This is a genomic window from Paraferrimonas sp. SM1919, from assembly GCF_010993985.1.
Classification (GTDB): domain Bacteria; phylum Pseudomonadota; class Gammaproteobacteria; order Enterobacterales; family Shewanellaceae; genus SM1919.
Genome location: NZ_WINH01000008.1, coordinates 1 through 57671, shown reverse-complemented (window position 1 = coordinate 57671; position 57671 = coordinate 1). Strand labels below are relative to the sequence as shown.

Here is a 57671-nt window from a genome sequence, read left to right as displayed (position 1 = left end):
AAAGCTTTCTTTGCCCTGCTCAAGCTGAGACTTTAAGGCTTTTAACTCTTGGGTATAGGCGAGTTCTCGATGACTATTTAAGGAAAGGTTTTTAGCTATCGTTGGAACAAAAACCTCTGCAGCAAAATTATTTAAATTTTTAGAATAATGACTTCGTCCAGCTGTTTGAAAGTCTAACCCACCTTTATACATAATCTTAGGATAAGTGAACAAAAGAAAGCTACGCTGCTCTTCTAAGGCTTTAGCTTCAACAGCGAAGGGGGTGTCCGCCAGTAATTGCGCCGCCTTGGTGATGCCATTACCTATCCATTCAAAACCATAGGCAACATGTGCCATATCTTGTCTAAGACCAATATGGTGAGAGATACTGCCATCAGGTAACAACCCTGATTGACCATAACGATGAGATAATTGAGTGTTACTATCGAGCCAAGTTTTCATATCAAAAAAACTGCCGTTAGGACGCCATTTGGGTAATACTTGGGTATTATTCTCACCCCAAGTTTGGTAGCCCTCATACCAATATGGCAAATAGGTTAATGGCCTGTTGTAGTCACGGCTTAATAAGGTTTGCGCCATCCAAGACCTTTGTCTATGGTGACGATTGGCATCTGACCAGGCACCGTTACTGTAACTCAGCATCTTCGACTGTGGCATATAATAGCGTTTGTATTGTGGATCCAGATAACCCAGTGGTAGTGTAAAGTTTACCTCTTGCATGAACTCTAATAAGGATTGATGCAGCTTCAAGGCTAACACTTCACCTTGGTCAATATCCGCAAAAAAGTCTTCATGAATGACGCTCATTGCCCCTAACAATGGATCACTAAAGCGCCATTGATGACTAATATCACCATGACCTATTAGCTTAGTCTTGTTGAAATTTCGGCTGGGGAAATGGTCTAGGTAAGTGACCGCGGCGCTGTAAATGATTTCCCGCAGTTGCTTAGCTTTTAATGGGTTTTGATAATCTGGGTTATGGCTATAGGCATAAGCTAATCCAGCAATAGTTTCACTGGCTTTAGCTAATTGATTACCCATACTCTTTTTACCGCTGGCCAACTGCTGTTGATGCGTTTGGTTATAAAATGGAAAATCAAGCTTCCCCTGATTATTCACTATTTGCTTAATAACTTGAGCTAATTTTTTTTCATTTTTAGGCTTATAACGAGCATTCAATCTTGCGTGGTAATCAATATAATCATCAAACTTTCTGGAGAATAAAGTCCATGCCGTTTGCGCAACGACATTAATCTCAATATTGGTGCTATAAAGCTTTTTCCCTTGTTTATAAAGCTCAACTTCAACATTTATTTTATCTTGGTTAGCGAATTTATTTTCATCAACGACTCTTAACTCTCCAAACAGGCGCCCCTTATCATCAATGACATTAATCAGCTCTAAGCCAGCATTTTTTGTGGCTAATGATAATTGATACAAGTTGCCATTATTTTGACTTAGGTAATGACGATTATCATCAAGGTTAATTCGGCCATAGACAACTTGACCTTTCTGAGCGCCGACTTCTATATCGAAATAGCCGGCTAATAAGGGCGTCGCTTTAAATTGTGTTTGCTGACTCTGCATTTGACCAAGGAAAGAATAACTAGGAGTAAAGTCAACATTGGCTCTCACGCCATCAGAGTAAACACCAATGGACATTGCACAGGCAAGAAGTTGGTAACCAAGTGGGTACTTCATAAAAAAAGCCTCAAGGGAAATATACTTAATTATATGCTTGTCAAATTTCCGCCGGTCTAGCTTCTTTACTCAACTTTACACTTATTTACCAAACCTGTATCTCATATATAAAGCTTTACTTTTTAGCAGTTTACTCTGTTAATAAAATTATGTTAGAAAAGATAAACACTATGATTATTAAACTCTGATAATCAAATAAGATATCGGGTAATTACTTAAGCTTAATAATTAGCAAATGGTTTATTAACCAATAAACACCATTCATAGGGCTAATTGCTGAACCAAACTGTACTTTATGTTTCATAGTCCCATTAGCAACAATCAAGCAGGAAATAGTCATGCTTAAAATAACAAAAATATTAGCCGCAGGGGTTGTTCTCGCAAATTTGAATAATTACGCAATCAGTGCTGAGCAAAAACCCAATATCCTTTTTATTATGACTGACGACCATGCACAAAGAGCTATTAGCAGTTATGGCTCTGAACTTATTCACACTCCTAATATTGATCGACTGGCAAATGAAGGTATGCGTTTTGATAACGCCTTTGTCAGTAACTCTATCTGTGGTCCTTCACGCGCCGCCATGATGACAGGTAAGCACAGCCATATTAATGGTTTTATTGATAACAAGCATGGTCGAAAGTTTGATAGCAGCCAACAGACTTTCCCTGAGATTCTGCAAAAAGCTGGCTATGAAACCAGCATTTTTGGTAAATGGCATTTAGGCAGTGAACCTAAAGGGTTCGATAACTGGCAAATTCTATTAGGCCAAGGTGAATACTACAGCCCACAGTTTAAATCGGCGAAGGGCATTAAAACCCACCATGGTGAATACGTCACCAACTTAACCACTGATTTTGTGCTTGATGCCCTTAAAAACCGAGATAAAAATAAACCTTTTGCGATGCTTTATCATCAAAAAGCCCCACACCGTAATTGGATGCCGGACACCGACTTATTAGCCGCAGGAGGCATGCCAAAAGAGTACCCATTACCTGAAACCTTCTTTGACGATTACATGGGCCGCAAAGCAGCTGCCAACCAAGATATGCAAATTGCAGGCATGTACTTAGGTTGGGACATGAAACTCGACCCGAGTGACTATGAAGCCGAAACCACCACAGGGGGTTACCGACTTGATCCAACCTTGATTGATTATGACAAGGTTAAAAAACGTTACTTGGCCATGTATAACCGCATGACTGATGAGCAAAAGGCCGTTTGGAACGAATACTATAAAGATCTGCCTAAACAGTACCATGCCATCAAGCATGATGAAAAAGCTCTAGCGATTTGGAAATTTAACCGCTATCTGCATGACTACTTAGCCACGGTAAAGAGTGTTGATGATAACATCGGTCGCGTACTTAAATACCTTGATGACAATGGTTTAGCGGATAATACCATTGTGGTTTACACCTCTGATCAAGGTTTTTACCTAGGCGAACATGGTTGGTTTGATAAGCGATTCATGTATGAAGAATCAATGAGTACTCCGCTTATCATCCGCTACCCAGCCCTTGTTAAAGGCGGCCAAGTGAATAAGCGACTAGTACAAAATATTGATTTTGCTCCTACCTTTATTGACTTGGCGGGCTATCAAGTACCGGAAGCGATTCAAGGTGTGTCTATCAAGCCTCTACTAAGCGGCGCAATTAAACCGCAACTGCCCCAGGGTGAAAAAGATGATTGGCGTACCGGGCTATATTACCAATACTTTGAATACCCAGTGCCCCATGCTGTGATGCCACACTACGGTATTCGTACCGAGCGCTACAAACTGATTCATTTCCAAGCCGATGGCGGTTTTTGGGAAATGTATGATCTGCAAAACGATCCAAGTGAGCTTAATAACCTATATGGTCACGAAAACTACCAACAATTACAACAGCAATTAAAGCAAAGACTGCAGCAATTGCGTGTTGACTACCAAGTACCCGCACAGGACAAAATTGTTGGCCGTTAATTAACAGCAAAAGCAGCCTGTTTTGGCTGCTTTTTTTGAAATAAAACGAAATAATAACAACTTATAAGAGTGTATTTATGGGAAAGTTTACATTTACCTTAGCCCTGCTTCTAAGCACATTTACTTCTGCAACTTTTGCCGCTAAAAAACCCAACGTGCTATTAATTATGGCGGATGATCTTAATACCGATATTGGCAGTTATGGCCATCCGTTAGTTAAAACGCCGAATATCGATGCTTTGGCCGCTGAGGGACTTCAATTTAATAATGCTTTCGTGCAAGCGACCGCCTGTGCACCAAGTCGCACCAGTATGATGACTGGGCTTTACCCCTATCAGACCGGTATTACCGATAACGCCTCTGATTTTAGAGAGTTTATTCCATCGGTCGTTACCCTACCGCAACACTTTAAAAACCACGGTTACTGGACCGCCCGTACCGGTAAAATTTTCCACTATAAAGTGCCTGAAGGGATTGGTACAAACGGTTCCGACGACCCTTTTGCTTGGTCACAGGTGAGCAACCCTATCGGTTATGATAAAGCGGTAGAGAAAGATCTGAATATCATCAGTGAAAATAAAATTGGTGCAACCCTAAGTTGGTTATCAGTCGAATCCGATGAGTTACATACTGATCAAAAGGTTACCCTAGCAGCACTAGACATGCTAGAGCAGCAATTAGATAACAACAGTGAGCAACCTTTCTTCCTAAGTGTGGGCTACTTCCGCCCGCACACGCCTTATGTCGCCCCTAAACAATACTTCGATATGTATCCTATAGAATACATCACGCCATTTGTGATGGATGAAGAGGATCGTAAGGACATTCCATTAGCAGCCTTAGCTGACCGTAGTAACCAATTAACATTAACCCTAGCCCAGCGCAAAGAAATCGTGCAAGCCTACTACGCTAGCATCAGCTTTATGGATAATGAAATTGGGGTATTAATGGATGGTCTTGAGCGTCTAGGCGTAAAGGATGACACTATTATTGTGTTTATGTCAGATCACGGTTACCTATTGGGTCAGCATGGCCTATGGCAAAAAGGCGACTTATTTGATGGCTCAGTTCGTACCCCAATGATTATTGTTGACCCTCGCCAAAACGTTAAGGGCCAAAAAACCGATGCCATTGTTGAAACGTTAGATTTATACCCAACTTTGACGGATCTTGCGCAGCTACCTAAACCGTCAGTTCTGCAAGGCACCAGTTTAACCCCTTTACTTGACGGCAGTGTTGACAAGGTCCGTGAGCTTGCCTACACCACAATGCCAAGCCGTGCTTTCCAGTATTACGATGAAATGAAATATAAGGAAGTGTCTGGTCATTCTATCCGTACTGAACGTTTCCGCTACACCGAATGGGGTGATGGCGTGTATGGGGTTGAATTATATGATTACCAAAACGATCCCCAAGAGCAGCTAAACCTTTACCACAACCCAAAATATAAAAGTATTCGTATGAAGCTGCGTCAGTTACTACAACAGGCACAAGCGAAAGCCCAATACCCAATTATTCCATGGAACTTAGAACTTGCAGTTGGAGCACACTAATATGAATTTTCGTCGTACTATGACCGCCACAGCGGTTATTCTTGGACTGAGCATTGCGCCACTTGCGCAAGCGAAAAAAGTACTTTCAGAAGATATTCTAAGCCAAAGGATCAGCTTTGAAGACGCGCAATCTTTGCACGCAATAGAGACTAACCAACACCAGCTTGAATTATCAACTAAGCACTTTAAGGACCTTTCCCACTCTTTAGCTTGGAAAATTACATCCACTAACCCCCTTCACTTTGGTGAACAAGCCATCCCGGGTTTAGTGGAAGCCTCTAGCATGTATCCAGGGGGCCAGCCCGAAGTCTATGAGCCTTCTTATGTCAACCACTCCCATCAAGGTGGCATCAAACTATGGGTATATCGTGATAAGCCGAGTAATGGTAGCCTCACCTTCGAATTTAAGGACAGCAACAACCAGGCTCACTACCGCGCCCAAATGCAACAAAACTACAGTGGCTGGCGTGCGTTTTGGGTGCATTTAGCCGAAGACGCCAAAATTGACGCCAACAGTGCTAATCAAATCGTCAATAATATGAGCATCACGCCGTCAAAAGAATTGCTTGGCGACACCGTCCATCTTGATATGCTGCAATTTGTCACGTTTGTTTCACGTAAACGCCATTCCGATTGGCAATACGTTAATAACAAAGCCAAAGTCCGAGTAGACAGTTATAAAATATTGCAGCCATGGCAACAATTGCAAAAGTTTGATGACCAGTCTGTTAAGCTTGAGCAAGCACATATTGATGCTTTTGCCAGCATTGGCAACAAACTCGATACGCTTATTTTAGGTAGCCAAACCAACCACAGCCACATCAAGCAAGCGGATCAGTACCTGCAATTAGTACAAGAGCAGCTTGATAAAGCCGAAAGCAGTTACCAAGCCTTAAATATTCAACGCCAAGGTGAAGGCCTCACTGGTCAGCCTTTATTCTCAGTCCGTGACGAGCACGTCGCCATTGAAGGGGACATTTTCCAAGTTGCTGGTCAAAATACTTTTTTCTCGTTAGCCCTGGACTATAAGCGCCAGCCAACCGCGGCCAAAAAGCAACGTTTATTAAACCTGTTTGAACACTTCCATGACCAAGGCTGGGCAGCCGGTTCTTCGATTGGTACCACTGATCACATCATCCGCTTAGGGTTTTATGCCATTGGCAGTTGGTTGTTTAGGGATGAATTGGCCGAAGCTGGCATGTTGACAGAAGTTCAACAAGCGCTACTTTGGCATACCCGCTTCGGTAAATTAAGTAACATTGATTACAGCACTGGCGAAAATACCGATCACGTTCGTGGTGGTGCTTTTGCTAAATTAATCAGTGTCCTATTAATGCAAGACAGCCCGCAAAAAGTGGCGCTTATGCAAGGTTATCTCGATTACCTAGAATGGGCCAGTGATTACGCACCAAGTTATTCCGATACCATAAAGTGGGATGGTTCGATTTACCATCATCGCAGCGCTTACCAAAACTCCTATGGTATTCAAAGCTTAACGACTCTGGCCTTGATTGATTCCGTGCTGCATGGAGGCGCGTTCCAGTTAAGTGAACAATTTGATCAGCGTCTCAAAACAGCCTTAATGCAACAATTTGAATTTAGCGCGGATTTTCAGCAACACTTAGGGATCACTGGTCGCTTCCCGGCCAACAACTCAGGCATTGATCGCTTTATGCTGCCGGCTTATGCCGCCATGGCCTATAAAGATCCACAACAGGTGGACGCTGACTTGGCTATGGTTTTCGCCCAAAGTTACCAAAAAGCAGATTTAAGCGCTATCCATAAGATCCTGACCCCAGGACTGACCTATTTTGGCAGCTTTGGCACCATTGAAACTATGGAAAATGTTTATCAATGGGTGAAAGATAATAAACCAGAAGCCCTAAAAGCCAAGCGTTTAGGGGAAAGTGGTTTTTACAATAAGCCCTATGCCGGTTTTGTTAACATGAAAACCGACAATTGGGTTGCCCAAGCCCGTGGCATGAGTAAATATGTTTGGGATTTTGAGTCTGGTTCAAAAGTTGAAAACCCTTTTGGTCGCTACCAATCCTTCGGCGCCTTAACCCTGTTCAGTGGCGAAGATGAACAAGGCTTATTGACCCTAAAGGCATCAGGTATGGCACCATTTGATGGCTTCCACTGGGCTTATTTACCCGGGGCAACCACCAAAGCATTGCCAATGGAAAAAACCACCTATCGCGTCGCGGCTCACCCTATTTATAAAGAAGGTAAGCATCGCAACTATACCGAAAACACCTTTTTGGGTGGGGTGGATAACGGTAATAATGGTATTTTTGCCATGGAATTAACCGACACTGTGCCTAACGATGGCGATGAGCCAATGTTTGAACCTGGCTTTAGCTTTAATAAGTCGTTCTTCTTCTTTGAGGATCAAATTATCGCTTTAGGTTCAAGAATTAATTCCGACGACAAACAGTACTCCACCATTACCACGCTTTTCCAAAATTTGCTTAATGTAAAACACCCTACCACGGCACAACGTAACAACCAGCCGTTAGTCGGTGGCATTCATACCTTTGAAGGTGGAGAGTTTGTTGATCCTCAGGGCAATTTATATCGTGTACCGAGCGAATATAAAGTCGTTGCGGAACAGGGTATCCAGCCAAGTTTGACCACCAGCAGCCCGAAAAAAGGCAGTAAACGTCGTCAAATTGTCGCCATTGAGCAAAAAGCGGTTAAAGCCTACATCGATCACGGTAAGGCTCCGAACAACGCAAATTACCATTATCAGATTGTCCCTAAGCATGCTCAACTTGAGCGCCTACCTAGTTATCAGTTAATCGCCAACGACAGTGCGCTGCAACAGGTTTATGAACCTCAAAGTAAGACCATGGGTTATGCTATTTTTGATGCCAGTGCCAAACCTACGGAACCAATTGTGGCGACTGATACCCCTATTATTGCAATGACCCAAAATCAGGGGAACCGTTTAACCGTTGCTATTAGTGATCCTGATCTGCGAATGAAAAAATGGAATCATAATATGAGTTTTATGCCATTAGATATTGTCAATGGCAAAGAGGCCAGCAAAACAGTGACCATCACCATTGATGGCCATTGGAATGTTGCTGAGCATCAAGATCTACAAAAAATACAACACCTTAATAAACAAACCCAAATCCAAATCACCCTAGATAAAGGTAAAACCAGAAAACTTGCTCTTCAGCAACTTTAACGGCAATTAAAAAAGGAGAGCATGAGCTCTCCTTTTTACTGAATCAGTTTATTGTTGCCAAGCAACCTTCAACGACCGTGATTGAACAAAAGAAACTAATTTAAACCCTAACAGCATAGCACCAACAAAAATGAGAATTTGCGGCTGTAAACTTGCAACGCCAATCACTGCTGGACCAGGGCAAATGCCCGATAAGCCCCAACCTGCGCCAAATAACAGCGAACCGACAATTAACTTGTTGGTGATAGGCTTAGCAGTGACTACTGGCTGCTTGGGCTTGACCCAGAAATGATAACCAGGAATAAATACTGTCAATGCTCCTCCCATCACAAACATCAAGCTAGCATCCCAAGATTCATTCAACCTAAAAAAGCCGATTACTTTTTGAGGATCAGTCATTCCTGACAATAATAACCCCAATCCAAAAATAAAACCTAAAACAAATACCAACACTTTATAACCCCATGCCGTTAACCACTATTGCTGCAACCATCATAAAAGTGACAGTCGCCACTAAAGATCGCAACGATAATCGACCTAAACCACAAATACCATGACCAGATGTACAACCATTAGCCAATGCCGTCCCTACTCCAACCAATAACCCTGCAGCAACAGCTTTATGCCAATCAAGGTGGCCATAATTAAAATCATAATCATAAACCAGCAGTGCAACGCCACCGGCACTGATCATTCCTAAAATAAACCACAAACGCCAACGCTCATGAGTAAAGTCATTGATGATGCTATTCAAAATTCCCGATATGCCAGCAACTTTACCTTTAAGAGCAAGCAACAACAGTCCACTTAGGCCTAAGGCTATGCCACCCATTAAAGAAATAAAATATTGTTCCATGTAAACTTCTTCTTCAACAATACAAATAGGGCCATTATAGGCCCAAGGTATATACTTAAAAAGTATTAAAACGCTCTAATTAATTCCTCGGCGTTCTAACAAAGCATCCGTGCTTGGTGCTTTACCGCGAAAATTAATATAAGTCTGCATCGGGTCAATGGCGTTTCCGACACTGAGGATATGTTTACGGAATTTATCCCCCATCTCACGGTTTAAGCCACCATTTTGTTGAACATACTTATAAGCATCCGCTGCCATGATTTCTGACCACATGTAGGCGTAGTAACTCGCAGAGTAACCGCCTGTAAAGGTATGGGAGAAGTATTGTGATTTGTAGCGTGGTGGAATAGCCGCAATGTCTACACCATGCTTTTTAAGTGCTGCTTGCTCGAACGCTTCAACATCGTCAATTTTGCTCCCTGCAGCAATAGCGTGCCACTCTTGGTCAAGCATTGCTGCAGACATATACTCTAGGGTATCAAAGCCTTGGTTAAAGCTGGCCGCTTTCAGTGCTTTATCTAGCAGCTCTTGTGGAATGGCTTCACCCGTTTTGTAGTGCTTTGCGTAGTTGGCTAGCACTTCTGGTTTGATTGCCCAATCTTCTTGGAAAGTCGACGGAAATTCAACCACGTCACGGGATACATTAGTGCCTGCAAGTGATGGGTAGTTAACATCTGAGAACGCGCCGTGTAAGCCGTGACCAAGTTCGTGGAACATAGTGCTGGCGTTATCAAAGCTAACGAGCTGCGCTTGACCTATTACTGCTTTTGGAATGTTCATTACGTTCACGATAACTGGTTTTTGCTCTTTTAGGCGAGTTTGGCTAACAAACGCGCTCATCCATGCCCCACCACGTTTGCCCGGACGGGCAAAGTAGTCGGTGTAGAACAAGGCTATTGATGTGCCATCAGCATCGAAGATTTCGTAAGTTTTGACGTCTTCGTGATAAACAGGTAGGTCGTTACGCTCTTTAAAGGTAATGCCAAAGAGTTTCTCCATGGTGTAAAACACACCATTGTTTAGCACGCTGTTAAATTCAAAGTATTCCATCAGCTGGGCTTGATCGATGGCGAATTTTTCTTTACGCACTTTTTCAGCATAATAGGCCCAATCCCATGGCTGTAGCTCGAAGTCGCCGCCGGTTTTGTTGATCATCGCTTGGATGTCAGCTTGTTCTTGTTGGGCGTTAGCCACTACTTTTGGCACCATAGCTGAGAACATATCGAGTACAGCTTGTGGCGTTTTCGCCATGGTGCCGTTTAGGCGGTACTCAGCCCAGTTTTTATAACCAAGAACAGCGGCTTTTTGTGCGCGAAGTTCTGCTAACTGTTTAACAATCTCTAGGGTTGCATACTGACCTTCAGTAGCACGATTAGAAGATGCTTCCCAAATGCGCTGACGTAGTTCGCGGTTATTGAGCTTTTGCAGTACAGGCTGACGTGTGGTGTTAGCAAGTTTAAGGGCGTAACCTACTTTACCTGATGCCTTGGCAAGCTCGGCTGCGGCAGCAATTTCCCCCTCCGTTAGGCCATCAAGCTCGGCCACATTTGCTACCAATACGTGCTCGTTGCTTAAAATACCAAGCTGGTTCTCGCCAAACTTGTTTTGGAGGCCAGCCAATTCTGCGTTTAGCTTACGCACTTTATCTTTAGCTGCATCGGTAAGTTTTGCGCCCGCATTAATAAATTCATCGTATTTAATTTGTAACAGACGCGCCGACTCGGCATCTAAAGCTAGCTGTTGTTTGTTGTTGTAAAGGGTTTGTACACGATTAAATAATGCTTTGTTTAGGTAAATGTCGTCAGAGTGCTTGGAAAGTAGCGGGGCAAACTCAGCTTGCAGCGCACGAATGTTTTCGTTGCTCATAGTGCCCGTTAAGTTGTAAAACACTGACGTTGCGCGGCTTAGCAGTTCGCCAGAAAGCTCCATCGCTACAATAGTATTGTCAAAGGTTGGTACATCTGGATTGTCGGCGATTTTTTCGATTTCTGCGAGCTGAGATTTAATTCCAGCTAATATTGCAGGCTTGAAGTGTGACTCTTTAATAATATCAAAACGTGGAGCTTGGTACTGAAGTGTACTGGCCGAGAATAATGGATTTTGCACTTGTGCTTGCTCTTTTAAATTAGGTGTCACCGCTTCTGTAACGGGCTGACACCCGCTTAAGGCGATAACCACCGCCAAGGCTAGAGAGTTTTTTAACATAATTTCAGCTCTTGATTTGTTTGTTTTATCACTTTCTACCTGATCCAAAAACCGCTTCACAGGAACAAACTTACCACCAACTAAAATTTATCTGATTTCACTGCCAACAGAGCAATAAACACCCAGACATGTTAATGACGAGTTAATTAAATACTGTTTAAATTAATCCTTGTTCACTGATTTGAGCAAGCTTTTATAATGATTAACACCATAAAGTTGCCGATTTTTATCTAAAAATTTTAACAACTCAAGATGGGCCTCTTTAGATACCTCAAGGTAATCTCCTCCCACACCATGGAAGGTAAAACTGATAATTTTTCCCGTGCCTTTATGCTTGGTCACCATGTCTATAAGCTGTTGCCCGGTTTGTCCAACAGGGGTATAAAACACTTCTTTATTAGGGTCTAGCGGACGCTTTTTTACCCCAACAAATAAAGATTTAATGTGTGGGTAGTAATCACCATCTTTAGCTTGGGTTTCAAAACACGGCGGCGTAAAAGTACGTTCAGTTTGACCATCTACAGCTCGCAGCATGGCGTTGGCAATTTTTATTTCTTGCACCATATGTTCAATGGTGCGCCTATCTAAATCTTGCTCAGGCTTCACCCATTTACGGTTAGGCAGTGAACCACGACAGCTATGATACAAAGTATGGTTACCCAGCTCATGACCATTAGTGGCGATCGCACGCCAATCATCCAACCGATTTAAGAATAGATCTTTATTAATGGTTGGATAAAAAGTGCCTTTAAAATTAAAACGGTCTAACTGCGGCACGACAATAGTCAAGTGAGTCAGCAACGAGTCATCATAATTTAAGCTAACATAAGTTAATTTATCTGATGCTTTAACCTCGGCGCTAAAATTGACCGCCAACGCTAATGACAATGTTTTTACAAATGTTTTCATTATTACATTTAAGCTTTTTTATATTTGAGTTTGTTGTTGCGGCCTATCTTATACAACAGTGGCCGAATTAAGCGTCTGAATTTAGGGAATAAATACCCTAACGTTGCGAGTTTACCACTGGCTGCTGGCATGGCGATTTCTTGGTTTTTATCAAAACAAAGTTTGACAATATTGGCAGCAACTTGCTCCGCACTGCTCATCGGCTGGGAATAGACAATGTCTTCCACCTGATCAATCTCATCCATAATAAAGCCGGTATCTATTGGCCCTGGTGACACGACTGCCACCTTTATTCCCTTAGTGCGCAGTTCATCCCCGAGGGCAAAACTGAAGGCGCGAAGTCCTGCCTTAGTGGCACTATAAGTCGCCGCCCCTTGCAATGGCGCTTTACCCGCTAAAGAGCCCACCATAATAATGGCAGAGCCAGAGCTCATATGGGGCAGTGCTAAGGCAGATAAATAGATAGGGCTACGTAAATTTAAATCGACCATTTGCGCCGCTTGCAATGGGGCTAACTTAGCTAAATCGCCCCTATGGTGGAGGCCGGCATTGTTCACCAAAATATCAATTGCGCCGAACTCTGAGATGGTTTGTGTAACTAGGTTTTGGCAGCCCTCTAACGAACTCACATCTATCGCTAAGGTCAGCAAATTCACCTGTAAATTATCACTAAGCTCAGCGGCTAATTGAGCTAATTCTTGTTTGTTACGTGCCACCGCCACTAGGTTAAGGGATTGATAATGTTCAATAAAGGCATCTACACAGGCGCGACCAACGCCCTTAGTAGCACCGCTAATCACGACTGTAGTCACTGGCTAACTCCTGCTTTTAATAATTTTTTTACTTTGTTCATTCCAAACACCCCTTGCATCCGCATGGTGGTCATCACTCCCCCCATCAAGGCGCCCCCTACCCCCGCGGTTAACACGTCAGAGCCTGTCATATAGAAATTTTTGATAGGGGTTTGCGGGTGCAAAAAGCTCTGCTTAAACCTATCGACACTATGGTTAACGCCGTAAATCTCGCCGCCATCATTACGTTGATAAAACTGGGTAGAAAGTGGCGTAGACAACTCATAAAACTCAAGTGCCTGCTCCAGTTGTGGTTCTCGCTTAAATAAAGATTTAAGTAGTATTTGGGAAAGTTTTTCTTTCAACTGGAGGTAACTATCGCCCCTGTCATTCCAAGTGGTGCCAAACCAATCTTGGTAATCGTCCATGCTGGCGAGGCTGACAATTTCCACCGTGGCCTTGCCAGGATAACGGTTATCCCAATCAGGATCTTTTACCGATGGAAAAGAGATATAAGTCAGCGGCAGCTCGCTGGTTTCACCTGTTCTATAAGCATCCACATTGGCTTCTATGTGTTCGTTAGGGTAAAGCCATAAATTGGTCTTTTTAAGGTTTAGGCTTTGGGCATCTTGGTTAAAACCGGCATACAAACAAATAGAGGCACTAGAGCGAGTGACTTTGTTGGTCCAATTATCCATGCCATACTGAGTTTTAACCGAGGGCGGCATAATATGATTGACGGTATTCATAAAGCCAATATTACTAATGATTTTATCGGCATACAGTTTATGCCCACCTGCTAACTGCACCCCATAGGCCTTGTTATTGTGAATCAAAACTTGCTCGACTTTTGCCATGGTAAACACATGGCCACCTGCGTTTTCAATGGTAGGGATGATCGCTCGGGCAATACTACTGGCACCTCCAACGGGATATGCCGCCCCTGCCAAATAATGCTTAGCAATTAATGCATGAATTAAAAATGAAGCATCCCTTGGCACCATGCCATAATCGCCCCACTGACCACATAGTACGCTAATCAATTTTTGGTTGCTGGTGATCTCTTCTAATACTTCCCGAGCGGTTTTAAAAAAGGCTTTATGGACTAATTTAGGACGGATTTTATTATACAGCTTAGCCAGCATTGGCGGCAGCGCTTGGCCAGCAAAAAAGGTGGAAGATTGCTTTGATATCAGACGAATAAGCTCGACATAATGTTCAATTGCTTGGCGCTCTTTGGGGAAATTAGCCACTAACGATTCAATAAAGTTGTCTTTGCCAGCAACAAAATCAAACTCTTCATCACCAATGCAAATTTTGTCATAAACCTTATCCATTTCAGCCCACTGTAAGCGTCCTTGGCTTATCACATCAAAAATGCGCCTTAGGGTGGAATACTCTTTATGGACCTCGCCAATATAGTGAACCCCCACATCCCATTCAAAGCCCTTACGCCAATAGGCATGGGTATAGCCACCAGCAGTATAATGCTGTTCCAGCACACATACTTTTTTACCCATTAGTGCCAATAAAGCAGCATTAGTTAAGCCACCTATGCCTTAGCCTATAACGATGGCATCGTAATGGTCGTGGGCGTCTTCTTCTCGAAAACGTTTACCCGTTCTTACCCTTACTTTCTTTTGAGGTTGTTGTGGCTCTTCCTTGAGTCCTGTAGCCATATTCTTTCCGAATGTATTATTTATTGTTTAAAATAACAGCTATTTATAAAAAGAAAAAGGCCACACTTCCTTGTGCAGCCTTTTATTTTGTTTAAGTAAATGCAGTGATTAAGATGCAGGTACCTCTTCAATAATCTCTTCAAAGTTAACGGTCGCTGTGGTGCTGTATTGCACAGTCACATCGTGCACTTGGCCCTCTGGATTTGGAATGGTTAAACCGTCGTAGATTTCTGGGTTATCAGAGGCAGCATCACAGCTAAAAGCCAGTTGGTAATCACCACCAACGATGTTGGCAATTTTGTAACCCCACTCGTTGCTTTCAGCATTTTGCACTACCGCGGCAGAGGCAATCGGTGCCACAACATCAGCAACATCATCCATCGCAGGATCAAATGCATCCGCTAAAGGCTGCGCGCCATCATTTTGTGGGTATAGGTAAACAAAACTAGAATTGCCATCACAGTCATTGGCCGTTAATAAGGCTTCATCCACCACACCTTCAATATGCGCTTTAGTACGGTTTTCAAGTACGCTAACTCCGTGTGGTTTAAGGTTGTATTGCTCCCCTTTGCCACGCTCAACCAAAGCCTTGCGTAAATTGAACTCAATGGTAAATTCTTGTTGACCTTCAGCCGCAATATCAATGCCACCAAGTTTAAGCTTATTACTCGGGGTGCTTAAAGGGTGTTGACCTTGGTCATTCACTACATAACAAAATTCGGCACTGGCACCAGCGTGGGTTTGACAGCCTTCGGTATTAACGATTAAAGACTTATAAGAACCTGCAGGGATATCTAGATTGCTTAGTAGCAAGTAGCTGTCACCATTTTGGTAATCTAGTAAGTTAATTTGAGCAGTCGTTTCATTACCTTCGGCATCGGTTACTGGGTAAAAAACATCCCCTTCATCACCAGACAAAGTAATTCCACTGTAGTTGACCACTACCGCCTGGGCGTTATCAACTGGTGCATCGGAAATATAGAAAGACACAGAGTTTGTTTGCGCTTCTTCATTAGAACATGCGCCTAAAGCAAAGGCACAAGCCAGAGCGATGGATTTTTTGATCATTATTTTACCTTTATTATCTCTGCCTAAAAGTAATGCGACCTTCCATGAACATCAATTAAGCAATCTTTTCATTAATTTTATGTGTTTTAGCTTAAAGCAGGCTTAACAGTTCTAAAATACCCTTAACCCTAGATGGTGATAATTTTTTCTTATCTTTGAATTTTTCAACTAAACTCAATGTTGTAGTTACATTTGCTTACATTTAGCCGTTAACAAAGTGTCAGAGTGAGCAATTGGATGTTTTTTAATTTAAGGAAAAAATATGAATATCAAGAATTGTAAGGGCTCAATGCTCGCTTTGTTGGCGACATTTGGTCTAAGTTCAATTGCCTTGGCGGCAACTACACAGCGCTACATCGTCGAATACGCCCCTGGGGTTGCCAAGCAACTGAGTGGGGAAATTGGTCAAGGTAAAATTAAAGCCATGCTCAACAACCGTAATCTTATGTCTGTTGAGTTAACCAACCAAGAAGTCCAATCCTTAACTCTTAACCCCAAAATTAAAAGCATAGAAATAGATGCAAAACGCTATCCATTAGCGCAAACCACTCCTTACGGTATTCCTATGGTACAAGCCACTCAGCTTAGTGATGCGGCTGCAGCGAATACCATGGTGTGTATTATCGACTCTGGTTATGACTTAAGTCATGAAGACCTAGCCAGTTCCAGCAACATTAGCGGTACCAATGACTCAGGGACAGGCAATTGGTTTAGTGATGAACACGGTCACGGTACCCATGTTGCAGGCACGATTGCTGCGCTAGATAACACGCTTGGTGTAATTGGTGTACTACCAAATAACAACTTGAACCTGCATATTATTAAGGTGTTTGACGCAGATGGTTGGGCTTACTCGTCCACCTTGGTTACAGCGCTTGATAACTGTGTTGCAGCGCAAACCGCTGCAGGCCTAGATAAACTTGTTATTAATATGAGTTTAGGTGGCAGCCGTTCAGTACGTTCTGAAGATCGTGCCTTTGGGGATGCCTATGCCGCAGGCGTTCTAAGCATTGCTGCTGCCGGTAACGATGGTAACACTCGCCATTCTTATCCAGCATCCTACGACTCTGTGGTATCGGTTGCAGCCATTGACGCCAATAAAGTCGTTGCGGCCTTCTCGCAACAGACCGACCAGGTTGAGTTGGCAGCTCCTGGTGTGGCAGTTGAATCGTCATTACCTATGGGAACCGCTACCTCTTCTGATGTAACAGTGGCGGGCAATGGCTATGAATCTGCAGGAATGGTAGGTTCACCATTCGCCAGTGCAACTGGCTCTTTGGTTGATTGTGGTTTAGGTACCAGTGCCTGTACTGGTGCAACTGGCAATATTTGTTTGATCAGCCGTGGCGACATTGCCTTTTCAGATAAAGTATTAGCCTGTGAAGCCGGCGGCGGTGCTGGCGCCATTATTTACAATAATGAACCAGACATGCTTTACGGCACACTAGGTGAAGTGGCGACAAGCATTCCTTCTGTCGGCGTGAGCCAAGCCGACGGCGCGACTTTAGTTGGTCTTGTTGGCAGTAGCGCCACGGTTGATGTATATGCGGGTAACTATTCCGCGTGGGATGGTACCTCAATGGCGACGCCTCATGTTGCGGGTGTGGCAGCACTGGTTTGGAGTAATAACCCAAGCTGTAGTGCCAGCGAAATCCGCGCAGCATTAGTGGCAACGGCCGAAGACTTAGGTGCAGCTGGACGTGATAATGCCTATGGTCACGGTTTGGTTCAAGCTAAAGCTGCTCACGATCATATTGCTGCAAATGCCTGTACTGGCGACAACGGTGGTGGTGACACCGGCGGTGGCGGCGGCGGTAACGGCGGTGGTAACGGCAAACCTAAAAAGAACTGATCGTTGACACGACTAAAAGCTCCTAAGGGAGCTTTTTTATTGTCTGCAATAACAGGCCAAGGTTAAAACATCTAAAAAAGGGGGGAGTACTCATCATCACTCTGTGTTGTATGCGCACTCTTTGATAATTAACCAAGCGTCAGTCTGCATGGATAAATAGGAGTACATGCTACTCCAGTAAATATCTTAGGTAACCTAATTAACGAATTAATAAAAATACTTAACTATAGCGTTATTGACTTTACTATTACCAAATAGCAATATATTTAAACTGTTTAATAAACAACCACTCCATATTTAATGACCTTTAGGTATTTAGATGATTGATTTACCATTAATTATGCTAATCGTTTTTGGATTTTTATATACTTCATTGGCCGTTTTAGTTTTCTATCCCGTATTGCCCTGGTTTATTCGCTCTAGTCCACAACTATTATCCCCCCCTGTAAAACCTTCCGAAAATGAAGTCGCCAAATTAACCCAGGCGATGTCATCCCAGTGCTATTTAGATCCCGACTTAAACCTGCATGATTTTGCTAAACTCACCAAACTCGGTGAGCGAAGAGTCTCTGAAATCATTCGGTTGCACTTTAAAACAAATTATTGTGATTACGTGGCAGCATATCGGGTTAACCATGCAAAGTCCTTAATGAGCAACCGCAAAAACCTTAGTTTAAGCTTATTAAATATCGCGCTTCTCTCTGGTTTTAATTCAAAATCATCATTTAATCTGCAATTCAAAAAGCAAGTCGGATTAACTCCTTCGCAATACAGACATGGGCAGCATTGATAAATATCAACTCAAATGCACATCAATGTCCTAAAAAACCGTTTTTAGGACGAATGCAGCCATAAACCTAAATACATTGTTCGAACCTTTTACGGAAAATAAGGAAAAAACAATGAAAGTGTTAAGCAAAACCTTAATCATCATATTTACTACAGTATCCTTCCACTTTAGTGCCCTAGCCGAAACCCGAATGGCCACTGCTGATGGGCTGGAATACATGAAATCCACTGAAGCGGTCGCAGTAGTTGAATCATTTCAATTTATACGCTTTAGCAATAAATTAGCGCCATTGACTAAAGGCTTACTGATCCAACCTGGGGGAGAAGTTGATCCACGCGCTTATGCGGGTATTGCACAAATGGTGGCAACCACGGGCTACCCTGTGGTTATCGATAAAACCCCAAGTGAATTAGTAATAGCCGGTGTCATGCCTAACATGATCCCTGCCCTACAAGCGGCTAACCCTGATATTACCGATTGGGTGATAGCCGGCCACTCATTAGGTGGAGTTATCGCCAGCCAATACATAGCTGAAAACCCACAGGATATTTCAATTTCAGGTTTAGCGTTATGGGCGTCTTTCCCAAATCCTGAACTGCCTATTCCCTACCGTACTGACTTAAAAGTGGTGTCTATTTATGGTGAAAATGATTGTTTAGTACCACCAGCGGATGTCCTAAGTCTTGCTTGGACCTTGCCAGTTAATACCGTCTTCGTACAAGTTGATGGTGGCAACCATGCTCAATTTGGTGATTATGGCTCTCAAGATGGTGATTGTGCAGCCACGATTTCTGGTACGGTGCAAAAACTGCAAGTTACTGCCCATACCATTGAACATACATTGTTATAAATTACTAGGCATACCACTATAGAGTCGATAGACTGCGCTCAATGATATTTACGAGCACATACTATGGCTATCGACTCCCGCCCCCTTAAAATCAGCCTCAATATCTCAGATATGGACAGGCACTATTACCAATCCCATAATTTTACCCTGGCCATGCATCCGTCTGAAACTGAGCTTCGGGTAATGGCCAAATTAATCGTGTTTGCCTTAAATGCCGATGAAAACCTAAAGCCAAGTAAAGGTTTGTGTGACGCCGACAGTCCAGATTTAATTAGTGAAGATTACTCAGGGGTGATCAACCATTGGTTATCCCTAGGGCAACTCGACCCTAAATGGCTAAAAAAAGCCTCCAGCAAAAGTGAAGCAGTGTCTCTTTATGCCTATGGCGGCAATAGCGTGAAACCTTGGTGGGACAAGTACCAAAAAGACTTTGCCAGTTTATCTAAAGTCAGCGTTTGGCAACTTGATGAAACCGAGTTAACCGCCACCCTACCCATGTTCGCCAAAGCGATTGATTTACAACTGAGCATTATGGATGGCGAAGTACATATCAACAGTGAAGAACATCACGCTGTGGTTAAGCCTATTAGGCTTAAGTAGCACGGCTAAAGCCTACTGCACGCTGTGCTACTGGACGTCACTACGTGACTACAGGACAGCCTTCGGCTTACTGCGACCGAATGTAACTTCAAGCAGTAGCAACGTAGTTGCGTGCTGTAGGGTGCAGCCCGTCCAGTTAGCTGTGGGCTAATTAACTTTAAAAGGAAAATTAGCGTTGCCTACTTTGCCTTTACCGTCGCTGGCGTAGCTAAATAAGCGGTATTCTCCTGCAGTTGCTGGGGCGGTAAATTGCATATTAATTTGTTGAACTTGCCCCCACAGTGGGTGGTTAATGCTTGCTACCTTGATTGAAGTTGGGGCTAACGGCATATTATTGGGGCGCTGTTCAAAGGCACCACCATCACTTTTCTCAACCACTTCATCAAGTAATTCCCAAAGTAAATCTAAGCCATCGTTATCGGGCTCTTTAACTAACACCTCAACCGTTAAAGCCTGTTCAGGCTGAACTTTTAATGAAGCCTGGGCCGCTTGATTGTTGATTTTAATACTCAGGGTTTGCGGTGCCCTATTTTGTGGGTATTGCCCAGTCCAATAGTGAGTCATGGTATCCACCCTGGCATTGGCCTGACCATCGGCATTAAACATGCCATACCAAGTAGGGGTGCGTTCCTGCTTTTGCCCCCATAAAAAAGCAAAATGACCAATGTTATTGCCGCTGCTATCGTCTGTAATACCCGTTTGTATTCGCTTAGCTAATGTTTGCGCTTTTATGCCGCTTGGCTCTTCAATTTCACGCCCCCAGCTGGTTGCAGGCATCTCCCAATGACCTAAAGGTCCAAACTCTGTCACCATAAAGGGTTTGCCTAATTCCATCGCCGCCATGGTTGGGCCAATATTGGCCAAATCGCCATAAACTTGTACCGAAACAAAATCCACCTGCGGGGTATATTTAAGTGCCGTTTTAATATGGCTCTCTATCGCTCCGGCAAAGCTATAGGTCACTAACTTATTAGGATCGTGCTCATGAATAAAGTCGATAATATCTGATATCGCCATATACACTTTCGGGTTTACCTCGGCCAAACCGCCCTGCTCATCAAACAATAAATTAGGCTCGTTGGCGACAATCCAGCCAAGTATTTGCGGGTGGTTTTGGTAAGCCAGCACTTGCTGCTTTACCCTGGCAAACTGCGCCGCTACCGCTTGTTCATCATTGTAATCAAAGCCATGCAGTTGCTTTTGTACATCAATCCCCATCAACACCATTAAATTATGCTGCTTGGCTTGCTCTAATAAGGCATCGGCATTATGGGTAGACCAAGTACGAATAGTATTGCCGCCTGCTTGTGCAAGGGCAGCAAAGTTAGAACCTTGGTCATAGCTTAGCCCTGCCCCCTTTAAATCGTAAGCTTCGCCATCTTTTTGCAGTTGGTAGCCTGAATCTAATCGAACAATAGAGTATTGGTGATTCACCTCAATTTGAGAACAAGCCAGTACCCACAGGCTTAACAGTGTTACTAAAATCCATTTAATTTTCATTCGACTTCTCCCTCATTCTCATACAGTAAAATATTTTGCCAATGCTTAACTTCAGACTTTAGTTTGAATCACTCACACCCAAGTATTAAAAACCCTTGTCAAAGTATGAATTAAAACCTGCAGCCAACAATTTTTTCACTGTTTATGCCAAAGTAATTGAGTAATCACTCAGTTCACAGGCAAGAAATGGAATTCCTTAACCGTTTTAAATCTCAAATTATCAGCATATTGTTTTTTTCGGTAGCAATAAATCTGTTTTATTTTGTGATCCCCCTTTATACCCTGCAAGCGTTTGACAGAGTACTCATGTCAGAAAGTATCGATACTCTGATTTGGCTCACTATCATTGCCGCTGGGTTATTATTAATACAAGCCATTCTTGAGTGGGTAAGAAACCAGCTGTTGCATACACAATCAATTGCCATAGAAAATCAATATAAAGCGATTGCATTCAAAAACAGTTTTCATCATAACGCAATAAATCAAACGCAACTTAAAGATGTTGACATTGTTAAGCAATCTATAGCGGCAAGCGGGGCAATAACATTTTTTGATGCGCCCTACGCGCCAATTTTTTTATTAGGGCTGTTCCTTCTCCACCCAACCCTAGGTTTTTTTACCCTGTTTGGTTTGCTTTTGCTGAGCGCTATTATGCTGGTGAGCAATTACTTTCAACAACGTTCAGCTGCTAAAGTACAAAAGACCAATGATGCACTTGCCATTATTGACAATGACTGGTTAGCAAAAACAGAGCTGGTCAGTGCTTTAGGAATGGGCGCTAACCTTACCAAGCAATCAGAACGTAACAGCAAATTAAATCAGCAAGCCACCGCCCTCAACGGCGCCAGTAAACGCAGTAGCCAAGCAGTTACCAAGGCTTGCAGATTATTTTTACAACTAGGTCTGCTGTTTATTGCGGTACAGCTTATCCTGCAAAATCAAATAAGCGCTGGAGTACTCATTGCGGCATCGATGTTAATGGCCCGAGTGCTTGCCCCTGTCGAGCAGGCCATCAATAACTTTGGTTCATGGAAAGTCGCTTTTCGAGCCTATAAAAGACTGCAGGCAATGGTACAGTGCGACCAAGAAGCAGAGACGATCAAAGAACAAGCTAAGGGCAATTACAAACTCGACGAGGTGCAAATCAATAAACCCGGTCAAGATGCCCCGCTCGTTATTAAGAAGTCTTCAGCACAAATACCTGCAGGGTCATGTACCGCAATTATTGGACCAACTGGTTCCGGGAAAACGTTACTTTTAAAAACGTTACTAGGGTTACACCCTGCCCACGATGGCCATGTCTACCTAGAAGGCTTGAACATTAATCGCTGGGGAACGGAGCAATTAAGCGGTCACATCGGCTATGTGCCACAACATTGCCGATTGTTTTCCGGAACCATTGCCCAAAACATTGCTCGGTTTGAACAAGAACTCAGCCCGGTAGCAATCATTAATGCAGCCAAACTTGCTGGCGCTCACGAGATGATTTTAGCACTTGAACATGGCTATCAAACCGTCGTTGGCGATGTCGGGGTGGCTTTATCCCAAGGCCAAGTTAAGAAAATCGGCTTAGCGATGGCACTGTATAACCGACCATCAATTATGATCCTAGATGAGCCTGATTGCTGCCTTGATCACCAAGGTCTCACACAATTAGGTTCCTTAATTAAAGAAAATAACCAATCTGGGATCACCACCATCATGGTGACTTCACGGCCATCATTGCTGCAACTTTCACAGCAGTGTCTGGTGATCAAAGGGCGTCAAATTCACACCCAACAATCTAATCAAATTTTTGACTTAAATGCCCATAGAAACAATAAAGTGGTGAAATAAAATGGCCCCAAATACTCCATTAGCAAACACAGCAACCTCACTCAATAGTCAAAGACTATTATCCATTGGCTGGATGGTATTTGCATTTGGTTTTATCGGTCTATTACTGTGGAGTAGCTTAGCGCCGTTGTCGTCAGCTTCGATTGCCTCTGGCAGGCTAATTACTGAAGTTGAAACCCAAGCTATTCAACATCACAGTGGTGGGGTTATCAAGGAGATCTGGATTAAAGAGGGGCAGCACGTAGATGCAGGCGAGCCTTTACTGAGCTTATCAGACCCTATTCTTGAAGGACAATTATTGCAATACAGCAGCAGAACCTTTCAATTAAAAACCATAATAAAAAGACTAGATGCTCAGAATTCGGGCAAGGATTTTAGCTGCCCCAATTTTTCCGCTTTATCACCGGAACAAAAACTGTTTTGCCAAGAACAGCAATTACTACTGCAGCAAAAACTCGCAGGCTATCAACAAACATTGCACATGTTTGAGCAACAAATCGCGCAAATCAATAACGACAAAAACAGCGCTCAATCTTGGTTAGATAATTACCAGCAAGCCTTAGTGATTTTGGATGAAGAAATCCTAGCCAATGAAGAATTACTCGAAAAAGGCTATGTGTCAAAACTCAGTTATCTTCAGTTAAAGCGACAAAGAACAAATCTGGTAGCGCAAATCTCAGAGCAACAACAAAAAATTCAAAAAAGCCAAAATAAAAATAATGAGCTCCAAGCAAAAATTAACTCTCATATCTCACAATTCAATCAACAAACTGCGGAACAAAAACAGGAATTAAGCAAAGAACTGAGTGCCGTTAATGAACAATTAATCACAATAAAGGCCCTAAATGAACGAATTATTATTCGCTCCCCAACCAAAGGCAATATTTTAAATTTACAACATCACACCCAAGGTGGCGTGATCGGTGCGGGGGACACGATTGCCGAAGTCGTTCCTGAAGACTCTCGCATTATTGCCCAGGTCATGATTAACCCAAAAGATATCGAATCGGTTCATGCGGGCTTAATTGCCAAGGTGCGATTGTTGTCCTATAGCTTTCGCGAGGCGCAGGCCATTGATGGTGAGTTAATTCATATCTCAGCGGACAGCATCTTAGATCAAAGCAGCGGCCGTCACTTCTACCAAGGCAAAATTATCCTCGCACCGAATAACGCTAACTTAGCTGAAGTAGCTTTAAAACCTGGCATGCCAGTGCAAACCCAAATCATTTTAAAACCAAGAAGTTTACTCGATTACCTTATTTCGCCACTTAGTAGCAGTTTGGAACGCGGCCTAAGGGAAAGTTGACTCAACTCTATTCAAGGAGAATATTATGACAGACCATTTAGGCACTGGAGACAACTACCATGACGCGTCCTCCTCGAGCAGTGACGACCATATTATGGGGCAAAAAGGGGATGACACGATTATTGGTGGTAGCGGTAATGACATTCTAGAGGGTAACCAAGGTGATGATACCCTAATAGGGGGGCAAGGTGATGACACTCTATTTGGGGGGGTGGGTAATGACACTCTAACCGGTGGAGAGGGTGATGATAATTTTGCCATGCGTATCACCTATGGTGGCAACAACACCATTACAGATTTTGAACTAGGCAGCGATACCCTGTCTTTCTTTTTAGATCGAAAGCATTTTATTTTAGAAAATGATCTCACCAAAAACGACAATCATGAACAAAGGGTTGATGATAAGTTAGACGCAAAAGTCGATAAACTTGATTACCGCTTTTTTGAACAGAATGACTTATTTTCTGGAGGCTCTGGTCTAGAAAAAGCCCAAGCCTTTGTCGATAAAGCCCTGAATGAAGAATTAACCCTTAGTACTAATGGCAGTGATTTGGTGGTGACTTTTTTCGCTGATGAAGGGAATAGGGGCACCACCATTACCTTACAAGGGCTGGCCGATAATGTTCATATTAATCGCATCCTCCAAGGCCCTGATGATGCCGCAACCCAAAACGCCAGCATAATGGAAATGCTAATGACAGGTAAGATCATTGGTACCAGCGCCGCAGATGAGATCACCGGCAGTGACGGCGATGACCATATTGAAGGACGTGGCGGCGATGATCACTTTAAGGGCTATGGTGACAAGTCCTTAGGGAATGACATTTTAGATGGTGGTGAAGGCTTCGATACGGCAAATTATTGGTATCAGCCTGGGCATATACATGCCAGCGTTGATGGTGACGGTAACATTGTTGTAGAACAAGTGCTTAGCTCAAGAAGCCACAGTGATACTGATATCGCTGACTACAGCGATACCTTAATAAGTGTTGAAAAAATTGTCGGAACTCGAGGCGATGATCAATATGATTTCAGTAACTTAGGAGACATGGGGAACGGCCTAGGTATCACCATTACTGATAATTCCGAGCAAGCCAGTGATGACTTCGCCATTGGTAGTGACTTTAACGACAACATCAACCTATTGCACGGTAATGACATTATTTACGGTGGCAAAGGCGACGATACCTTAAGAGTCACCACAGGCAATAATGAAATTTATGGTGAAGAAGGTAACGATACCATCAACGGTGGTAATCATAGCGATTACCTAGATGGTGGTGATGGTGATGATTATATCGTTGGCGGCAATTACTACGGTAATGGCTCTGAAGAAGTGGATGACACCCTAATGGGTGGGGCGGGTAATGATACCTTAAGGGGCGGCGGCGGTAACGACGTTTTAGAAGGTGGTTCAGGCTCTGACACCATTTTAGCGGGCAGTGGTAACGATAAAATTAAAGGCGACCAATACGCCCCTGCCCATCTGCCGGTGTATATGGAAAGTGACAGCATTGACGGTGGCGACGGCATTGACGAGCTTTGGTACAACGACACCTATAAAAATGTGGATGCACTTAATATTTATGCGGTTAATGGCAGCACCTTTAAAGTAGAAGGCGTACAAAATGGCCAAGTGAGTGCCACCGATACCGTTAAAAATGTTGAAATTATATACGGCACTAGGGGTGACGATGTTGCTGATTTCACAGGGCTCAGTTATGGCATTAGTTACCATGACAAATGGACAGGTGCAGGTAATGATAATATTACCGGCACTGCTCACAACGACTTTATTGATGTGATGTGGGGAGATGACATTGTTGATGGTGGCAATGGTGATGATGTCATTAAATCTGCTGGGGGCAGTAACACCCTAGACGGCGGTGAAGGTAATGACACTATCACCGGTGGTAACCATGACGATACCCTGATTGGTGGTGAAGGCGATGACACCCTAAATGGCGGTCGTTACCAGGGTAGTGATACCCTGCAAGGGGGTGCAGGTAATGATATCCTAAAAGGTGGTGAGGGTGATGACACGCTAGATGGCGGCGCCGATAACGATATCCTTTATGCGGGTAAAGGTAATGACGCCCTTGATGGTGGCAGCGGCGATGATGTCGCCATATTTAGCGGCTCGATATTAGATTATAACTTCCAAACCTACTCAGGTATTAGAGTAACCGATACCGTGTCAGGCCGTGATGGCCAAGATATGCTCAACAACATAGAAAGGGTCTCTTTCAATGAAGGTGAGTATGTGATGAAGCGCGGCCATAATGCCGGTGACAATATGTTTGCTGCAGATGGCGTTGATACGTTATTAATTGGTATGCATGGCCATGATACTTTAACCGGTGGCACTGGTAATGATGTATTAATGGGCGATAATGGCTATCACTTCACTTACCAAGGTGGTAATGACATTTTAGATGGCGGCGCCGGCAGTGACATCATGATTGCGGGTGCGGGTGACGATATGATTTTTGCCGATGCCCAGGCACCAGCGCATCTCGCTATCGCTATGGAAAGCGATGAAATTTATGGTGGTAATGGTATTGATACCCTCAAATACAATGAGACTTATAGCAATGCTGATCATCTTCAAGTGGAAGTCGTTGATGCCAATACCTTTACCGTTAAAGGTATCAACAATGGTGGTTCTACCGTAGCAACAGATACCGTAGAAAATGTCGAAATCCTCTACGGCACTCGGGGCGATGATATCATTGACTTTAGTGGCTTAGGCTTTGGTATGGAGTACCATGATCGTAATACTGGCAGCAGTGCCGATACGGTGACTGGCACAGACTTCGATGACAGTATCCACCTATCTACCGGTGATGATACCTTCATTGGCGGCAAAGGTAATGACTTCATCGATGGTGGCAATGGCACTGATACGCTCATTTATGATACGGGAACAGTGCTAGAAATCGCCGTTCATGGAGCCGCTTATAAGCAGGAGTATATTATCCATAAAGACACGGATGGTGATGGTGTTGCTGACTCGTACGATATTGTCAAGAATATCGATCTAATTAAGATAGGGGATGACGATGCTATCGGCTTTGCTGTGCAAACGTTCGATGACGTAAGCCCAGTATAAATCGGTGAGTATAATAAAACCCGGAATATTCGTTATTCCGGGTTTGTTATCACTATAAGTAATTCTTATAATTTTATACCTAATCTTTTTTGGACCGCTTCTTTGCCAAAAGACTCAACCCAATAGCTTAATAAAACTGGATTATTAAGACCTTCCTGTTCATCTTTTAAACTCCAAGCCCCTTTCCAGACACCATCAGAAATAAGGTGAGTAAGCGCCGCATTAATTGCACTATCTACACATATGCTAACCGGTTCATTGGTGGTATAGCCCATTTCAGATTCAAGTAATTCTTTAGCCGCAATAAATTTAAATACCCCGGCACTGATCTCTTTAGAAAGAATGGACTTTGTTGTTGTTACACTGCTAAGTACCCTACCCGTACGAATGTCCACTGCACGCAAATTTACGGTAACACTGTCTTTTCTAAATTGACTGTTTGCACCAATACCGAGATATCTCGCGCCAAGACCACCGGTAATAGTATTAGTATCATAGGCAATGATACCGCCTTCAAAGAGGATTTGAGCAGGGCTTAATTCAGAAAGCTTAGCCCCTTTTCCCTGTAGGCCTGCTCGAATTATTTTCCTTTCTGTAAGCAGATTCTGCAACCCTTCCCTTTCCACAGGGGTGAACCAAGCAGAATCAACTAAGGCTTGCGATAACATTGAAGCGCCACTTTGTGGTACCGCCGTTGAAAAGTTACTTGATGGCAGCCCTTTATACTGGCCAGTCTGATCCCGAAAGTCATACACCGCAGCCAAAATTGCACCTTGGGGACTCGGTAATGAGATTAATTGCTTATGCGCTTCACCCTTAGGCATTAGTGAGGATATTTCCATCGGAATATCATTTGATGAGCAAGCTGTCACTCCTATCAAGCAACAGCTCATTATTAATCGCATAATCATTAACTACCTCCATCCGTTGGATGTTGCCCCACTTCCAATACTGTCGTTTCCCCAGTGGTTAAGTCTGTAATGTGCACCACAAGCATACCATCATGATTTACGACATTAATTTCAAAATCTTGGGTCTTTAAATAACCTTCCTGGCCATTAATTGCATCATTGAACAATTGACTCATTAATCTTGATTCTAACGAAGTAGACATCCTTTCAAGCGCGCTAGGTGGTTCATAACTACTGCCCGAATTATGATTATTTTGAGCAGAGGCATTAGACAGCAAATAACTACCATTAAGATAATTGCCACCAAAAGCGGGGTTTACTGGTGTATAAATTAACTGAGTAGCAACACTACTAAAGTTGCAAAATAGTAAGACTAAAATAGTGATCTTTTTCATGTCTATCCTTGTTAAATTTCATCACGACCCAAATCAGGCTCCAATAGATGCTGCCATTGCGATTGTTTATTTTGGCTTTGCAAAAAGTCAAAAACAGCCCCAGCAACTTGTTTTGCTTTATGGTCAATATTTTTACTTGCGGGTGAAACTTGAGTTCGAAAAATGATTTTTCTGTTGTTGAGTATCTCAATAAAGCTTCCACTACTTGCGGTAGGGCGCTCTCGTACACTTATACCTTGATGCTTTATTGAACCTAATGCTTGAAACTCCAAGCTAAATTTTCTGTAAAACGACTGACCTAAACGTGTCATCGTTTGATTAATAATTAATTGAGAAATTAGCTGATCTTCTGGGTGGGCATTAACTTTTTCTGCGCCACATAAAAGCATGACCATCATTAAGATTTTCAATGATTTCATGCACTTTGCTCTTGGTTATATAAGTGACCTTGGGCCCAAACAATTGCTTGAGAGCGAGTAGAGACACCTATTTTTTTGAAAATCCTATATAGATGTGTTTTAACCGTACTTTCGCTAACAAACAGTGACTCAGATATTTCTAAATTCGAGCTCCCCTTGATTAACGAGTCGAGCACTTGCTTTTCTCTTTTTGTGAGTTTTTCTTGAGTTAACTCTATATCCATATTGTTATCGATTTCATAACAAAGAGAACGTTTCAAAATCTTTGTCATGTCAGCGAGTGTTTGGTCAAGATAAAGAGTTTCTGCGTCAGCAAAGGTTTTATGACGTAGCTCATTTCTAGCAACATTAATAAATATTAATTTAGGTGAAAAATCCAACACCTCCTTAACTTTTACGAGGAGCTCTATAGTGCTAGCGTCAATGGCATTCATATCAAGCAAAATAATGTGCTTCTGAGAAAAAAGCCTTACTGCCAATAAACTTTGGTCATCAATCAATTCCAAATCAATTGATAAGCACCCCATTAAAAAACCTCTCAATGAATCATATAATACTTTTGTCTTACAAAAAATTAATACTGGTGTCATCACTCACATCCCTTTAAATTTTCAAAATTTTCACGGATGAAAACCCCACATCCTTGAGAATTAATTTGCACCATTAAATTTATTACATAAAACAAATTTAACTTCATACTTAATATTGAATATTCTAAAAATAAAAACATACTTTAGTGCCATTACTCAACAAAAAGAATGAAAAACTCGCTACCACCTCATACTTTTTAATCATTTTACAAATTATATACTTTTGAATGACGCACTTAACTTATAAATACAATATAAATATATTCAAGTCCAAAAACGAAACCAGAAAAAATAAAGACATCGAGAACCGAGTGAAAGTAACAGTAATCAAAATCTATTCAGCCATCATCTTGCTGCAATCTAACACATTGACCGCAAATACTGTTCAGCCTGAAGCAGATATCATCACAAATAAAATAGAGCAAGTTAGGATTATTCCTGGCTTCAATTATTATGGCTACGGCATTGATGATTATGGCGACAATTTCAGTCCAATTAGTCAACATAATTGGGATGGTTCTGTATCAATTATCCAAGAACAAGTAATTAATCACAAACAGCTACAACAAACGAATGATGTCCTTTTTTTAACATCAAACCAAAGTACTAGCGATAATTATATCTCAGTTAGCCAAAGTGGTTCGAACTTATTTACTAAAATAGCTCAACATAAAACGATTAATAGCTTTATTTCTGCAGAACAAATAGGTAGAAACATCCAAGCAAATGTATATCAACAAGGCAATGATAATGTTGCCAACATTGAACAGGTTGGCAATGATTTAAGTGTATACATTTCACAAGTTGGTGACGGCAACACGGCGATAACCTACCAGAATGGTAACTTTCATGAAGCCAGCATCCTCCAAATTGGCTCCAATAACACTGCTTCAATTACGCAAATAGGCTTAGCTTCACATGAAGCTCAAATCACCCAAGAAGGGAATCTCCATAATGCCACAATATATCAAATTGGAGACATACCACTGTCACCGGTATTTGTTCATCAAACTGGTGAATCGATGCAAGCAGTTGTGATTAGATTTAACAGCATCAGCCTCTGTAATGGATGTTAACGTCTCAATGTTCAATAACACCTGCTCGATATTAGTCTTCAGTCAATCCAAGATCCTGCTACAACTGATACATAACAGCATCAAAACTCTATTAAACAAAACCTCGGTAGGTTTTAATAGTCTATACACATTGCCTTTTGATGATTTAGAAACGGCTTCAGCCATCATTATAGATGCCCAAACCATTTCAAGAGCGGATATACATTTATCCAACGAATTGATTAACCGATTAAAGCCAAACTGTCTTTCTGTCATAATCAATGCAGACTCAACAAAGGGACTTGAAAATACATTAGGAAGAAAAGTTATTTTAAAACAAAATGAAAGTGAAACAGCGATTTTAACTATCCTTGCCGAAAAAGTCATACAACCAAACAAAAACAGCGACCTGAAAAATTTGACTCAATGCGAAATTGAAACACTTAAACTTATAAGCCTTGGGTCAACCAATAAGGAAATAGCAATGAAAAAAGGGATCACAGAATCAACCGTTAAAAGTCACCTGTACAAATGTTACAAAAAAATAAAAGTAAAAAACCGTAACCAAGCATCATTGTGGTATAGAAAAAATAAAACAACAGAATGATTTAAAGCTAAAAAGTAAAACTCAAGTATTAAATTATGATTTAAAGTATAGAAAAAATCATTTAAGCAGGTAAGTTTAATAATGCTTATTATGCGGCAGCAATTACCTACAATACATTCAAATAAGGAATATTTATGAAATACCTTACCACTAGCCTATCGGTTATCGCTTTAACCATATCAAGTTCTGTTATTGCTAATACGACTAATGTAAATCAATCAGGGACTGATAACGATATAACCATCACCCAAGCTGCAGGTTCTGCTACTGCAACCGTTACTCAAGAAAGTCAAACCACATTAACTGAAGCTGTCGTCACTCAATCAGGTTACGGAAAGACAACGATATTGCAGCATGGCAACTTAACTAACTCTTTAGCAACTGTCGATCAAACTAATGGCGGCAATATATATATTCGCCAAGTAACTGGTTCAGGCCATGTCGCTAATGTTACCCAAACCAACATTAACTCTGCCAACATTGAGCAAACTTCTAACCCCGGTCATGGCGATAACTATGCTCAAATCATCCAAGAAGGTACCGGCGATTGGAACTCATTAAAACAGCAAGGTATGAACAACTCAGCAACCCATACAGCTCTAGCAAGCAGTACTGGTAATGAAGTTGCAACTCGACAAACTGGCATGGTTTCTGGCAACACTATTAATGTTACCACCGCTGGTAACGGTGGCGATCAATACAATACGGATACACAGTACTGGGTCTGGAATCTTAATGCCTACGTTCAACAAGACTCTAATGACAACCTTGCAGACATTTTTATGGACGATACCTCTGATGATTCACGAGTCGTGGTCTTACAGGCCGGCGATGGTATGCACAGTGCTGACGTTGACCTGGGCGGCACACATAACCTAGTCAGCCTTGAACAATCTGGATATTTAAATACTGCAGCAATTAATATGTCAGGAGCTGATAACATTATAAGTGTGAATCAAGCTGGCCTTAATGCCGTGGCTAATGTCACAGTTAGCGGTGTATTTAATAACACAACTATTGTGCAAAATTAATCATAGATAATCTAAAAGCTACTCTATAGTAGCTTTTAGATTACTTAATAGTATAGGTCTGTAATTTTGAGTTCAGAGTTGCTTGTAGTTCATTTCTCGAGTTCAGTTCTAATTTAGCTAAAATGTTTGAAACATGACTTTTAACTGTATGCACACTAATATGAAGATCGTTAGCTATAGCAGAGTTGTTCTTTCCTAAATACATCTGCTTAACTAACTGCAACTCCCTTGGGGTAAGCTCAAATTGCTGCAAAAGTGCTTCCATGGTTACGTCATTTGGTGCTGTGTTATTTTGGAATTGGCTTAGTACATGTGAAATCAGTTGACGCGAGAACCAATATTCTTTTTTGTTTAAACAACGAATTACTTTGGGATATAAATCAAGTGCAATCCCCTTTTCTACCACCCCAACAAAACCTGCTGATAAGCTGCGTAACTCTTCAAAAAAATCCACCTTTTCTGTAACCTTTAGGTTGTGGCAGGGCAATGATCTGAGAAGATCGCCTGGATGGTCTTTATAAACTGTAGAGTCGTAAATCAAAAGGTCCCCCTCTCTCAACTCCCATTTAAAGGTCACCCCTACACTAGAAAATATTTTTATATTGTAATTTCTAAAGGCCAGCTGTAGCTGCGCTTTCAATCCCCCAGAAAAATCATCATCAGTACTGACTATATATAGCTTCATACCTACTTTCCTCCCCTAGGGCATATCATTAATTTATGTCTCTTAATCATGAAGATACACTAAATTTATTTATTTTATTCGTTCAAGTAAAGGTCCTTTCCATTTATAATTTAGCTTTTATCAAATTGGATCATACTTTAGAATGAAGATTCTAAATTTTTGCAACCAATAATCACCCAAACCAGTAATAACAGATAACTCAAAACGAGTGAGTACTTACATTTTGTTACATTTTGTTTGATTTTCTAAAATCCGAAATTTTTATTGATTATGTTTCCATTCTGACTGATTGGATGCATAAAAGCATAATTTACTAACCACCGTTTATATTCCGTCATAAGCATTTCGGCTCAATTGATAACATTGCTACTTTAGTCAGTATTTGAAGCCCAGGGGTAATCAAGTTCAGCTCAGTCAAAATGTAAAGGTTGAGGTCTCGCTTGCCTATGCAAACTCACTCAAGCCAACTTCTGTCAAAATATCATTCGCAAAAACTACAGTAACCCTAGGAATATAAAACGGTAACTACAAACGATTTCATATGCCAGGATAACAAAGTCTATAAACCAAAGCATCTGGTATTACCAGTTAAATTGGGGTAAGTTTGATATATAAAAACATTCTTTAGTCGAACGATAATGCCACATTTAATCCAGCGCCATGGCCTCCCTAAATTTGGCCACTTTGATGATTTTGTCAGCGAGATAAATTTATCCGAAGCTCAGCTATTTAATACTATGGATAAGCCCTGTGGATCACTCAAAAAGCAAATAGCATTCAAACAGTTTCAGTTTGTTTGCATAAAATTAGATTCAGGCATTCTTGGTGTTGCCATTGCTAATATTGGCTTTCTTAGTAAAGGCTTTTGCTACTTCTACGACAGTCAAACTAACGAGTTATTGGAGCAGGAATTCATTAAGCCCTTTGGCAAGCGCCAAACCAGCCCAAGCAACAGCACTAACGCTATTGCTGGTATTCAAATCGATATTAGTCATGGCAAATGGACCATTAAACTGAACTTAAAGCACATTCAGGCCCAAATTGAATTAATAGCAGATAACACTAACATTCCTATGGTGCTATGCAGCCCAACCGGTTATAACGGTTGGACTTACACCCAAAAGCAGCATTTATTAAAACCAGTAGGACAGCTCAGTATTAATGGGCAGCCACAGTCCCTTGAACATGCCCTAGCCAGCACCGACTTTTCTAGCGGCTTTATGCGAAGGGAAACCAGTTGGCGCTGGGCCAGTTTAAATATAAAAACCAAACAAGCAGCCATTGGCTTTAACTTGGCTGCCGGAGTAAATGAGACCGGCTATACCGAGAATGCCCTTTGGATAAACGGTAATAAACATTTATTAGCAGGGGTGCAGTTCGAGTTTGATAGACATGATACGACTAAGTGTTGGCGTATCACCACAGCAAATAAGCAGATAGATTTAACCTTTACCCCCAGTAATCATCGTAAAGATAAATTAAACCTAATTGTTTTAAAAAGTAATTTTAGACAGTTTATGGGGCATTTTAGCGGCACAGTGACCGATAACGACGGCAATAGCTACCAAATTGAGCAAGCCCTTGGATTAACCGAAGATCATTATGCGAAGTGGTAAACGACGAAATCTTTTTTAGCACGGCTAAAGCCTACTGCTGACAGGACGCCACAAAGTGGCTACTGGCCGTAAACTTCGTTTCCTACTGCTTCTTTAGCTGTAAGCCGAAGGCTGTGCTGTAGTCACGTAGTGATGTCCAGTAGCGCAGCGTGCAGTAGGCCAGCGGCCGTGCTATCTGTAAGGAAAAATAAATGGAATTATTAGAACTATTATTACAACAGCCAGATTTATTATTAACGATAATGGCGCCGCTATTTGGGTTATTTATGCTATTTGAGTATCTGTTTTTTGAACGACGTGGCAAGCTCCCCGCTAATGGCAAGTATCGCTTAGTGGAAGTGATTTGCAATGCCACCTTAGGCTTGATGCATCAGGTAAGTGATGTGCTATTTGGCTTACTTATTATTAGCGTATATCAATGGCTATTTGATTGGCGCTTATTTGATATTGAAATGACTATTGGCAGCTTTTTAGTACTCATGCTCCTGCAAGACTTTTTGTATTACTGGTTCCACCGTGCCAGTCATAACATTCGCTGGATGTGGGCCGCCCATGTGGCTCACCACAGCTCAGAGAATATGAACTTTTCCACGGCCCTAAGGCAAAGTTTTATGTACCCGATTGCTGGTATGTGGTTGTTTTGGTTGCCGCTAACCATTCTTGGTTTTCCACCCCAGTGGGTGATTTTAGTCGTGCTGATTAACCTAGCGTTACAGTTTTTTGTGCATACTCAAATCATCAAAACATTAGGGCCACTAGAACTAATCTTTAATACGCCATCGCACCATAGGGTGCATCACGGGGTCAACCCTCAGTACATAGATAAAAATTATGCCGGAGTATTAATAATCTGGGATAAGTTATTTGGCAGTTTTGAACCGGAAAAGGAAACCGTACGCTACGGTATCCCTAAACCTATTAACAGCTTTAATCCAGTAAAAGTGACCATTTATGAATGGCAGCAAATGCTTAAGGAAGCGGCAAATAGCAACAACAAGCTCGCTGTGCTATTTGGCCGCCCTAAAAAGCGCGATTAAGCGACAGTCACTTTTTCAATCACAACAGGTACCACAGGCACATCGTCATGCCCCTCGCGAGAACCCGTAGGGGACTTTTCAATTTCGGTGACGACGTCCATGCCTGCAACCACTTTGCCAAACACACAGTAGCCCCAACCGGCATTAGTAGTGGCGGTGTGATCTAAAAATTTATTATCCGCGGTATTAATAAAGAACTGAGAGCTAGCAGAATGCGGCGCGTCGGTTCTGGCCATGGCAATGGTGCCTATTTGGTTGCTGCCACCACGGTTGGCCTCATTGGCAATAGGATCGTGCTCTGGCTTTTCTTTTAAAAGCACATCCAACCCACCACCTTGCACCATAAAGCCCTTAATGGTGCGATGGAAAATCGTGCCCTCATAAAAACCTTCATTACAGTAGCGTAAAAAGTTTTTCGCGGTAACAGGGGTGTTTTCCATATCTAGTTCAATAACAATATCGCCTAAATTGGTGCTTAAAGTGATCATAAGGTTCTCGATTTACGTTTATGAAAGTAGCCCTACCCACAACAGAGTAAATTGATATCAATGCTAAACACTGCTAGTTTCAAGGTATTGCATAAAAATTAAGGATAGCAAAATGAACAAGCTTTTTGCCGTAATAATGCTATTGCTGATCGCCAGTTGCACTAGCCTTGGCCAGTATAACCTAAATACCAATAAACAAGATCTTGTCATAGAAGGCTATGATGTAGTCAACTACTTTACCGAAGGCTCAGCCGCTAAAGGCTCGGCGCAGTTTAGCTATAACTACCAGGGCAGTGTTTGGCACTTCAAAAACCAACAACACTTAGATGCCTTTAAAAATACCCCCGAGAAATACATTCCCCAATATGGAGGCTATTGCGCCTACGCTATGAGTGCAAACCGGGTGGTGGATATCGACCCACAAGCTTGGAGTATTCATGAAGATAAACTTTACCTCAATTATTCAAAATCTGTACGCTGGTGGTGGTTAAAAGACAAACAAGATTTCATCATATCTGCAGACAAGTACTGGCAGCAAAAAGTAACTAATAACGAGCTGCCGCAAAACTAATGAGCCAGTGTTTTCCCAATAAACAGCTCGCCATACGGGATCCCCAACAGCAACATTCGCTGGTGCCCCAATGGTTAGCCCATTATCAACAGCAGCCCATATTATTTAACGCCCAACAGCAAACTGCATTGGCTGCGCTACTGCCATTATTACTTTGCGGAGAAGAGTCTGCGCAGATGATCTTTGATAAGCAAAGCCAAATTACCGACAGCGCCGCCAACCAACAGTTGTTGTCAGACTTAAATCTAACGGTAACCGAAGAACTGTTGCACGAACAAGCACTAGCGTTAGTATTGTCACATGTAGGCAAACATGAGATCACCAATAAAGCCAGAAGCGCAGCTAAGCGCTTTTATATTACTCTGGCCAAAACAAATACCACCGCCGAACACTTTATCCGAATTGCCACCCTAGATACCTGCGTAACGCAAATTCTGCTCAGCCTATCCAATTGCAACTTAGGCGCTAATCATCCACTGGTCGATTTATGTAAAAAAATCGCCAAAGACGAAGCCAAACATGTTTATATCGCCAAGCATTATGCCATGACACTAGGAGCAAACTTTAAACAGTTCGAAAGTGATAAATTATTGACGGTCTCAAAACTAATGACACTGTTACGCCAATTTGAACCGCAATTCTCCCAGTTAGCTATTTGCCTAGACAACTTAGAAGGTAAATTCATCAACAAATGCAAACTCGATATATAAAACAGACTTTTAGCCTGTTAGGCTGTGGCGCAGCCCTACCGCAGACGACATACAGCAATCAACAATTATTAGCAATATTGCTATCGAAAAGCGGGCCCAGAAAAAGGTTGCTCGCGGCTAAGTTGGGTCATTTAATTGGTGTACAAAAGCGCCACTTAAGCAGGAATTTCAACCAAAACTTAGGTACGCCTTCCCCGACCGCCATTGAACTAGGTCAACGAGCCATCAACCAAGCTTTAGCTTCAGCTAAACTCAACATAAACCACTGTCAGTACTTACTTACCCATACCTGCACCCCCCACACCCAAGTGCCCCCCAATGCTTCTTGGTTGGCGGATGAATTACAATTCACAGGCCCCTATTTAGAATTAAGGCAAGCCTGCACCGGTTTTGCTAATGCCCTGCAGATTGCAGCAGGCATGCTGCCTACTAATACATCGAGCCATGGTAGAAGTGCATCAAAAACAACATCCAGTATTAACTTTGAGAGTGCAGAACAAGCCCCTGTTGTTATTTGCGGTATGGAAACTGGTTCCGTGTATTTTGACTTTGATGATGAGTTTATTGACCTGTCTCAATTGCTTAACTACATGCAAATGGGTGATGGTGCAGGCGCTGTAATACTTGCCAATAGTGGTCATCCGCAAGCCATCGGTGAGATATCTCACGGCTACTTTGGCCATATTGGTATCGGTAAACAACCGGGATTTTACCTAGATGGTGGCTCTGCCAAAGTTAAAAACAAGGAAATACCCAAATTTCACCATGATGTTAAGGGCGTCCGTCAGAACGGTGAAATGCTGATAAAGCACTCTTTAGAGCAAGTTTTGCACAATCAATTTAGCATTGATGACTTTGATTTTATTCTGCCTCATCAAGCCAACGGCCATATTGATGAAATTTTTGCTAAACAATTAGGCATTGACAAAAAAAAAGTGATAAATCATGCCAAAGAACTCGGAAACTTAGGTAGTGCTGCCATATGGGTTAGCCTAAATAAGTTGATCCGCAGTGGTAAGCTAGCAACTGGAAGTAGAGTTTTAGTGGTCGGTGCTGAGGCGACTAAGTACCTATATGGTGGGTTTGTATATACCCATACATAATCATTAGGCCACGGCGTTATCGAAGTTAAGTCGTTGCTGTTGGTCGCCGAATCAAAAGGCGTCTTAGCCAATTATAAGTTTTACAAAATGTGAAATAAAAACGCCGCTTCAATTGAAGCGGCGTTTTAGCTTAAAGACTTATTATTGCAGACCGTCTTTGAATACTACATTGTCGATTTGGTAAGCTGCGCCATCAGCCTTTTGCCACTCAGGGAAAATCATCACAATTTTCACTAAACTAAGGTCAAGGCCAGCGGATTCAAGGTCAGACAGATTAAATGTGTATTTCTGCCACTGATCGAGCACAGGACCAACACCTGAATTACCCGCACTCAGGTCTAACTCGGCAAAGATTGACTGGCTTGCACCTTCAACTTTTAATTTCCAAACCGCTTCAGTATTGGTTGGTGCAGAAGTCATCTTAAAGTCAAACTCTAAGGTACCATTGGTTAAACCGGATAAATCGTTACCATTTTCATTGATAAAGCCAACCACGGTACCGCCTGTGCCAGAAAAGTTGAATTCCGCAACATTCCCATTATCACCACCTACATCAGCGATTGTGCTGGTTGCATTGGCACAGCAGATGAAGAACTTCCAATTGGCATCTTCAGTGTCTGTAAACAAGGTAACATCACCCACTGGTCCAGGAGCAGCAGGAGTATCGCCACCATCTACGGCACCTTCACCTTTAACCCACTTAATGTTATCAACCCAGAAAGTCACTCCAGCTTGGTCACCCCATGCAGGGTAAATCACTAAACCTGTATTGACAGTCTTAAGGTTAAGTCCTTTAGCGACTAAATCATCTAGGGAAATTGAGAAGCTTTGCCATTCGCCATCAGCCACTACACCTAGTGGTTGATCACCAGTCGTACACGGATAGATACAGTCTACTTTAAAAGTCATCCCAGAAGTATTAGAACCATAATCTGCAACTTTTAAGTCAAACTCTAAGGTACCACCCGCAAAGCCTGATAAATTTTGTGGGGTCGAAGCTTGAATAAATACCAGACCACTTGCACCGCTATCTGAGCTTGTGATTTGCAGTACTTGATCATGACCATCTTCGCCACTATCAACAATCTCCCAGCCCATGTGGCCACCAGCAGTGCCATCGAAGTAGTCAGTTTGAATCGCATCGTCCCATGCACCAACACCATTGTCCCAGACTCCGGTGTTCACACCATTGATAAACACTGGCAATTCACTGTCCGAAATCTCTTGAGGTGGTGGATCTATAGCACAGCCATTATCCGCAGGGTGAGCACATTTGAGAGTGATATTATCGACCATCACATGGGCGTTGGAACTAAACTCAATAACGAACAAGTTAACTACAGCAGCCATGTCTAAAGGACCATCACCTGGGGTAGCGACAAGATCGTTCACTGGAACTGACAGGCTTTGCCATTCATCCATTTTTAAATCGCTAATGGCCAGTGATTTAAATCCGAGGTTAGGCCATCCTGAATCCATCTTGATCAATATGTTACCGTCAGCGTTGGTCATAGATGAGTCAATAAATAATTCGAATTTCAGTTCAGCAGCTGCTAATTCCCAAGGCTTTTGAGAGTTACCCATTCCGCGTAGAGCAAACGTTCCCCCCTCAGCAGCATTAATGAGCACATTACCCATATCGGTAGTCGTAATGTCAATCACGTCGCCACGTTCTGGATCCGCTGTTAACGTCATGCTTAGGGCACCGTTGTTATCCCAACCTGCACCAACCGCAAGTGGCGCTTCAATTGGTCCTGCAGCCGTAGTCCATGAGATTTTATCTTCACCGCTGCCAGTGAATAACGGATACTCAGCAACATAAACAGAACGTTCTGGAGCGGGCTCTACAGTATCGCTGACATTGTTAGCACAACTAGCAACCGGTACACCATCATATTCACAGTCGTAAACACGAACATAATCAACTTCAAGTGCAGAAGGGAAAGCGGTATCACCGTCAGGAGAACCAGGCCAGTTACCACCAACAGCTAAGTTAATAAGTAAATGGAAATCTTGATCAAATGGTGCTTCAGGTGCCGATTCATAGCCCGTCGCCATATCTTTGTAGAAGTAGCTCCACCAAGCATCTTTGGTCACCGTCGCATAATGTTGACCATCAAAGTACCAACGAATTTCATTTTGCTCCCATTCAATAGCATAGGTATGGAAATCATCTGTGACTTGGGCATCAATCATCCCGCCAGCATTTTGGTTGAACGGCCAAGCCATACCATAATGAACAGTACCATGGGTCTTTTGATTCACATCACCTTTAGCGCTAACCACTTCCATGATGTCAATTTCACCGCCTGAAGCCCAGCCACCGTACATAGAATCGGTTGGTAGCATCCACACAGCAGACCATAAGCCCTGCCCTTCTGGGGCTTTTGCTTTTACTTCAATGCGACCGTATTTAGTATCGAACTTACCAGCTGTCCTTAAACGTGCTGACGAGTAATTGTAACCAGCGGTTACCTCTTCTAAAGCAGTGATGCTAAGTTTACCGTCAGCAACGGTAGCATTTTCTGCTTTGTAATATTGTAATTCATTGTTACCCCAGCCAACGAGTCCATACTCGCTGCCGTCACCTAGCATTGGTGACCAGTTATTACTGTCGAGGGCGTTACCATCGAATTCATCAGACCATGCCAACTTCCAGTCACCAATCAGTTTGACTTCTAGGTTGACCTCTTTAGAAGAGGAGACACTACCATCTGACACATGAATGGTAAAAGCATAGTTGCCTTCTTGCCCCATTTGAGGGGTACCGCTCAAGGATTGGGATGCTTCATCGTAACTCAACCAGCTTGGCAGGCCATCAAAGCTATAGGATAGTTGGTCGCCGTCGGCATCAGTGGCAAAGTTGGACATAGTGAAAAGTTCACCAACCTTAGTGGTAGCATCAGCCACCTGAAACAGAGGTAAGTAATTAGTTTCTGCGTCGTCACCGCCGCAGCCAAATAACATGGCACTAGACAACAGACTTAGTGCCAATCCTTTACGCATAGTCATAGGGTTTTCCTAGTTAGGTTTTATTATTTAACAGACTCACACATGTAAGCGCTTACATATTGATATAACAAATTCTTAACAGATACAACAAAAAAAATAACTTGGCAGCAAAATTATCACCTAAAAATGACATATATTACGAGCAATACACCAAAAAAGATCACTCAAACAAGCAATGACAGAGCAATACACTGAGTTCCTATTAGTGCTACATACGGTTATCGCTAGACAACCAATACTGAACATCTTTGAGCACCTGCAGGTGCAGCATCAATGAATAAAGCATTTACTATTCGAGAATGCTCAAGTATGACAGTACTAGTGACCTTGTATTTATCCAGGAAAATTGGTGAACACACGCCTATTATGAGAGTTAACGCAATTGGATAACGAGTGCGTCCGTTTAACAGCCGATAACCAGTCAATATTATTTTTAAGACAATGGTTATTTTTACTTTGCCACACTTTGACTATATTGAGAGTCTGACTAATGCTTATGAGGTGATGAGCAGATTCAATCGTATTATCTAAAATATTTGAGTAATACCTGAAAGCCATAGGCATTTTAATGTTAAATATTGACGATCATAAAAAGGTCCCTGCAACAGGTGTTGCCGATGCGCCAATTTTGCAACTGTTATTTAGGTCGCATTTTCTGTTAGCCACTATCGCCAGCATTATCAGTTTAGGCACTTGGGCACTTATGCTCACATTAGGGTCTAATCTAGATAGAGTAATGGTGCCTGCAGTGTGGCACGCCCATGAAATGATATTTGGTTTTGGGGCAACCGTCGCCGCAGGATTTCTGCTGACAGCTGTGCAGACATGGACGAAACAACCCAGTTTAAGTGGCTACCCAATCATCGCACTCATTGTCTTATGGATATTGGCTCGAATAGGATTTTGGGTAAATACACCTAACAGCATTTACCTCGCTTTCAGTGCCCAATTATTGTGGTGGTTAGCTGTGATTTTCGCCTTTGGACGTTGCGTCATAAACGCCCGTAACCGCCGTAATTACCTATTCGTTGCCATGCTATCCGTCATGGCAATCCTTAATAGCGCCATTATTATAAGTAGTAAAATGGGTGAACATGCACTGGCCTTGCACCTATGTCGATCCATGGTGCTTATGTTTGTACTGTTGATGACAATAATGGGAGGTCGTGTTATTCCTTTTTTCACTGCGAATGGACTGAACGTCGTCAGAAAACCACCACAACCTTGGTTAGAAGTCTCACTGATGCCACTCACCTTAATAGCCATGCTGAGTTTTGTTAGCAACTTTTATTTTTCAACAGCAGCACTTACTGCTGGGCTTCTTGTCAGCTGCGGTCTACTTAACCTGATGCGTCAGCGCCACTGGCATGCAGAAAAAACTTTAAAAACACCGTTATTATGGTCATTACATGCCTCTTATTTTTGCCTCGGACTTGGAAGCGCACTAATCGGTGTTAGCCTCGTGAGCGAACACATTGCATTTAGCCATGCGTTACACTTAATCACCATTGCCGCCATGGGGCTAATGATTTTTGCCATGATGGCACGGGTTTCCCTTGGGCACACAGGTCGAGCATTACTCCCCCACCCTTGGATAAACATCTGCTTTATTTGTGTATTAATGAGCGCACTAATAAGAGTGTTAGCGCCTTTTTTAGCCAATACCATATGGGGATACATCGCCAGTATTATGCTATGGCTTATCGCCGCTAGCCTCTTTTTATGGGTGTATACCCCGATACTATTTAAAGCAAAACAAAGCCGTTTTTAAGTCTTGAAAATTAGCGTATGCTAAGAAATAAAGTATTGAGCACAATAAATATAAGGGATTGAATGTGAAGGTACTTCAGACTTTTATTGTTCTGTTTGTATTGGCTATTGGCTATGGTTTAGGGCGTTTTCACGGGGCAATCATATGGTTAAAAAAAACCAACAACAGTATTGTCGACAACAACCATGAATCATTAGTAACACCTACCAAAGCGCCCTCAAAAACGGTTCCTACGGCAAATAGCAACCACGACTCAACGATATCTAAGCTTGATTTTTGTTGGCAACAGCATGATTACGTTTGCTTCTTTCAATTATTAAACCTATTGCCAGAGCAACAACAGTCACCATGGGTACCGAAAATCCTTGCGAAGGTCGACACCCTGGAAAGCCATTCAAGTGCACAAAGCTATGTTAATACATACCTAAATAATATTGAAAACTATCAAGTTTCAATATTATTAGCTTTTAGCAATTACTTTACCTCTGACAATAACTGGTATGGTGCCTTAGAGCTAATTGATCTTGCGAGACAATCCCATAACAACCTAACCAATCCCACACTAGAAACTGCATTGGATGATCAAGTCATTGATACCTTATTAGAAGCTGATGACCAATTAAGCCAACAAGAATGGATAGATTTGCTTATGTATGCTAATGATTTATTTAATCATCTTGGCTTAATTAATTTATATTTGGCGGCAGAATATATGCAACTTGAGCAAATGGCTGATGCCGAATTTACATTAACTCAAGTCAGTCCAAGCGACCCTATCTACCCCAAAGCACAAAAACTATTAGCCCAGATCCAGCAATCACAAGCCGCTCCCAACACCATAAACTTAACCCCTATGGGGCAACAATATCTAGTAGATATTAAGGTAGATGGCATTGCCTTTACTCTATTAATTGATACTGGTGCTTCTATAACCTCCCTGGCTCCACAGGCATTATCGCGATTAGGGATTGACCAACAAGACAGTATTAAAAACATTACTTTCAATACCGCCAATGGCCAGGCAGAAAGTTATTTATTCAAAATCAACTCACTTTCCATAGGTACCGTAATGGTAAACAATGTGACCTTAGCCAGCTTACCTGTGGAAATTAACGATAACGCCGATGGACTGTTGGGCATGGATATTTTAAGCCAATACCATTTTCAAATTGATCAACAAAACAATCAGCTTATACTCACGGATAGAAGTCATTAACCAGTGCTAACGATAGTAAACTAACAACCATGCTGAGCCAGTACCTCCTCAAGTTGGTGGCTATGCTTAGCAATACTATAGAGTTTAGCCACACATGACGCTCTCACCATCGCCCCTAAGAACTCAGGTTATTGCGGTGCCATAGACAAACTTCCGGCCTCTAATAGGTAGACTTTATTCGCAATCGCTATCGTTTCTTGACGATGGGCCACCATTACTCGGGTTAATGCCATATTCTTAACTTGATGGGCTATGACAAACTCATTTTCCTTATCTAAATGACAGGTTGCTTCATCCAAAAACAATGCTTTAGGCTGTTTGTAAAGCGCCCTTGCCAGCAGTAGCCTTTGAATTTGACCGCCAGACAAACATGCTCCCATATCACCAACCAAAGCATTATATTGCATAGGCATAGCATCGATTTCCTGACTAATGGCAACACTGTTTGCAACCCTAAATATTTTTTCAAAATCTGGCGATGGCTCAAAAAAGCAAATATTATCCGCGATTGAACCAGCTAATAAGGTATCATTTTGCAGTACTGCAGCGATCTGTTTACGATACTTTTTCAAACCTATTTGTGTAATATCCACACCGCCAAAGCTAACACAACCAGAAGTAGGCGGCAGTAAACCCAGCATGATTTTCATCAGTGTGGTTTTGCCAGCACCGGAGGCACCTTTGATGGCAATGCAATCCCCAGCTCGAACCGTTAAATTAATATTTTTAAGTAGCCATTTGTCCGAGTTTGGATATTTAAAACAAATGTCTTTTAAGACTATATCAGCATCTTGAAAAAGCGCTTCACTTTGGCTATCGATATTTTTCTCTGGTGTGCTCAAAGCGATATCGGCAATCCTATCAAGATGTAAGCGCATCATCTTAAATTGTATAATTTGCTCAATAAGATTAGTTGCCCTATCTGCTAATAAACGTTTATAACTAATAAAGGCAAGTAGCATCCCCACGGTTAACTGCCCTTGCATTACCGTCAGCGCCCCAATATAAATCACAACTACATTTTCAAGTCCAAATAGCATTTTATTAAAGGCATTAAAACTGATTTCTAAACGACCGATTTTTATTTCACTATTGATCACTTCGGCATATCGATTTTGCCAAATACTTTGTCTTAAATTCTCCTGAGCAAATATTTTAATCGTCTGCATGGCTCTTAAAGATTCTAAAAAGTGGCTTTGCTCTTTTGCACAATTTTGGATTAAATCTTCACTCGCCATCTTAAAAGGCCTAAAAAGAATCAGTCTCACCACTAAGTACAGTACAATCACCAACACGACTATCATAGCGAGCTGCCAAGAATACAGCACCATAACGACCAAAATAGAAATAGCCATCACACCATCAACAAAAGTTTCTACAAATCCTGTCGTTATCCTTTCGCGGATATGCGCCAAAGATCCAAATCTCGACATTAAATCACCAATATGCCTAGATTCAAAAAAAGACATAGGTAAGCGCATCAGGTGATGCAGAAGGTTCACCCCCATCTGCATGTTTAATACACTGGATAAGCGAATGATCAACCAACTTCGAAACGCAGCCGTAAGGGTTTCCAACACCACAATAAAACCAAAGCCTAACGCCAGTACAAGCAGTAAGGCTTGATCAAAACTTACCAAGACCTCATCAACGACCCATTGCATATAATAAGGGCCTAAAAGCACTAAAACCTGAATAACTAAAGACACCAAAAATAGCTGTACTAAACCACGCTTCAACCCAGTCATCGTCGACCAAAGCTGATAAAAACGAAGAGTGGAAGACTCTGTTTTTGTTTCAAATTGATTGGTCGGGGTCAACTCTAAACAAACACCTGTGAAATGCTTACTGATTTGTTTTATATCGAATATTTTTTGCCCTCTCGCAGGATCATTAACACTGAATTTCTGTTTCGCGCCTTTACCACTGACCTTAGTTAGCACCACAAAATGATTCATATCCCAATGCAATATGCAAGGTAATTGCAATTGCTTTAACTCACTTAGCTCACATTGTAATGCCCTCGAACTTAATCCCAGAACAGCACCTAGCTCAATCAATTGCTGTAAATTCATACCGCTCACATTGGCGCTATATTTCTGCCTAATTGCGCCCATATCGAGCTTATGCCCATAAAAACTAGACACCATCGCCATACAAGCTAAACCACATTCAGCCATTTCTGTTTGTAAAATAAGTGGCGTCGTTCTTCGATTAGAAAACTTGATCAATTCTGACATCATTGCCCCTAATTTAATTTACCTTTAAGGCTATAAATAGGTTCAAACAACCAGTCCAATAGTGATCTTTTATCTAAGCTAATATCCGCCTCAAGCTGCATTCCAGTTTTCAAAGGAAAGTCTTTACCATAAGCTTGGATATATTGATGAGGAAGCTTTGCTCGCAATCGGTACACTGGTTCGCGGATATTAATCGGTAATTTAATTTCGCTTGGGGTGACCAGTGTCTGCTCGATACTAATCACCTCACTATTGATGAATCCAAACCTTTGATATGGAAATGCATCAAATCTTAACTTTGCTGTTTGACCTAATTTGACGAAGCCAATACTTCTACTTGGTACTAACAGCTCAGCAACCAAATTTGAATTTTCAGGTAAAATTGTAAGGATGGCGGTATTATTTGCCACAGTCTCTCCTTGACTGAATAAAACGGCGGTGACAACACCTGAATGAGGGGCCAATACGGTATATGTTGCATTGGCTTGGGTATGCAAAAGCTGATTTTGAATCTCAGATTTTTGCCTTTGTAAACTACTGAGCTTCACATGCAGTTGATTAGGCAGAATATCAATTTTATAAGCTAATTCCTCCATTCTGACATGGTTAGTAAAAAGTAATCGTTGGTAAGAATGTAACTCTTGCTCAGCATCAATTGCAATTTGACGATGGCTTTGATACTCACTTAATGTGAGATGGTTTTTTCCATACAGTGCTTGCAAACTTTGTTGTTGTTGCTCAATAAGCTGCAGCTTTGCGGTTGCCAGTTTTGTTTGAGTGAGCAATGATTGGCGTTCACTGTACAGTCCCTCCTGGGAGGCTTTTAAGGTGACTAACTCTTGCTCAAGCAATTGCTTTTGCTGTTGAATCTCACTATCTATCAAGGCTAGTTGTTGCTGGTATTGGAAAACCAACTGTTCACTAAGATGGGTGGTTCCACGCTGAGATGTGTAGCTTGCCTTAGGCACGTTAATGTTCGCAAGTTTTTGCCCTTTAACCACCATATCGCCCTCGGCGACATACAACAGCTCAATCACCCCTGCCTGGCCAGAAAAGCCTCTTATTAAACCTTTATCCGATATTAGGAAGCCTTGAACCGACTCTTTTCTAGTGTATTGGGCAAGAAAAAGAAAACTAATAATGACGGTAGTGATGGTCAAAATGACAACAGTGATGACAGCAATGGATACTGGCTGAGCCAAAGATACTGAACCGGTCAATCGTTGCTGTTGCTGCTGAACCGCTTCCTTACGAAATAATCCCATTTAATACTCCTCCCTTTTAGTGAAACGATTCACCAAACAACAAGCAAGAAGAAAATCTTCATGAGTATTAACAATTAGTACAAAAAATTAATTAATCAAATAAAAAAGGGAAAGCCTGTGCCTTCCCCGCTGACATAAAATCACAATTTGATTACCATAGTGTAAAAGACTTTAAGACCTAACACTATGATCTTTCGAGAGTTACTCTATCTCTGGTAAGGGTATAATCCGCCCCCGCCATACGCCCTATTGTGTCTAACTTATCGCTGTCTATTCTGAAGTTATCGATGGCATCATCAGCCACATGCACCATTTTAACCTCCCCCAAAACCAGATGCCCAGATAATGCTTGGTCACCCAAATCCACCACCTGTAATAACTCACATTCATAACTGACGATAGCAGATTTAATCCGCGGCGGCTTAACTACAGTAGAAGGAATTTTTTCAATATTGGCGTAATCAAATTCATCCTGATCAAAAGGTAGGTTATGGCAGGTTTTATTCATTTGCTCAAGATGCTTAGCGGAAACCGAGTGGATAACAAACTGCCCTTGCTCGCGGATATTACGCAAGGTATCTTTTGCCTGTGCATCAGCGTTATACATAGGGTTAAAACACAGCACAGGAGGGTTCGCACTGGCCACAGTAAAAAAAGAAAATGGCGCTAAATTGACTTCGCCGTTATTAGAAATGCTCGACACCCATGCAATAGGTCTTGGGGTGATCCCACCAATGAGCAACTTATACATTTGCTGAGCACTAATCGTATCCGGTGTAAAATTCATATCAGTCCTTTGTCAATCTATAGTGAACAGGGTCGTTACTTAATCCAGTTTTGTAAATTTTTATCCCAGTAAGGGGGATCACCCACATAACTTTTCAAAAAATCAATGATAGTGGTTACCCTAAACGGTAAGTACCTTCTGCTTGGATAAACAATATAAAAAGGCATGACCTGGGTAGTACGCCATCTTGGTAATAGCTGCACCAACTTACCCTGTTTAAATTCGTTACCAATAAGGTAGGTAGCTAAATAGGCTACCCCCCAACCTGAAACAGCAGCATCCCTGATGGCCTCCGCTAAGTCAACACAATAATCGCCATCTACATTGACCATCACCCCATCATCACCGTCTTGAAAGGCCCAGGCACTATAGTGACGGTTACGGCTTTTATACACTAAACAGTTATGCTGAACTAAATCATTGGGATGACTAGGGGTTCCATTTTCAATTAAATATTCCGGTGATGCCACCAGCAAAAATTTACAGTCTGCTAAGCGCTGAGCAATGTAGCCTTGGGGGATATCTTCAAAGTTAGTCACCCATAAATCCAGCTGTTCTTCTACCATATCAACCTTATGATCAAACAGGCTTAATTCAATTTCTAAGTTTGGGTACTGTTTACGTAATACCTTAATAGCTGGGATCATATGTAAATTGCCAAAGGACTGTGACATACCAATGCGCACCTTACCCGAAATTTTAGAGCGACTGTCGGCCACCATACGCTCGGCATTTTCAATATCCTCAACGACTTTTTCACAATACTTAAAATACTGCTTACCCGCATCGGTGAGGCTTAAAGTACGGGTAGTACGGGTCACTAGGGTGATCCCTAAATAGGCTTCTAACTGGGTAAGCTGTTTAGATATATAAGATACTGATACCCCAAGGGAAGCGGCGGCCTTAGTAAAACTGCTATGGTGAATAATGCTATGAAAAATAACCATTTGCATAGCTCTATCGGTCAGTAAGGATTTTTTATCGCTCGCCAAATTTGTCGTCTCAGAAAAGGTTCCCTTTCAAATTTAGCACATAGCAAAAGAGGTGGCATAGCCACCTCTTTGTATTCATGAAATTTATAGCTAAAACATTATAACGACAAGATCACACCAGCAAGGGCAGCACTCATCAAGTTAGCTAGCACACCACCAGCGATGGCCTTAAAACCATACTTAGCCACAAACTGGCGACGCTCTGGTACTAGCGTACCTAAAGAACCAATCAACATACCCATAGATGAGATGTTAGCAAAACCACATAAAGCGAAAGTCACGATAGCTTGGCTGTGGGCCGACAGCTGATCTTTCACATTCATTAATTCGATAAAGGCCACAAATTCGTTAACCATCATCTTAGTACCAATTAAAGAACCCGCGGTCATAGCCTCAGACCAAGGTACACCAATTAACCAAGCCACAGGCGCAAACACGTAACCAAAGATAATACCAAGACTAAGCTCTGCACCAAACACACCCGCAATCGTACCAATTAATGCATCAAGCAGTGCAATCATACCCACAAACGCCAGCAGTGAGACACCAACACCTACTGCAACTTGATAACCGCTCATAGCACCATTAGCAATCGCTTCAACCACGTTAGTCGCTTCTTCTACTTCTGCGGCTTCAGCTTGCTTGTCTTGCTGCTCATCCTTTGAGGGTGGCACTAAGATTTTCGCCATTAACAAGCCAGCAGGTGCAGACATAAACGCCGCAGCGATTAAGTATTCAAGTTCAACACCTACAGAGGCATAACCCACCATAGTGGCACCGGCAACAGAAGCTAAACCACAGGTCATCATGGCGAACAGCTGTGAATCTGTCATGGTTTTCACGTATGGCTTCACTACTAATGGCGCCTCAACCATACCAACGAAGATGTTAGCGGTAGCAGATAGGGATTCTACACGTGAAGTACCAAGTACCTTATGCAGAACTGCACCAATCCCATTAATGACCAACGGCATAATGCGCAAATAATACAGCGTCGATACTAATGCAGAGAAGAAAATAATCGTACCGAGTACGTTAACGGCGAAAACAAAACCAACGCTGCCACCAGCCGCTAAGTCGCCAAATAGGAATTGAATACCCTTAGCACCAAAACCGACCACTGTGTTAACAGCTTCCGACGCTGCGCCTAGAGCAGCTTTACCTGCAGGTACATAAAGCACCAATAATGCGAACGCAATTTGTAATGCGAATGCTGTAACAACCGTGCGCAATGGAATCGACTTTTTATCTGAAGATAAAAGTACTGCCAATGCAATAATGGCAAACATGCCTAAAATAGAAACCATGGATTTAACCTAACTCAACCGAACTAAGGCGCGCATTCTATTTAGGCACAATAATTGTTCAACCCCGAATTGTTACAACAAGGTTACTATCTAGGTTAGATATAATTACTATTAAATTAGTTACACTATATCAATGGGTTAAAACGACTAAAAAGCTATTATTTCCATACAGAAAAAGCATTTCCACAGTGTTCCTATGTTTTTGTGAACTGGGTCACTAAGGTCTATGAGGCAGGGTCTATGAATTAAAGCTAATCGAGGTGATAGATAAAATAAAAAGGCAGCCAAATGGCTGCCCTTGAAATGAATGGCAATGCTTAATTAACCAAGTACTGCCAACAGAATACCAGCGGCTACAGCCGAACCCAGAACTCCGGCAACGTTTGGTCCCATCGCATGCATCAGTAAGAAGTTTTGTGGATTCGCCTCTAGGCCAACCTTATTCACCACACGAGCGGCCATAGGTACAGCAGATACCCCAGCTGCGCCTAATAGTGGGTTAACCTTACCCCCTGACAGCTTACTCATTAGCTTAGCCATTAATACGCCCGCAGCCGTACCAATAGCAAACGCCACTGCACCTAAAGCCAGAATACCTAGGGTTTCTACTTTCAAGAATGCTGCAGCAGACAATTTAGAACCCACCGCTAAGCCTAGGAAAATTGTCACAATATTAATCAGCTCATTTTGCGCCGTGGAAGATAATCTATCGACGACACCCGCTTCACGCATAAGGTTACCTAAACAGAACATACCCACTAATGGCGTCGCTGCGGGTAAAAACAGCGTGGTTAACAGCAGTACCGAAATCGGGAAAATAATCTTTTCCTTTTTCGATACCTGACGCAACTGCTCCATCTTAATTTGACGTTCCGCAGGTGTGGTTAACGCCTTCATAATAGGTGGCTGAATAATAGGCACCAATGCCATATAAGAATAAGCTGCAACCGCAATTGCCCCTAATAACTCAGGCGCTAGGCGTGACGCCAAAAAAATTGCCGTCGGGCCATCAGCACCGCCAATAATGGCAATTGCCCCAGCATCTTGCAGAGAGAACTCAAAACCAGGGATCAAATTCAGTGTGATAGCCCCCAATAAAGTGGCAAAAATACCAAACTGTGCCGCTGCCCCTAAAAACAACATTTTGGGATTTGCAATAAGCGCTCCAAAGTCCGTCATGGCACCCACGCCCATAAAAATAAGCAGTGGGAAAATGCCTGTCTCAATACCGACAGAATAAGCGTAATAAAGTAAGCCGCCCTCTTCTGCTAAACCGGCATTGGGAATATTGGCCAAAATAGCACCAAAACCAATCGGTAATAACAATAGCGGTTCAAACTTTTTAGCAATGGCTAGGTACAAAAGTAGTGCACCTACGGCCATCATGATGATTTGTCCAGATTCAAAGTGAACAATGCCTGTTTCGCCCCAAAAGGCTAATAAACCTTCCATAGTTACCTCTTAAGCAATGGCCAGTAATGGATCGCCAACGGCAACCGAGTCACCTTCTTTGATGTTGATCTCGCTAATGGCACCAGATCGATCGGCACGGATTTCGGTTTCCATCTTCATGGCTTCCATAACGATGATCACATCACCCTCTTGTACCTGTTGCCCTGGGGTAACATTCACTTTGAAAATATTGCCCGACAATGGTGAGTTCACAGGTGTACCAGCACCTAACGCCACTGCAGCCGCTTGTGGTGCGGCCGCAGCTGGTGCGTGACCGGCAACACTGATAGCGCCCACTTCCCCTTGGCAGACCTCAACTTGATATACCTTACCTTCAACGGTGACGTTATAGCTGGCGACTTCATCGGTGCTGCCTGCAACCGCAGGTTTAGCATCATCCGCCGATGGCACAGGTTCAAAGGCATCAGGATTGCCACGGTTTTCTAGGAACTTCAAACCAATTTGCGGGAATAATGCGTAAATCAGCACGTCATCGTCTTGGTTATCGGCAAGCTTAATGTCTTTCTCAGCTGCTAGTCTTACTAACTCCTCAGTTAAGCTTTGGTATTCATCACTAATGTTATCAGCAGGACGGCAAGTAATGGCTTGCTCATCACCTAGTACACGCATTTGCAATTGTGCATTCACTGCCGCAGGAGTCGTACCGTATTCGCCTTTTAATACGCCTTCGGTTTCTTTTGTGATTGAACGGTAACGCTCGCCGGTTAACACGTTCAGTACCGCCTGGGTACCCACAATTTGTGAAGTAGGGGTAACCAATGGCAGATAGCCTAAATCTTCACGAACCTTAGGAATTTCCTCTAGCACTAAATCTAATTTGTCGCTAGCACCTTGTTCACGCAATTGGTTTTCCATGTTGGTTAACATACCACCGGGCACCTGTGCTTTAAGAATACGACCATCAATGCCCTTAAGCTCACCCTCAAATTTGGCGTACTTTTTACGAACTTCACGGAAATAGGCGGCAATTTCCTCCAATAATCCCATGTCGTAGCCAGTATCAAACTCGGTACCCTCAACCATAGCAACGACGGTTTCAGTAGCACTGTGACCATAGGTTTGGCTCATTGATGCCGTCGCGGTGTCTAATACGTCGACACCCGCCTCAATGGCTTTTTGGTAAGTGGCGGTAGACAAACCAGTAGTGGCATGACAATGCAAAGACACTTCTAAATCAGTCGATGATTTAATTTGGCTGATTAGGTCGTAAGCATCAAACGGCTTTAATAAGCCAGCCATATCTTTAATACAGATAGAGTGACAACCTAAGTCTTCTAATTTTTTAGCCTGATCAACCCATAAATCTAAGGTGTGAACAGGACTGGTGGTGTAAGAAATTGTGCCTTGGGCATGGGCGCCAACTTCCACTGCGCTCTTAATTGCAGTTTCTAGGTTACGGACATCGTTCATGGCATCAAAGATACGGAATACATCAACACCATTGGAATGGGCACGCTCAACAAATTTACGCACCACATCATCAGCGTAATGACGATAGCCGAGAAGGTTCTGGCCACGCAGCAGCATTTGCTGACGGGTGTTTGGCATCGCCGCTTTAAGGGCACGAATGCGCTCCCAAGGATCTTCGCCAAGGTAACGAATACAAGAATCAAAGGTGGCACCACCCCAGCTCTCTATTGACCAAAATCCTACTTGGTCAAGTTTGTCGGCAATAGGCAGCATGTCTTCAAGGCGAAGGCGGGTTGCCAGTAATGATTGATGGGCATCACGCAGGGCAAGTTCGGTCAATCCTAATGATTTTGCCATGGTTCTCTCCTAAATTTATTGATTCTTTTGTAGGTGCTGCTCAATGGCACCGTTAATAGCTGCCACAACATGCGCTGGGATAGCAGCATTAGTGGTACTTGCTGTAGGGACGACTGGGGCCACCTCAACAGGAAATAACTTGGCAGTAAAGTTCACCACGATGATCATTAAGCTTAAAAATATAAACACTAAGCCCATACCTAACCCCATCACTGAGAGCGCAGTAAATAACTGCTCTGAAATTGATGGCATACGCCCTCCTACTTGGCTAAAAAATTTCAAGTCAATAAAGCTATCCTAACTTGACCAGCACACTTTAACAATTAATTTACAACAAGATCCCATCAATTTGTAAATTGGTCTTACCAAGATAAAGGTTAACCGCACCCTATAAAAACCACAAAAAACCCTCCAAAAAAAACAACAAAAACGAACAAAAACAACACAATAAGAGGTATTACCAGTTAAATTAAAGTTTTTTATAATTCAGTATTAAAACCAAATTGGTAAACAAGGTGTTGCAAAATTGTCAATATGGCAGTTGCTGTTTTGGAGTTTCCACTGCAATTGCAAATAAGCTTTGTTAGACAGCCCTACAGCGATATTAATTCGGGGTAAACCAGAGTAAGCAAACAGTAAAGATGCTGTCGATTGATATGAGTAACTGGCTGAAGTTACACAGCAATTTAGAGGCTGCAGTCATTTTGTTTTGGCTAAGCACTGCAAAACAAAATGACTAATAGCAGCAAATAATGATGGCTCGGCCTATGTCCTGCTTAAAACCGACCTATTGCTATTAAATCTTTGATAAAAGGCAACTAATGGATCTTAAAAAAGTCCATTACTTGCTTTTGCGTAAAGGCTTGCTCTTGCAGCTGCTTAGCCGCCGTTTGAGTTTGTTCGAACGCAGTCACATTATCGGTGACCAAATCATAGGCACTGATGCTGCTTTTAGACAGTTCTTGGGTCACATTGTGCTGTTGGGACGATGCCGTTGCCACAATTTCATTAATGGCCTTGATAGATTCCACAGCACCAGCAATACCATCGAATGCGCTTTTCACTTTATCGGATAATTGTTGTGATTGCTCAATGGCACTGACATTGCCCTGCATCTGCTCACTCACCAAGGTAGCTTGGGTTTGCAATTGTTCGATAATTTTTACGATATCAACCGTTGAAGCTTGAGTTTTAGCCGCTAGAGCGCGCACTTCATCTGCCACAACAGCAAAACCTCGGCCTTGCTCTCCAGCTCTGGCAGCTTCAATTGCGGCATTAAGAGCCAATAAATTCGTTTGATCCGAAATACTATCGATAACATGGATAACTTCACCAATTTCTAGCGTGCGTTGTTCTAATTGAGCGATCATTTGCGCCATTGTGGCCATCGAATCATTAATGCTATGAGTTAAATTAAGCGATTTTGCCAATAGTTGATTACCCTGCTGGACATTTTCATAGGCGAAAATTGCATTATCCTCTGCTGCCTTAGCATGACTGCTGACTTCTTTCGAGGTTTGCGATAATTCAGTAAGCGATGTAGAAATCTCCTCAACTTTTATTAATGCCTGTTTCGAATTATCCGATGTCTTGGCCATGACAGTGGTTAACTCATGGGAGGAACGACTGACATTATCTGTCATATTCATCGATGAACTGACCACTTCTTTGAGCTTTTCATGCAAGTTCACTGTCGAGGCTAAGATACCCGTTTCAACACCGGTAGAGTTTGTTTGACGATATAAATTTCCTTCTGAAATTTTGCCTAACAAAATATTGATAAAATGAGGTTGTCCCCCCATCGAATTCATTAAACCTCTGATCGTAAAAATACTCATGCCTAGCACAATTAATAGCGCCAACACCGAAATCATCAGCAGCTTTGCTGACGCATCCTCTTTAATGCGTAGCATTTCTCTATACCCTATTTGAGTGTTATTAAAGGCTGTTTCAGAAAATTGTTTCAGTTGCGCTTTCACTGGAACGAAAAGTTGATAAGTGGCAAGGGATAACTGCTGCTGATCTATCTGACCTGCACTAAATTGAGTTAATAATTTCTCAAGTTGCAGCTGAGTTTCAGTCAAATCGACCTCAGTTTTCTTAAAATAAGAGGATGCAGTTAATTTATGGTAAGTCTGGACCATATTATTTGAAGAAGCACGTACTTGAATCAACATTTGCTGATCGGATAGTTGGCCAAACTGCCACTGGCTGAGCGTTTCAACAATACCATCGGCATATTCCATGTAAATAGCAGTAACCTGCTCCATGGCTTGCGAACGCTGTTGAGTGAGCGGTAGTAAATTAGCATTTAATTGAGAATGATAATTTAAAGAAAAACTGGTTAACACCACTAACGCCAGCCCTGCAGAAACAGCGATTGCTGAAATTTTTTGCGCCACCGTTAACTTATTTATAAGTGCTTGCATCATTGAGGTTAATTCCTTTTAGACTCGCCTAATGATTAACATATCAGCTTACCCCAAAAGATATAACGTTATATTTTTATCTCATTTGTGTTTTTTTCTAAAACATTAATTTTTAATGGATAATTTTGACTTAAATCAAAATGATGACAACACATCAGTGCTACGAAATGGATCAAACTAAAGGACTGGTTTATTAAGAATCAGAGTTCACAAAGCAAAAAACCCGCAATAAAGCGGGTTTTTTAAATGATGGCGCGTCCGGGAGGATTCGAACCTCCGACCGCCTGGTTCGTAGCCAGGTACTCTATCCAGCTGAGCTACGGACGCGCAGATTGTTATCAAGAGAAATGGCGCGTCCGGGAGGATTCGAACCTCCGACCGCCTGGTTCGTAGCCAGGTACTCTATCCAGCTGAGCTACGGAC

45 protein-coding genes and 1 tRNA gene (1 of these 46 running past the window's edge) are annotated in these 57671 nt (G+C 42.3%); 20 read left to right on the top strand and 26 right to left on the bottom strand.

All coding sequences use genetic code 11. The features are described from left to right. Positions 1 to 1701, bottom strand: partial view of a polysaccharide lyase family 8 super-sandwich domain-containing protein gene (locus GFB48_RS06530; protein ID WP_163932882.1) — the 5' portion only. 1251 nt of this gene lie to the left of the window's left edge; 1701 of the gene's 2952 nt are visible here — the first part of the coding sequence; the start codon lies at positions 1699 to 1701; its stop codon lies off the left edge, out of view. Between the two features lie 338 nt (positions 1702 to 2039). Here GFB48_RS06530 and GFB48_RS06525 point away from each other — a divergent pair, with 338 nt between their 5' ends. The 3 genes from GFB48_RS06525 (at position 2040) to GFB48_RS06515 (ending at position 8417) form a co-directional block, all read left to right on the top strand. Next, on the top strand, positions 2040 to 3668 hold the full coding sequence (locus GFB48_RS06525) for a sulfatase (protein ID WP_163932880.1): 1629 nt from the start codon (positions 2040 to 2042) through the stop codon (positions 3666 to 3668). A gap of 77 nt (positions 3669 to 3745) precedes the next feature. Further along, entirely contained in the window at positions 3746 to 5221 is a 1476-nt protein-coding gene (locus GFB48_RS06520) for a sulfatase (RefSeq protein WP_163932878.1), read from the top strand. A 1-nt stretch (position 5222) separates the two neighbouring features. Further along, positions 5223 to 8417, top strand: coding sequence for a chondroitinase family polysaccharide lyase (locus GFB48_RS06515; RefSeq protein WP_163932876.1), 3195 nt, complete (start codon positions 5223 to 5225; stop codon positions 8415 to 8417). 48 nt (positions 8418 to 8465) lie between these two features. Here the strand turns inward: GFB48_RS06515 and GFB48_RS06510 are convergent, their stop codons facing one another. The 7 genes from GFB48_RS06510 to GFB48_RS06480 form a co-directional block, all read right to left on the bottom strand. After that, positions 8466 to 8870, bottom strand: coding sequence for a DUF6691 family protein (locus tag GFB48_RS06510; protein WP_205597692.1), 405 nt, complete (start codon positions 8868 to 8870; stop codon positions 8466 to 8468). 1 nt (position 8871) lies between these two features. Beyond that, positions 8872 to 9273 carry a YeeE/YedE family protein gene (locus GFB48_RS06505; RefSeq protein WP_163932874.1) on the bottom strand — a complete coding sequence of 134 codons (402 nt, stop codon included), beginning with the start codon at positions 9271 to 9273 and terminating at the stop codon, positions 8872 to 8874. Between the two features lie 75 nt (positions 9274 to 9348). Beyond that, entirely contained in the window at positions 9349 to 11478 is a 2130-nt protein-coding gene (locus tag GFB48_RS06500; RefSeq protein ID WP_163932873.1) for a M3 family metallopeptidase, read from the bottom strand. Positions 11479 to 11640: 162 nt separating this feature from the next. After that, the gene (locus GFB48_RS06495) at positions 11641 to 12387 is read right to left on the bottom strand and encodes a polysaccharide deacetylase family protein (RefSeq protein ID WP_163932871.1); all 747 of its coding nucleotides are present in this window, start codon (positions 12385 to 12387) and stop codon (positions 11641 to 11643) included. Positions 12388 to 12395: 8 nt separating this feature from the next. Beyond that, positions 12396 to 13199, bottom strand: a complete 804-nt coding sequence (locus GFB48_RS06490; RefSeq protein ID WP_163932869.1) for an SDR family oxidoreductase — start codon at positions 13197 to 13199, stop codon at positions 12396 to 12398. Continuing rightward, positions 13196 to 14734 (bottom strand): NAD(P)/FAD-dependent oxidoreductase, encoded by a 1539-nt coding sequence (locus tag GFB48_RS06485; protein ID WP_256377989.1) that lies wholly within the window; start codon positions 14732 to 14734, stop codon positions 13196 to 13198. The genes GFB48_RS06490 and GFB48_RS06485 overlap by 4 nt, the downstream gene beginning before the upstream one ends. A gap of 231 nt (positions 14735 to 14965) precedes the next feature. Then, complete coding sequence (locus tag GFB48_RS06480) at positions 14966 to 15925, bottom strand: DUF4382 domain-containing protein (protein WP_163932866.1); 960 nt, start codon at positions 15923 to 15925, stop codon at positions 14966 to 14968. Positions 15926 to 16187: 262 nt separating this feature from the next. On the opposite strand from GFB48_RS06480, the gene GFB48_RS06475 reads away from it, so the two are divergent. The 4 genes from GFB48_RS06475 to GFB48_RS06460 all read left to right on the top strand — a co-directional run bounded on the left by GFB48_RS06475 (position 16188) and on the right by GFB48_RS06460 (position 20017). After that, positions 16188 to 17777 carry a S8 family serine peptidase gene (locus tag GFB48_RS06475; protein ID WP_205597690.1) on the top strand — a complete coding sequence of 530 codons (1590 nt, stop codon included), beginning with the start codon at positions 16188 to 16190 and terminating at the stop codon, positions 17775 to 17777. 319 nt (positions 17778 to 18096) lie between these two features. After that, positions 18097 to 18567, top strand: a complete 471-nt coding sequence (locus tag GFB48_RS06470; RefSeq protein WP_163932864.1) for a helix-turn-helix domain-containing protein — start codon at positions 18097 to 18099, stop codon at positions 18565 to 18567. Positions 18568 to 18679: 112 nt separating this feature from the next. Beyond that, positions 18680 to 19417 carry an alpha/beta hydrolase gene (locus GFB48_RS06465; protein ID WP_163932861.1) on the top strand — a complete coding sequence of 246 codons (738 nt, stop codon included), beginning with the start codon at positions 18680 to 18682 and terminating at the stop codon, positions 19415 to 19417. Between the two features lie 63 nt (positions 19418 to 19480). Then, positions 19481 to 20017, top strand: a complete 537-nt coding sequence (locus GFB48_RS06460) for a YaeQ family protein (protein WP_163932858.1) — start codon at positions 19481 to 19483, stop codon at positions 20015 to 20017. Positions 20018 to 20164: 147 nt separating this feature from the next. On the opposite strand, the gene GFB48_RS06455 is transcribed toward GFB48_RS06460, so the two are convergent. Next, a complete protein-coding gene (locus GFB48_RS06455; protein ID WP_163932855.1) occupies positions 20165 to 21517 on the bottom strand; it encodes a glycoside hydrolase family 2 TIM barrel-domain containing protein in 1353 nt (450 codons plus the stop codon). Positions 21518 to 21703: 186 nt separating this feature from the next. On the opposite strand from GFB48_RS06455, the gene GFB48_RS06450 reads away from it, so the two are divergent. From GFB48_RS06450 to GFB48_RS06440, 3 genes are read left to right on the top strand one after another with little or no spacing between them, the layout of a single operon-like run. After that, positions 21704 to 23353 carry an ATP-binding cassette domain-containing protein gene (locus GFB48_RS06450; protein WP_163932852.1) on the top strand — a complete coding sequence of 550 codons (1650 nt, stop codon included), beginning with the start codon at positions 21704 to 21706 and terminating at the stop codon, positions 23351 to 23353. Position 23354: 1 nt separating this feature from the next. Beyond that, on the top strand, positions 23355 to 24659 hold the full coding sequence (locus tag GFB48_RS06445) for an HlyD family type I secretion periplasmic adaptor subunit (RefSeq protein WP_163932849.1): 1305 nt from the start codon (positions 23355 to 23357) through the stop codon (positions 24657 to 24659). Between the two features lie 25 nt (positions 24660 to 24684). Further along, positions 24685 to 27771, top strand: coding sequence for a hypothetical protein (locus GFB48_RS06440; RefSeq protein ID WP_163932847.1), 3087 nt, complete (start codon positions 24685 to 24687; stop codon positions 27769 to 27771). 65 nt (positions 27772 to 27836) lie between these two features. On the opposite strand, the gene GFB48_RS06435 is transcribed toward GFB48_RS06440, so the two are convergent. From GFB48_RS06435 to GFB48_RS06420, 4 genes are all read right to left on the bottom strand, one after another. Continuing rightward, a complete protein-coding gene (locus GFB48_RS06435) occupies positions 27837 to 28613 on the bottom strand; it encodes a CsgG/HfaB family protein (RefSeq protein ID WP_368669046.1) in 777 nt (258 codons plus the stop codon). A 68-nt stretch (positions 28614 to 28681) separates the two neighbouring features. After that, positions 28682 to 29077 carry a curli assembly protein CsgF gene (locus GFB48_RS06430; protein WP_163932844.1) on the bottom strand — a complete coding sequence of 132 codons (396 nt, stop codon included), beginning with the start codon at positions 29075 to 29077 and terminating at the stop codon, positions 28682 to 28684. Between the two features lie 11 nt (positions 29078 to 29088). After that, entirely contained in the window at positions 29089 to 29496 is a 408-nt protein-coding gene (locus GFB48_RS06425) for a CsgE family curli-type amyloid fiber assembly protein (protein ID WP_163932841.1), read from the bottom strand. Further along, positions 29493 to 30089, bottom strand: a complete 597-nt coding sequence (locus GFB48_RS06420; protein ID WP_368669045.1) for a response regulator transcription factor — start codon at positions 30087 to 30089, stop codon at positions 29493 to 29495. Before GFB48_RS06420 ends, GFB48_RS06425 begins: the two co-directional genes overlap by 4 nt. A gap of 308 nt (positions 30090 to 30397) precedes the next feature. On the opposite strand from GFB48_RS06420, the gene GFB48_RS06415 reads away from it, so the two are divergent. The 3 genes from GFB48_RS06415 (at position 30398) to GFB48_RS06405 (ending at position 32779) form a co-directional block, all read left to right on the top strand. Beyond that, positions 30398 to 31162 carry a hypothetical protein gene (locus GFB48_RS06415; protein ID WP_163932838.1) on the top strand — a complete coding sequence of 255 codons (765 nt, stop codon included), beginning with the start codon at positions 30398 to 30400 and terminating at the stop codon, positions 31160 to 31162. A 130-nt stretch (positions 31163 to 31292) separates the two neighbouring features. Continuing rightward, positions 31293 to 31748, top strand: coding sequence for a response regulator transcription factor (locus GFB48_RS06410; RefSeq protein ID WP_163932835.1), 456 nt, complete (start codon positions 31293 to 31295; stop codon positions 31746 to 31748). A gap of 134 nt (positions 31749 to 31882) precedes the next feature. Next, entirely contained in the window at positions 31883 to 32779 is an 897-nt protein-coding gene (locus GFB48_RS06405; RefSeq protein WP_163932832.1) for a hypothetical protein, read from the top strand. A gap of 40 nt (positions 32780 to 32819) precedes the next feature. Here GFB48_RS06405 and GFB48_RS06400 read toward each other — a convergent pair whose 3' ends face one another. Beyond that, a complete protein-coding gene (locus GFB48_RS06400; protein ID WP_163932829.1) occupies positions 32820 to 33464 on the bottom strand; it encodes a LuxR C-terminal-related transcriptional regulator in 645 nt (214 codons plus the stop codon). 638 nt (positions 33465 to 34102) lie between these two features. Here GFB48_RS06400 and GFB48_RS06395 point away from each other — a divergent pair. Continuing rightward, positions 34103 to 35080, top strand: a complete 978-nt coding sequence (locus GFB48_RS06395) for a DUF2804 domain-containing protein (protein ID WP_163932826.1) — start codon at positions 34103 to 34105, stop codon at positions 35078 to 35080. A gap of 191 nt (positions 35081 to 35271) precedes the next feature. After that, on the top strand, positions 35272 to 36117 hold the full coding sequence (locus GFB48_RS06390) for a sterol desaturase family protein (protein ID WP_163932823.1): 846 nt from the start codon (positions 35272 to 35274) through the stop codon (positions 36115 to 36117). Here the strand turns inward: GFB48_RS06390 and GFB48_RS06385 are convergent. Next, positions 36114 to 36605, bottom strand: a complete 492-nt coding sequence (locus GFB48_RS06385; RefSeq protein WP_163932820.1) for a peptidylprolyl isomerase — start codon at positions 36603 to 36605, stop codon at positions 36114 to 36116. The genes GFB48_RS06390 and GFB48_RS06385 overlap by 4 nt on opposite strands. Positions 36606 to 36717: 112 nt before the next feature. Here GFB48_RS06385 and GFB48_RS06380 point away from each other — a divergent pair, with 112 nt between their 5' ends. Genes GFB48_RS06380 through GFB48_RS06370 form a run of 3 tightly spaced genes read left to right on the top strand, consistent with a single transcriptional unit; the run spans position 36718 to position 38989 of the window. After that, on the top strand, positions 36718 to 37176 hold the full coding sequence (locus tag GFB48_RS06380; RefSeq protein WP_163932817.1) for a YHS domain-containing (seleno)protein: 459 nt from the start codon (positions 36718 to 36720) through the stop codon (positions 37174 to 37176). Next, positions 37176 to 37886, top strand: a complete 711-nt coding sequence (locus GFB48_RS06375) for a hypothetical protein (RefSeq protein ID WP_163932814.1) — start codon at positions 37176 to 37178, stop codon at positions 37884 to 37886. Before GFB48_RS06380 ends, GFB48_RS06375 begins: the two co-directional genes overlap by 1 nt. Next, positions 37868 to 38989, top strand: coding sequence for a 3-oxoacyl-ACP synthase III family protein (locus GFB48_RS06370; protein ID WP_163932811.1), 1122 nt, complete (start codon positions 37868 to 37870; stop codon positions 38987 to 38989). The genes GFB48_RS06375 and GFB48_RS06370 overlap by 19 nt, the downstream gene beginning before the upstream one ends. Positions 38990 to 39130: 141 nt before the next feature. Here GFB48_RS06370 and GFB48_RS06365 read toward each other — a convergent pair whose 3' ends face one another. Beyond that, positions 39131 to 42001: a family 16 glycosylhydrolase gene (locus tag GFB48_RS06365; protein WP_163932808.1), complete on the bottom strand. Its 2871-nt coding sequence runs from the start codon at positions 41999 to 42001 to the stop codon at positions 39131 to 39133. A 568-nt stretch (positions 42002 to 42569) separates the two neighbouring features. Between GFB48_RS06365 and GFB48_RS06360 the strand changes: the two genes are divergently transcribed. Together GFB48_RS06360 and GFB48_RS06355 are read left to right on the top strand one after the other, a co-directional pair. Next, positions 42570 to 43772 (top strand): NnrS family protein, encoded by a 1203-nt coding sequence (locus tag GFB48_RS06360; RefSeq protein ID WP_163932805.1) that lies wholly within the window; start codon positions 42570 to 42572, stop codon positions 43770 to 43772. A gap of 64 nt (positions 43773 to 43836) precedes the next feature. Then, positions 43837 to 44988 (top strand): TIGR02281 family clan AA aspartic protease, encoded by a 1152-nt coding sequence (locus tag GFB48_RS06355; RefSeq protein ID WP_163932802.1) that lies wholly within the window; start codon positions 43837 to 43839, stop codon positions 44986 to 44988. Positions 44989 to 45116: 128 nt separating this feature from the next. On the opposite strand, the gene GFB48_RS06350 is transcribed toward GFB48_RS06355, so the two are convergent. From GFB48_RS06350 to GFB48_RS06305, 10 genes are all read right to left on the bottom strand, one after another. Next, positions 45117 to 47228: a peptidase domain-containing ABC transporter gene (locus GFB48_RS06350; protein ID WP_163932799.1), complete on the bottom strand. Its 2112-nt coding sequence runs from the start codon at positions 47226 to 47228 to the stop codon at positions 45117 to 45119. An 8-nt stretch (positions 47229 to 47236) separates the two neighbouring features. Next, positions 47237 to 48493: an HlyD family secretion protein gene (locus GFB48_RS06345; RefSeq protein WP_163932796.1), complete on the bottom strand. Its 1257-nt coding sequence runs from the start codon at positions 48491 to 48493 to the stop codon at positions 47237 to 47239. A gap of 184 nt (positions 48494 to 48677) precedes the next feature. Next, complete coding sequence (locus GFB48_RS06340) at positions 48678 to 49280, bottom strand: flavin reductase family protein (protein ID WP_163932793.1); 603 nt, start codon at positions 49278 to 49280, stop codon at positions 48678 to 48680. Between the two features lie 35 nt (positions 49281 to 49315). Continuing rightward, a complete protein-coding gene (locus tag GFB48_RS06335) occupies positions 49316 to 50227 on the bottom strand; it encodes a LysR family transcriptional regulator (protein ID WP_205597688.1) in 912 nt (303 codons plus the stop codon). A 143-nt stretch (positions 50228 to 50370) separates the two neighbouring features. After that, entirely contained in the window at positions 50371 to 51579 is a 1209-nt protein-coding gene (locus GFB48_RS06330) for a NupC/NupG family nucleoside CNT transporter (protein ID WP_163932788.1), read from the bottom strand. A gap of 321 nt (positions 51580 to 51900) precedes the next feature. Further along, positions 51901 to 53031 carry a sodium ion-translocating decarboxylase subunit beta gene (locus tag GFB48_RS06325; protein ID WP_163932785.1) on the bottom strand — a complete coding sequence of 377 codons (1131 nt, stop codon included), beginning with the start codon at positions 53029 to 53031 and terminating at the stop codon, positions 51901 to 51903. A gap of 9 nt (positions 53032 to 53040) precedes the next feature. Then, the gene (oadA, locus tag GFB48_RS06320; protein WP_163932782.1) at positions 53041 to 54819 is read right to left on the bottom strand and encodes a sodium-extruding oxaloacetate decarboxylase subunit alpha; all 1779 of its coding nucleotides are present in this window, start codon (positions 54817 to 54819) and stop codon (positions 53041 to 53043) included. A gap of 15 nt (positions 54820 to 54834) precedes the next feature. Beyond that, on the bottom strand, positions 54835 to 55071 hold the full coding sequence (locus GFB48_RS06315) for an OadG-related small transporter subunit (RefSeq protein ID WP_163932779.1): 237 nt from the start codon (positions 55069 to 55071) through the stop codon (positions 54835 to 54837). Positions 55072 to 55637: 566 nt separating this feature from the next. Beyond that, positions 55638 to 57251, bottom strand: a complete 1614-nt coding sequence (locus GFB48_RS06310; protein ID WP_163932776.1) for a methyl-accepting chemotaxis protein — start codon at positions 57249 to 57251, stop codon at positions 55638 to 55640. A 247-nt stretch (positions 57252 to 57498) separates the two neighbouring features. Then, positions 57499 to 57575: transfer RNA gene (locus GFB48_RS06305), tRNA-Arg, on the bottom strand. Positions 57576 to 57671 lie beyond the last annotated feature (96 nt).

What these genes read in the sequence shown, in the direction of transcription:
- GFB48_RS06505 (WP_163932874.1), bottom strand. Translation starts at nt 9,273, where the DNA reads ATGGAACAATATTTTATTTCTTTAATGGGTGGCATAGCCTTAGGCCTA.
- GFB48_RS06435 (WP_368669046.1), bottom strand. Translation starts at nt 28,613, where the DNA reads ATGGAAATATCCTCACTAATGCCTAAGGGTGAAGCGCATAAGCAATTA.
- GFB48_RS06405 (WP_163932832.1), top strand. Translation starts at nt 31,883, where the DNA reads ATGAAATACCTTACCACTAGCCTATCGGTTATCGCTTTAACCATATCA.
- GFB48_RS06385 (WP_163932820.1), bottom strand. Translation starts at nt 36,605, where the DNA reads ATGATCACTTTAAGCACCAATTTAGGCGATATTGTTATTGAACTAGAT.
- GFB48_RS06380 (WP_163932817.1), top strand. Translation starts at nt 36,718, where the DNA reads ATGAACAAGCTTTTTGCCGTAATAATGCTATTGCTGATCGCCAGTTGC.
- GFB48_RS06525 (WP_163932880.1), top strand. Translation starts at nt 2,040, where the DNA reads ATGCTTAAAATAACAAAAATATTAGCCGCAGGGGTTGTTCTCGCAAAT.
- GFB48_RS06470 (WP_163932864.1), top strand. Translation starts at nt 18,097, where the DNA reads ATGATTGATTTACCATTAATTATGCTAATCGTTTTTGGATTTTTATAT.
- GFB48_RS06330 (WP_163932788.1), bottom strand. Translation starts at nt 51,579, where the DNA reads ATGGTTTCTATTTTAGGCATGTTTGCCATTATTGCATTGGCAGTACTT.
- GFB48_RS06325 (WP_163932785.1), bottom strand. Translation starts at nt 53,031, where the DNA reads ATGGAAGGTTTATTAGCCTTTTGGGGCGAAACAGGCATTGTTCACTTT.
- GFB48_RS06310 (WP_163932776.1), bottom strand. Translation starts at nt 57,251, where the DNA reads ATGATGCAAGCACTTATAAATAAGTTAACGGTGGCGCAAAAAATTTCA.
- GFB48_RS06425 (WP_163932841.1), bottom strand. Translation starts at nt 29,496, where the DNA reads ATGAAATCATTGAAAATCTTAATGATGGTCATGCTTTTATGTGGCGCA.
- GFB48_RS06370 (WP_163932811.1), top strand. Translation starts at nt 37,868, where the DNA reads ATGCAAACTCGATATATAAAACAGACTTTTAGCCTGTTAGGCTGTGGC.
- GFB48_RS06375 (WP_163932814.1), top strand. Translation starts at nt 37,176, where the DNA reads ATGAGCCAGTGTTTTCCCAATAAACAGCTCGCCATACGGGATCCCCAA.
- GFB48_RS06350 (WP_163932799.1), bottom strand. Translation starts at nt 47,228, where the DNA reads ATGTCAGAATTGATCAAGTTTTCTAATCGAAGAACGACGCCACTTATT.
- GFB48_RS06455 (WP_163932855.1), bottom strand. Translation starts at nt 21,517, where the DNA reads ATGAAAATTAAATGGATTTTAGTAACACTGTTAAGCCTGTGGGTACTG.
- GFB48_RS06445 (WP_163932849.1), top strand. Translation starts at nt 23,355, where the DNA reads ATGGCCCCAAATACTCCATTAGCAAACACAGCAACCTCACTCAATAGT.
- GFB48_RS06315 (WP_163932779.1), bottom strand. Translation starts at nt 55,071, where the DNA reads ATGCCATCAATTTCAGAGCAGTTATTTACTGCGCTCTCAGTGATGGGG.
- GFB48_RS06430 (WP_163932844.1), bottom strand. Translation starts at nt 29,077, where the DNA reads ATGAAAAAGATCACTATTTTAGTCTTACTATTTTGCAACTTTAGTAGT.
- GFB48_RS06475 (WP_205597690.1), top strand. Translation starts at nt 16,188, where the DNA reads ATGAATATCAAGAATTGTAAGGGCTCAATGCTCGCTTTGTTGGCGACA.
- GFB48_RS06345 (WP_163932796.1), bottom strand. Translation starts at nt 48,493, where the DNA reads ATGGGATTATTTCGTAAGGAAGCGGTTCAGCAGCAACAGCAACGATTG.
- GFB48_RS06360 (WP_163932805.1), top strand. Translation starts at nt 42,570, where the DNA reads ATGTTAAATATTGACGATCATAAAAAGGTCCCTGCAACAGGTGTTGCC.
- GFB48_RS06450 (WP_163932852.1), top strand. Translation starts at nt 21,704, where the DNA reads ATGGAATTCCTTAACCGTTTTAAATCTCAAATTATCAGCATATTGTTT.
- GFB48_RS06460 (WP_163932858.1), top strand. Translation starts at nt 19,481, where the DNA reads ATGGCTATCGACTCCCGCCCCCTTAAAATCAGCCTCAATATCTCAGAT.
- GFB48_RS06465 (WP_163932861.1), top strand. Translation starts at nt 18,680, where the DNA reads ATGAAAGTGTTAAGCAAAACCTTAATCATCATATTTACTACAGTATCC.
- GFB48_RS06515 (WP_163932876.1), top strand. Translation starts at nt 5,223, where the DNA reads ATGAATTTTCGTCGTACTATGACCGCCACAGCGGTTATTCTTGGACTG.
- GFB48_RS06340 (WP_163932793.1), bottom strand. Translation starts at nt 49,280, where the DNA reads ATGAATTTTACACCGGATACGATTAGTGCTCAGCAAATGTATAAGTTG.
- GFB48_RS06520 (WP_163932878.1), top strand. Translation starts at nt 3,746, where the DNA reads ATGGGAAAGTTTACATTTACCTTAGCCCTGCTTCTAAGCACATTTACT.
- GFB48_RS06400 (WP_163932829.1), bottom strand. Translation starts at nt 33,464, where the DNA reads ATGAAGCTATATATAGTCAGTACTGATGATGATTTTTCTGGGGGATTG.
- GFB48_RS06365 (WP_163932808.1), bottom strand. Translation starts at nt 42,001, where the DNA reads ATGACTATGCGTAAAGGATTGGCACTAAGTCTGTTGTCTAGTGCCATG.
- GFB48_RS06395 (WP_163932826.1), top strand. Translation starts at nt 34,103, where the DNA reads ATGCCACATTTAATCCAGCGCCATGGCCTCCCTAAATTTGGCCACTTT.
- oadA (WP_163932782.1), bottom strand. Translation starts at nt 54,819, where the DNA reads ATGGCAAAATCATTAGGATTGACCGAACTTGCCCTGCGTGATGCCCAT.
- GFB48_RS06335 (WP_205597688.1), bottom strand. Translation starts at nt 50,227, where the DNA reads ATGGTTATTTTTCATAGCATTATTCACCATAGCAGTTTTACTAAGGCC.
- GFB48_RS06390 (WP_163932823.1), top strand. Translation starts at nt 35,272, where the DNA reads ATGGAATTATTAGAACTATTATTACAACAGCCAGATTTATTATTAACG.
- GFB48_RS06480 (WP_163932866.1), bottom strand. Translation starts at nt 15,925, where the DNA reads ATGATCAAAAAATCCATCGCTCTGGCTTGTGCCTTTGCTTTAGGCGCA.
- GFB48_RS06440 (WP_163932847.1), top strand. Translation starts at nt 24,685, where the DNA reads ATGACAGACCATTTAGGCACTGGAGACAACTACCATGACGCGTCCTCC.
- GFB48_RS06495 (WP_163932871.1), bottom strand. Translation starts at nt 12,387, where the DNA reads ATGAAAACATTTGTAAAAACATTGTCATTAGCGTTGGCGGTCAATTTT.
- GFB48_RS06500 (WP_163932873.1), bottom strand. Translation starts at nt 11,478, where the DNA reads ATGTTAAAAAACTCTCTAGCCTTGGCGGTGGTTATCGCCTTAAGCGGG.